42 protein-coding genes and 1 riboswitch are annotated in these 46,483 nt (G+C 35.5%); of the genes, 33 read left to right on the forward strand and 9 right to left on the reverse strand.

From position 1 onward, the window contains the following. Positions 1-229: 229 nt before the first annotated feature. The 6 genes from putP (at position 230) to JUJ52_RS12245 (ending at position 5,930) form a co-directional block, all read left to right on the forward strand. Positions 230-1,729, forward strand: coding sequence for a sodium/proline symporter PutP (gene putP, locus JUJ52_RS12220; RefSeq protein ID WP_026679680.1), 1,500 nt, complete (start codon positions 230-232; stop codon positions 1,727-1,729). A gap of 19 nt (positions 1,730-1,748) precedes the next feature. After that, on the forward strand, positions 1,749-2,702 hold the full coding sequence (locus JUJ52_RS12225; protein ID WP_026679679.1) for an agmatinase family protein: 954 nt from the start codon (positions 1,749-1,751) through the stop codon (positions 2,700-2,702). A 380-nt stretch (positions 2,703-3,082) separates the two neighbouring features. After that, positions 3,083-3,337: a hypothetical protein gene (locus JUJ52_RS12230; RefSeq protein ID WP_121605699.1), complete on the forward strand. Its 255-nt coding sequence runs from the start codon at positions 3,083-3,085 to the stop codon at positions 3,335-3,337. A 312-nt stretch (positions 3,338-3,649) separates the two neighbouring features. Continuing rightward, positions 3,650-4,015 carry a hypothetical protein gene (locus JUJ52_RS12235; RefSeq protein ID WP_228088985.1) on the forward strand — a complete coding sequence of 122 codons (366 nt, stop codon included), beginning with the start codon at positions 3,650-3,652 and terminating at the stop codon, positions 4,013-4,015. Between the two features lie 74 nt (positions 4,016-4,089). Next, a complete protein-coding gene (locus JUJ52_RS12240) occupies positions 4,090-5,010 on the forward strand; it encodes a DMT family transporter (RefSeq protein ID WP_051388223.1) in 921 nt (306 codons plus the stop codon). Between the two features lie 41 nt (positions 5,011-5,051). Then, a complete protein-coding gene (locus JUJ52_RS12245; RefSeq protein WP_205388826.1) occupies positions 5,052-5,930 on the forward strand; it encodes an alpha/beta fold hydrolase in 879 nt (292 codons plus the stop codon). Between the two features lie 132 nt (positions 5,931-6,062). Here JUJ52_RS12245 and JUJ52_RS12250 read toward each other — a convergent pair whose 3' ends face one another. Next, positions 6,063-7,391 (reverse strand): short-chain fatty acid transporter, encoded by a 1,329-nt coding sequence (locus tag JUJ52_RS12250; protein WP_121605696.1) that lies wholly within the window; start codon positions 7,389-7,391, stop codon positions 6,063-6,065. A 313-nt stretch (positions 7,392-7,704) separates the two neighbouring features. Here JUJ52_RS12250 and hag point away from each other — a divergent pair, with 313 nt between their 5' ends. The 5 genes from hag to JUJ52_RS12275 all read left to right on the forward strand — a co-directional run bounded on the left by hag (position 7,705) and on the right by JUJ52_RS12275 (position 12,927). Next, positions 7,705-8,568 (forward strand): flagellin Hag, encoded by an 864-nt coding sequence (hag, locus tag JUJ52_RS12255; protein WP_026679676.1) that lies wholly within the window; start codon positions 7,705-7,707, stop codon positions 8,566-8,568. Positions 8,569-8,914: 346 nt separating this feature from the next. Continuing rightward, positions 8,915-9,112, forward strand: a complete 198-nt coding sequence (locus JUJ52_RS12260) for a hypothetical protein (RefSeq protein WP_228088986.1) — start codon at positions 8,915-8,917, stop codon at positions 9,110-9,112. A gap of 153 nt (positions 9,113-9,265) precedes the next feature. Further along, positions 9,266-9,874, forward strand: coding sequence for a DUF8042 domain-containing protein (locus JUJ52_RS12265; RefSeq protein ID WP_026679945.1), 609 nt, complete (start codon positions 9,266-9,268; stop codon positions 9,872-9,874). Further along, positions 9,864-11,732: a motility associated factor glycosyltransferase family protein gene (locus JUJ52_RS12270; protein WP_026679944.1), complete on the forward strand. Its 1,869-nt coding sequence runs from the start codon at positions 9,864-9,866 to the stop codon at positions 11,730-11,732. Before JUJ52_RS12265 ends, JUJ52_RS12270 begins: the two co-directional genes overlap by 11 nt. A 31-nt stretch (positions 11,733-11,763) precedes the next feature. Next, the gene (locus tag JUJ52_RS12275) at positions 11,764-12,927 is read left to right on the forward strand and encodes a polysaccharide pyruvyl transferase family protein (RefSeq protein ID WP_162986485.1); all 1,164 of its coding nucleotides are present in this window, start codon (positions 11,764-11,766) and stop codon (positions 12,925-12,927) included. Between the two features lie 110 nt (positions 12,928-13,037). Here the strand turns inward: JUJ52_RS12275 and JUJ52_RS12280 are convergent, their stop codons facing one another. The 5 genes from JUJ52_RS12280 to JUJ52_RS12300 form a co-directional block, all read right to left on the reverse strand. Continuing rightward, positions 13,038-13,730, reverse strand: coding sequence for an acylneuraminate cytidylyltransferase family protein (locus JUJ52_RS12280; RefSeq protein ID WP_121605693.1), 693 nt, complete (start codon positions 13,728-13,730; stop codon positions 13,038-13,040). Next, the gene (gene neuC, locus JUJ52_RS12285) at positions 13,723-14,889 is read right to left on the reverse strand and encodes a UDP-N-acetylglucosamine 2-epimerase (protein WP_228088987.1); all 1,167 of its coding nucleotides are present in this window, start codon (positions 14,887-14,889) and stop codon (positions 13,723-13,725) included. The genes JUJ52_RS12280 and neuC overlap by 8 nt, the downstream gene beginning before the upstream one ends. Further along, positions 14,889-15,932, reverse strand: coding sequence for an N-acetylneuraminate synthase family protein (locus tag JUJ52_RS12290; RefSeq protein WP_026679941.1), 1,044 nt, complete (start codon positions 15,930-15,932; stop codon positions 14,889-14,891). The genes neuC and JUJ52_RS12290 overlap by 1 nt, the downstream gene beginning before the upstream one ends. A gap of 298 nt (positions 15,933-16,230) precedes the next feature. Continuing rightward, complete coding sequence (locus JUJ52_RS12295) at positions 16,231-17,688, reverse strand: aldehyde dehydrogenase family protein (RefSeq protein WP_121605692.1); 1,458 nt, start codon at positions 17,686-17,688, stop codon at positions 16,231-16,233. Between the two features lie 16 nt (positions 17,689-17,704). Further along, positions 17,705-18,577 carry a methyl-accepting chemotaxis protein gene (locus JUJ52_RS12300; RefSeq protein ID WP_034678428.1) on the reverse strand — a complete coding sequence of 291 codons (873 nt, stop codon included), beginning with the start codon at positions 18,575-18,577 and terminating at the stop codon, positions 17,705-17,707. A 220-nt stretch (positions 18,578-18,797) separates the two neighbouring features. Then, a riboswitch (cyclic di-GMP riboswitch) is annotated at positions 18,798-18,881 on the forward strand. 160 nt (positions 18,882-19,041) lie between these two features. On the opposite strand from JUJ52_RS12300, the gene motA reads away from it, so the two are divergent. The 7 genes from motA to JUJ52_RS12335 all read left to right on the forward strand — a co-directional run bounded on the left by motA (position 19,042) and on the right by JUJ52_RS12335 (position 28,447). After that, positions 19,042-19,827 (forward strand): flagellar motor stator protein MotA, encoded by a 786-nt coding sequence (gene motA / locus JUJ52_RS12305; protein WP_026679938.1) that lies wholly within the window; start codon positions 19,042-19,044, stop codon positions 19,825-19,827. Continuing rightward, positions 19,820-20,596 carry a flagellar motor protein MotB gene (gene motB, locus JUJ52_RS12310; protein ID WP_026679937.1) on the forward strand — a complete coding sequence of 259 codons (777 nt, stop codon included), beginning with the start codon at positions 19,820-19,822 and terminating at the stop codon, positions 20,594-20,596. Before motA ends, motB begins: the two co-directional genes overlap by 8 nt. Positions 20,597-20,620: 24 nt before the next feature. Continuing rightward, complete coding sequence (locus JUJ52_RS12315) at positions 20,621-22,315, forward strand: methyl-accepting chemotaxis protein (protein ID WP_121605691.1); 1,695 nt, start codon at positions 20,621-20,623, stop codon at positions 22,313-22,315. Positions 22,316-22,621: 306 nt separating this feature from the next. Then, positions 22,622-24,571: a lipoteichoic acid synthase gene (gene ltaS / locus JUJ52_RS12320; protein ID WP_308036034.1), complete on the forward strand. Its 1,950-nt coding sequence runs from the start codon at positions 22,622-22,624 to the stop codon at positions 24,569-24,571. Between the two features lie 414 nt (positions 24,572-24,985). Next, complete coding sequence (locus JUJ52_RS12325; RefSeq protein WP_228088988.1) at positions 24,986-25,066, forward strand: putative holin-like toxin; 81 nt, start codon at positions 24,986-24,988, stop codon at positions 25,064-25,066. A 1,234-nt stretch (positions 25,067-26,300) separates the two neighbouring features. After that, the gene (locus tag JUJ52_RS12330; protein WP_121605942.1) at positions 26,301-27,503 is read left to right on the forward strand and encodes a CynX/NimT family MFS transporter; all 1,203 of its coding nucleotides are present in this window, start codon (positions 26,301-26,303) and stop codon (positions 27,501-27,503) included. Between the two features lie 761 nt (positions 27,504-28,264). Continuing rightward, entirely contained in the window at positions 28,265-28,447 is a 183-nt protein-coding gene (locus tag JUJ52_RS12335) for a hypothetical protein (RefSeq protein WP_026679932.1), read from the forward strand. Positions 28,448-28,638: 191 nt separating this feature from the next. On the opposite strand, the gene JUJ52_RS12340 is transcribed toward JUJ52_RS12335, so the two are convergent. Beyond that, positions 28,639-30,282 (reverse strand): SLC13 family permease, encoded by a 1,644-nt coding sequence (locus JUJ52_RS12340; protein ID WP_121605688.1) that lies wholly within the window; start codon positions 30,280-30,282, stop codon positions 28,639-28,641. 263 nt (positions 30,283-30,545) lie between these two features. Here JUJ52_RS12340 and pxpB point away from each other — a divergent pair, with 263 nt between their 5' ends. From pxpB to JUJ52_RS12390, 10 genes are all read left to right on the forward strand, one after another. Next, positions 30,546-31,274, forward strand: a complete 729-nt coding sequence (pxpB, locus tag JUJ52_RS12345; protein ID WP_026679931.1) for a 5-oxoprolinase subunit PxpB — start codon at positions 30,546-30,548, stop codon at positions 31,272-31,274. Beyond that, on the forward strand, positions 31,274-32,029 hold the full coding sequence (locus tag JUJ52_RS12350; RefSeq protein ID WP_026679930.1) for a LamB/YcsF family protein: 756 nt from the start codon (positions 31,274-31,276) through the stop codon (positions 32,027-32,029). The genes pxpB and JUJ52_RS12350 overlap by 1 nt, the downstream gene beginning before the upstream one ends. Positions 32,030-32,057: 28 nt before the next feature. Beyond that, the gene (locus tag JUJ52_RS12355) at positions 32,058-33,002 is read left to right on the forward strand and encodes a 5-oxoprolinase subunit C family protein (protein WP_226983543.1); all 945 of its coding nucleotides are present in this window, start codon (positions 32,058-32,060) and stop codon (positions 33,000-33,002) included. 241 nt (positions 33,003-33,243) lie between these two features. After that, positions 33,244-33,435, forward strand: coding sequence for a hypothetical protein (locus JUJ52_RS12360; protein WP_162986484.1), 192 nt, complete (start codon positions 33,244-33,246; stop codon positions 33,433-33,435). 83 nt (positions 33,436-33,518) lie between these two features. After that, a complete protein-coding gene (locus JUJ52_RS12365) occupies positions 33,519-34,706 on the forward strand; it encodes an MDR family MFS transporter (RefSeq protein WP_308036035.1) in 1,188 nt (395 codons plus the stop codon). Positions 34,707-34,722: 16 nt separating this feature from the next. Beyond that, positions 34,723-35,466: a Cof-type HAD-IIB family hydrolase gene (locus tag JUJ52_RS12370; protein ID WP_026679927.1), complete on the forward strand. Its 744-nt coding sequence runs from the start codon at positions 34,723-34,725 to the stop codon at positions 35,464-35,466. A 245-nt stretch (positions 35,467-35,711) separates the two neighbouring features. Further along, positions 35,712-35,894, forward strand: coding sequence for a cold-shock protein (locus JUJ52_RS12375; RefSeq protein WP_026682043.1), 183 nt, complete (start codon positions 35,712-35,714; stop codon positions 35,892-35,894). A 248-nt stretch (positions 35,895-36,142) separates the two neighbouring features. Continuing rightward, complete coding sequence (gene exaC, locus JUJ52_RS12380; RefSeq protein WP_205388824.1) at positions 36,143-37,666, forward strand: acetaldehyde dehydrogenase ExaC; 1,524 nt, start codon at positions 36,143-36,145, stop codon at positions 37,664-37,666. 36 nt (positions 37,667-37,702) lie between these two features. Continuing rightward, positions 37,703-38,056 (forward strand): DUF779 domain-containing protein, encoded by a 354-nt coding sequence (locus JUJ52_RS12385; RefSeq protein WP_026682041.1) that lies wholly within the window; start codon positions 37,703-37,705, stop codon positions 38,054-38,056. Between the two features lie 303 nt (positions 38,057-38,359). Beyond that, positions 38,360-38,809 carry an IDEAL domain-containing protein gene (locus tag JUJ52_RS12390; RefSeq protein WP_205388823.1) on the forward strand — a complete coding sequence of 150 codons (450 nt, stop codon included), beginning with the start codon at positions 38,360-38,362 and terminating at the stop codon, positions 38,807-38,809. A 516-nt stretch (positions 38,810-39,325) separates the two neighbouring features. Here JUJ52_RS12390 and JUJ52_RS12395 read toward each other — a convergent pair. Both JUJ52_RS12395 and JUJ52_RS12400 read right to left on the reverse strand, forming a co-directional pair. Beyond that, on the reverse strand, positions 39,326-41,344 hold the full coding sequence (locus JUJ52_RS12395) for a penicillin-binding transpeptidase domain-containing protein (RefSeq protein WP_205388822.1): 2,019 nt from the start codon (positions 41,342-41,344) through the stop codon (positions 39,326-39,328). 110 nt (positions 41,345-41,454) lie between these two features. Next, positions 41,455-42,396, reverse strand: a complete 942-nt coding sequence (locus JUJ52_RS12400) for an LCP family glycopolymer transferase (protein WP_026682039.1) — start codon at positions 42,394-42,396, stop codon at positions 41,455-41,457. Positions 42,397-43,177: 781 nt separating this feature from the next. On the opposite strand from JUJ52_RS12400, the gene JUJ52_RS12405 reads away from it, so the two are divergent. From JUJ52_RS12405 to nagB, 5 genes are all read left to right on the forward strand, one after another. After that, positions 43,178-43,303 carry an anti-repressor SinI family protein gene (locus JUJ52_RS12405; protein WP_121605940.1) on the forward strand — a complete coding sequence of 42 codons (126 nt, stop codon included), beginning with the start codon at positions 43,178-43,180 and terminating at the stop codon, positions 43,301-43,303. Positions 43,304-43,374: 71 nt separating this feature from the next. Next, positions 43,375-43,701 (forward strand): helix-turn-helix domain-containing protein, encoded by a 327-nt coding sequence (locus JUJ52_RS12410; RefSeq protein WP_026682038.1) that lies wholly within the window; start codon positions 43,375-43,377, stop codon positions 43,699-43,701. Between the two features lie 397 nt (positions 43,702-44,098). Further along, positions 44,099-44,266, forward strand: coding sequence for a hypothetical protein (locus tag JUJ52_RS12415; RefSeq protein WP_162986483.1), 168 nt, complete (start codon positions 44,099-44,101; stop codon positions 44,264-44,266). A gap of 263 nt (positions 44,267-44,529) precedes the next feature. Then, positions 44,530-45,723 (forward strand): N-acetylglucosamine-6-phosphate deacetylase, encoded by a 1,194-nt coding sequence (gene nagA, locus JUJ52_RS12420; protein WP_205388820.1) that lies wholly within the window; start codon positions 44,530-44,532, stop codon positions 45,721-45,723. Next, entirely contained in the window at positions 45,710-46,435 is a 726-nt protein-coding gene (gene nagB, locus JUJ52_RS12425) for a glucosamine-6-phosphate deaminase (protein ID WP_026682036.1), read from the forward strand. Before nagA ends, nagB begins: the two co-directional genes overlap by 14 nt. Positions 46,436-46,483: the final 48 nt, after the last annotated feature.

Genomic DNA, 46,483 nt, shown 5'->3' on the forward strand with positions numbered 1-46,483 from the left:
CGTTTTTCTTATCGTTGAGAAGCTAAACCTCATCATTTTTAGATTAGATGAAATTTTCAGTTATTTATGTTAAGATGAAATCGTAATTATATCCAAACGCCAAGAAAAGGAGGAGAAACATGGAGTATGCGATTAGTGGATGGACTTTCTTTTGGTTTGCTGTTCCAATGCCATTGTTGGTAGTTTGGGCTGTCGTCACTTTTTTTACAGAAAGGGGGGATGAAGACTAATGAATCCCACAATCTTAACATTTATTGTTTATTTGATAGTGATGATCCTTATCGGAATTGTAACCTATCGTATGACAAATACATTATCTGATTATGTACTTGGTGGAAGAAAATTAAATAGCTGGGTTACAGCCTTCTCGGCTTCCGCTAGTGATTTTAGTGGATGGTTGTTAATTGGATTACCTGGTGCTGCATATGCTGCTGGACTTGGCACTTGGAGTTTATGGATTGCTGTTGGTTTAGCAATTGGTGCAATGATAAATTGGCAGTATGTTGCAAAACGACTTCGCATTTATACCGAATATACAAATGACTCCATTACATTACCCCAGTATTTTGAAAATCGTTTCCGTGATAACTCCCATTTGTTACGTGTTATTTCCGCTGTCTTTATTCTAGCTTTTTTTCTATTTTATACAGCCTCAGGCTTAGTTGCAGGTGCAAAACTATTCCAAGGAACCTTTGAAATGGATTATCACCTAGCATTAACTGTAGGTGCCATTATTATTGTTGCATATACGTTTCTGGGAGGTTTTTTGGCAGTAAGCTATACCGATTTTATTCAAGGTGCTCTAATGTCAGCTGCACTACTATTTACATCAATATATGGTTTGATTAAGATAGGTGGATTTGGGGAACTGTTTAATCAGCTTGGTCATATAACTCCAAGTTTAATCGATGCTTTTGCCGCTACAGATTATAGTCAAGCGGAAGGCATTCTTTGGGAATCTGCAGGTGCAATTGGGGCTGTTGGAATTATCTCAGCACTTGCGTGGGGGCTTGGTTACTTTGGTCAGCCACATATACTTGCTCGTTTTATGGCTATTCGTTCCCACAAAGAAGTGAGAAAAGCCAGGTTAATTAGTGTAACCATGGGTCTGGTCATTCCACTATATGGAGCACTCATTGTTGGAATGTTAGGGATCATTACATTTGACCAGCCACTTGCTGATTCGGAGCAAGTCTTTATTCAGCTTGTTCAAGTTGTTTATAATCCATGGGTAGCTGGGATCCTACTGGCAGCGGTTTTGGCCGCTATTATGAGTACAGTTGACTCACAACTATTGGTTTCTTCTAGTGCATTATCAGAGGATTTTTACAGAAGGTACCTCCGTAAAAATGCTAGTGAGAATGAGCTCGTCTGGGTTGGTCGTATTTCCGTATTAGTTATTGCATTGATTGCGGTACTAATCGCGTGGAATGAAACTAGTTCTGTACTTAATTTAGTTGGGTATGCATGGGCAGGTTTTGGTGCCACATTTGGCCCAGCAATATTGTTTTCTTTATTTTGGAGAAAAACTTCCCGAAATGGTGCAATAGCTGGCATTCTAGTTGGCGGGATAACAGTTTTTCTTTGGCCGTTAACTGGATCTGAACTGTACGAAATGGTACCCGGCTTTATTTTGTCTAGTATTGCCATTATCGGATGTAGCTTAGTTGGTAAGGGACCTTCCAATGAAATGCTCAAGGAATACGATAAAGTAACTGGCGTTAAATAAACTCTAGGAGTGGTACAACATGGTGCATGAAAAAATATATGGTAATACCCCTTGCTTTTTAGGTGGTTCAAAGGCAGATTTACATGACGAAAAAGTAAAAGAGAATGATGTTCTTATTTACGGAGTACCTTGGGAAGGTGCAGTTACATGGGGAGATTATACAGGTTGTGAATTAGGCCCAAAAGTCATTCGTTTAAACTCAGCTCGTTATTCTGGTTATCTACCTGAACTCGATAATGTAGATGTTTTAGAGCATTACAGGGTAGGTGATTTAGGAGATGTTGATGTTGTGCCAGCAGATACGGTAGAAACAATGAAACGAATTGAAAAATTCGCCATTAAAGTTTGGAATACAGGTAAATTTCCGATAGCTTTTGGTGGGGATCATGGGATAACCTACCCTATTGTTAAGGCATTAAGTGAAGATATTAATGGCAAAGTAGGAATAATCCACCTTGATGCCCATTACGATAATTATAAGGATTATGAAGGTGACCTTTATGCAAGAAGTACACCCTTCCATCGTATATATGAAAGTGAAAGTGTACGAAATGAAAGCATCGTGCATATGGGGATACATGGCCCACGAAACGCACCAGAGACTGGAAAGTATGCAGCAGAAGTAGGTGCGTCCACAATTACTATCCGAGATATTCGCAAATCAACAGATATAGCAGCACTTGCTAAGCATGCCTATTCCATTGCAAGTAAAGGAACAGAAGCTGTTTACTTAAGCATTTGCAGCGATGTACTTGATTTTGCTTATAATCCTGGTGGTCCTGTTGATGGGAATGGGCTTACTTCCTTTGAGCTATTGGAGCTTATTTATGCTTTTGCCAAACAGGGTGTTAGAGGAATGGATTATGTTGAAGTTTACCCACAGCAAGATACAAATGATAATTCTTCTCACTTTGTAACCTATGCAGTTCTTTATGCACTTGCCGGTAATATTATTCATGAACAGAAGCAATAGTGTAATATACAAGTCAGAATTTGGACTATAAGATCATTGATCTATAGAGTGAAACTTCAATCAGTCGGAGTTTTGTTTATCCCCACTTACCCATATTGGGTTCACTTTATTACTTGAAGTGGGGGACTGCCAGTTATATGTGGGATAAAAATCATTCAATGATCAGGTTCCCAAGAGGATAAGTTTCCTTGATAAAGGAGTGAATCCCAATTAATCGATAAATAGCTAACGTTTTCGGGTCGCTCCTTAATTCAAGGTTTAAAAAACACTTTCCAGATATATATACCTATTTTGAAGATGGGAATTCCTCCTATATACACTTGTTAGTTATAAGATTGCTTGTTACGATGACAATAATGTATGACAAAGGAGGAAACAGATTGACCAAACAGATGGTGGAAGATCTGTTGCATGCTATCACTGATGTCATGGAAGAATTAGAAGATGTAAAGACAAACAGTCGTCAGATTAATCAACTCTATACCAATCTAGAGTCAAGAATAGATCATATGGGGTTGCATATTGATGGATTAGAAAAAAATATGAAACGTATAGATAGAAAGATAGCAGTAGTAACAGAAGGTAGATTGGAAAGCGGTACAAAGAAGTTAATAGCACGAAAGGTTGTTTATTAAAAAGCGTGCATAAGCAGGCTTATTTTTTTATATTATTTAAAAGTTTCAAGGAATGAATCAGTTTCTATAAATTGAATATGTATGCACGTACCTATTCGTTTTCTTTTACATAGTAGTTTGGCATTCGTAATTATTGCTACATAGAAATGCTAATTTAGTATCCTATTATTTCTGCAACATTATATTTAGTAGTAGGAAGAAATTTAAAGGATACAGGTGAGTCTTCTCGAAATTTCATATTTTGTTCGGTTGTTGAGATAAATAGATGGTGGTATGCTTAGCATAAAAATATAGTGAAAAGGGGGGAGAGGCATGAGTGAAATAACTTTACAGGACGTTTTTCAAGCAGTTATGGAAGTTTCTAATAACGTTAAAGTACTCCACGGAAAAGTAGATAAGTTGGAATTTAGAGTGGGAAAGTTAGAAATGAAAGTAGATAAGTTGGAATCCAGAGTGGGAAAGTTAGAAATGAAAGTAGATAAATTAGAATCTAGAGTGGGAAAGGCAGAAAGTCACTTTGCAAATATGGAAACAACTATCAGCTCTGTAAAAAAAGAATTAAAAGACTTGAAAATGGAAATCAAGTCAGATATACGTAAGGTCGATAAGAAATTCACTATCCTCTGCAGCGACATGTTGGAAACAAAAACTGATGTTGCCTTATTGTATCAAAGTTAAAGTTCTTATAGCGTGCATAAGCAGGCTTATTTTTTTACGTGTTTTTTGCTATGATATGAAAAAGGGGGAGAGAAATGGAGAAGTCTTCCAACGTTTTCATGGAGAAGTTAAAGGATAATCGAACCCTTATTGGCAGCCTTATTTTATTTATTACATTACTTTGGGGCTATGCATGGGTACTAATGAAAGAATCATTACAATACATGGGACCATTCACATTTTCCTCATTTCGCTTTGGTGTAGGTGCTATTACGTTACTGTTAGTAGCATGGATCTTGAAGCTCGGATTGCCTCCAAAAAAATATTGGAAACATATTGTTATCGTTGGCATTCTGCAAACAGCTATTGTCTTCTTACTAGTCATGTATGCTTTACGATTTGTAGACGCAGGGAAGTCCTCTGTTCTCTTATACTCCATGCCAATGTGGAGTAGTTTATTAGCAGTAAAATTCTTAAATGAAAAATTAAGCTTAGCTAAATCTATAGGGCTATTTATTGGTATGCTAGGACTTTTAACGATTTTAGGATGGGATATTTGGATTGGTCAATCGCCAGAAATGATAATAGGTGAGATTTTAATTATTCTTGCTGCCGTTTCATGGGCAGTGGCAAATACGTATTACCGATTAAAACTTGAAAACCTATCGCAAATACAGGTGTCAGCCTTTCAAATGTTCTTTGGAGCACTGGCTATTATGATGGTTACCCTTTTCATGGAGCATCATGAACCGTTATTAGTAAATAGTAAAAGTGTATACTACATATTATTTACAGGTGTATTTGCATCTGCACTATGCTTTACATTATGGTTTTTAATTCTTAGTTTAGTAGATATGGTTACGGCGACGATATCTACATTACTTGTTCCCATGTTTGGGCTGTTATTTAGTAGTTTTCTGCTTGGTGAAAAAATGACTTTTGGGATTCTAGGTGGGTCAGGGATGATAATTATTGGAATTATCATTGCGCAGAAAAAACGAGTACATGATACGTGATGATTATATCATTTTGGCAATTTGATAAGGGAGAGTATTATATGGGAATAGCTACTATTTATAAGAGTGTGGATGGGAAAAATAAGATTCAAGAAGCCTATGAAGATTATTTAGAAGCCTTTTCACTGCGTTTGGAGCGTGCGTATGTCAAAACACGCTTTGGAAATACGCATCTGCTAATAACCGGGCCGAAAAACGCAAAGCCACTCATTATTCTACAAGGCGGAAATGCAATTAATCCAATGACATTATATTGGTTTAAGGAGCTTTTTCATCATTATCGTATTTATGCGCCAGATAGAATAGGCCATCCAGGTTATAGTGACGAAACACGTATTTCTGCAAAAGATCATAGTTTTGCCAACTGGATATCCGATATAATGGATTGGTTTCAATTGGAAAAGAGTGCATTCATTGGTCCATCCTATGGTGCAGGTATTATTCTTAGGTTGGCTACTTTCCAGCCAGAAAGAATAGCTTGTGCCGTTCTTATTAATCCCTCTGGTATTCAACTTGGTTCAAAAAAAGATATGCTACGCCATGTAATACTTCCTTTAGTCTCTTATCATCGTAATCGTAGTGAAGCTAGCTTAACTACAATTACAAATGCATTATCTGCTGGAGTAATGACGGATCAGGATCGCCAATTGATAGGAAATATATTTTCGCACGTAAAATTGGAAAAGAATATGCCAAAATTAACAACAAGGAAGGAGTTAAGAAACTATCACTCCCCTACAATGGTTATCACAGGAGAAAGAGATATCTTTTTTCCAAATCGACGAGTAATGAAGTATGCTCAACAGATTATTCCAAACCTTATTAGCTACCATACCTTTGATATGGGGCATTTTCCATCAACAAGTAATCTTGAACAAATACAAACAGAGATTTATACATTTTTACAAGAGCAGTATTAATGTTATCTCTAAGATTTGAACGAAATTGGTTACAGCCTCTAGTAAGTGTTTAGTTTACAGGAGGCTGAACCCTTACAAGTGGGAAAAAATAGTTTAAGAAGATACCTAACCTTTTGTAATTAATTATTGCTACTAAAAGAATAATAATCCAATAGAAATAGGTATGAAACTATATAATAATAGGATGACACAAAATCCCATTATATCTTTAACTTTTAATCCAGCGATAGCTAAAAGAGGTAATGCCCAGAATGGTTGGATCATGTTCGTCCATGCATCCCCCCATGCAACAGCCATCGCTGTTTTTGCTGTATCTACACCTAAGTCCAAAGCTGCTGGAATCATAATCGGACCTTGAACGGCCCATTGCCCGCCACCAGATGGTACGAAAAAATTAATAATGCCGGCACTAAGAAATGTAAACAGTGGAAAGGTAAACGCATTGGACATCTCAACAAACCATAGAGACATTTGCTCGGATAGACCAGAAGCAACCATCATTCCCATGATCCCAGCATAAAAAGGGAATTGCACAACAATACCACCGACATTTTTAACAGCGTGTGTTGCACTATTTAAAAATCGTCTTGGGGTGCGATGTAAGATAACTCCTAAGAAAAGCATAATAAAGTTAACAATATTGATATTTAAATCGAATCCGTTATTTATAAAAAAATAAATAACATATGCTAACCCCATGATGCCAATCAGGAAAGCTATCGTTTTGCTGTTTTCTAAACGGTCGGCAGGACTTTTATCTTCAACGGAATCTTTCTCGCTATTTTCGTCTATGTTATTTGTTTGCCACTCGGTTGCGTCAGAATGAATTAGTGGATGCCGTGCTTGCATTAAAAAGCGGTTGACAAAAGGTAAGGTGAATAATAGAAAACCAGCTATAAATAAATTAAAACCACTAAATAACGTTTCTGAAACAGGTACTATACCAATCGTATCTTCTAAGAAGTGGCCTGGTGTGGCAATTAATAATGGAATAGAAGCAGATAAGCCTCCATGCCACAGAAGAAATCCACTATAGGCACTTGCCATTAATACACGATAATCAACCGTTGGTACACGTTTCGCTACATGAATGGCAAAAAGAGCTCCAACTACAAGCCCGAACCCATAATTGATTAAACATGCTAAGGAAGCGATAAATGTGACTAATAGTATGGCCTGTGAAGGCGTATTTGCTAGATTACTAATCTTTTTTAACACAACTTTGACTAGTGGTGTATTTGCTAATATGTATCCAGTTACAACAATTAAGGACATTTGCATTGCAAATGCAAGTAAATCCCAAAACCCTGTCCCCCAATAATCAATCATTTGCATTGGAGAACTGTTAGTAAAGATAATTCCTAAAAGAAATACAGTGAATGTAAGTAGGATGGCAAATAAAAACGCATCAGGTAAAAAACGTTGTACCATTCGCTCACAAAATGCAGTGAAAGCCTTCATTCCTTTTCCTCCTTAAATTTTGTGAAATACTTAGCTTTCTCTTGAAAAGAAACCATAAACTTCCGAGTCACTCTATTATAATCATATGCTTCAGCTATAAAAATAGAAAAAATAAAAAAAACGTTTAAACATTGAAAGAATATGCCGATATAAGTAATGTAATCATAGAGATTAATGGTTACAGCCTTAACGTTAAGGACGACAGCACAGTGAATCTACTAATACTTGGTAATAACTCTATATGAGTTGTTATAGATGTGAGACATAAGGATGTGGCTCGCAAAAAATATACTTACATGGAGGTAAGGAAAAAATGATTATTAATCACAACATTGCGGCGCTAAACACGCACCGCCAACTATCAGGTAACAACAACGCAGTACAAAGCTCATTGGAGAAGCTCTCTTCAGGCTTGAAAATAAACAAAGCTGGAGACGATGCTGCAGGTCTCGCAATCTCTGAAAAAATGCGTGGCCAAATTCGTGGGCTAGAAATGGCTCAAAAGAACTCACAAGATGGGATTTCTTTAATTCAAACTGCAGAAGGCGCACTAAATGAAACTCATTCCATTCTACAACGTATGCGTGAATTGACAGTGCAAGCGTCAAGTACAGGTACTCAAGAGCCAGAAGATTTACAAGCAATCCAGGATGAAATTGATTCTTTAATTCAAGAATTAGGTGGTCAGTCTGGAAGTAAAGGTATCTCTGATCGTACAGAATTTAATGGAAAAACATTGCTTGACGGTAGCCGTACAGGTAGTGGTCAGTTAACTTTCCAAATTGGTGCTAATCAAGGACAGCAATTATCTATCGAAATCGGCGATATGAGCGCTAGTGGTTTAGGTGTTGCAGATGTTTCTGTAGTAGATGGTAGTGGTAACGCTCTAACTACTTCTGGATACGATACACTACTAGACAACATAGACAAAGCTGTAAACACTGTTTCAACTCAACGTTCAGCATTAGGTGCAGTACAAAATCGTCTTGAGCATACTATTAACAATCTTGGGGCTTCTGCTGAGAACTTAACTGCAGCTGAATCACGTATTCGTGATGTTGACATGGCTAAAGAAATGATGTCATTCACTAAGAATAACATCCTTACTCAAGCTGCGCAAAGCATGCTTGCTCAAGCTAACCAACAACCACAAGGTGTGCTACAACTTCTAAGATAAGTTACATTCAATGATGAGCTGTACGTTAAACCGACTTCATGATATGAGGTCGGTTTTTATTTTAAGTTAAGAAAGTATAAAATCAGTGCAATGACTGCGTTAAGCCAAGTAGTTATTTTGAAATGTTTGATGTATATTGGCAATGCTCCGACTAATTACTTCGCTTTCCGCGGGCACGGCCTCAACTAACTTTGCAAAGAAGAACACGTTGCAAAGTGGATTTTCGGCTCGCGCTAATCCCGCAGGAGTCTACGTAATTAGTCTCCGCTATGAGAAGGTGCAACAATTCTTGTCATAAGTAATAGGTTGACTTTTTTTCCAATGGGTAAAGTGAAAATCGTTATCCGTGATTATAAAAGCAGCTGTGTTACTTCATGCTAGCGTTGTAGAGCCTGATGATAGCGAAGGGCGGCCACTTCAACTCCTGTGGGAAATGTTTGACCTGAAGATCCACTTTTTTGAGCGGGTTTTGCTAAAAAAGTTAGCTGAAGGACAAACCCCACGGAAAGGGAAGTGGGCAGCCGGAGTGGCGGTCAAGCAGTAGCTATTATTCCATAATAGCTACTAGAGAAAGCGTAAATCTGAGCATTTAGTGATAAGGACTGAGCGAATTTTGCTCAGTTTTTCTTATCTCTATTATTTAATTTTCTTCGTTATTTGCCGATAATAAAAGTGTAATTAGATAGGAGGATTTCATATGAAATTACTACATAAACAAACGTCCTATACGGTAGAAAATGACACTTCTGCAATTCATTTCATTTATGAAAAAGTAAATGAACTTATCCAACAAGAAAACACAGTATTCAGTCATTTAGTTATAGATAATCAAGAGGTTTATGAGGAGCATGAAGCATATATATCAAAACATCTTCAAGAGATTCTTCAAGTGGAAATTGTAACCCATAGTAAGCAGGAGATGATTTGGGAAACGATGGATTCTATTAATGATTATCTAAAACGTGCAATACCAGCACTAAAAGAGCTAATTGATGCTAGCTACCATACGTTTACGAAGCAGACATGGGAAGGGATTGATCAGTTAGCTGAAGGGATGCAATGGATCTTGCAGTTTAACATGTTCACAAAAGCATCCAAAATAAAACCAGCTTATTGGGAAAATATTGAGGAGAGTGTTTCAACTTGTGAACAAGGCTTCAAAGCACTGATGGAGGGAATTGAAACAAAGGATACGGTGCTAATTTCAGATATATTATCTTATGAAGTCGTTCCTGCCTATGAATCGCTAGAGAATAATTTAGAAAAGTCACTAGAAGATAGGGAGTTATGCAAAAATGCTAATTGACAACATAGTATTGCTAAGAGCGCGATTCCCTGAAATTCGAAACTATTTTTTAGAGCATGAGAACAAGATAGAATTGAATCGACTAACCATCCTTGAATCAAAAACAGGAGCTAAAACAATTCGATACCAAACGACTGAAGGCAATCCGTTGATGATTCATAGTTTATATGATCCAATTCGTGAAGCAGAGCGAATTATAACTGCACATAGCGAGAGTATTATGGAAGATACACATGTATTTTTCTATGGTGTTGGGCTAGGATATCATATTGAAAAGTTTAAGGAAATGTATCCTAGCAATACGTATTCGATCTATGAACCTTGCCCCGAAGTATTTTTTGAATTGACACAACAAAGGAAACTTAATCAGCTAATAACAAAAAAAACATTACAACTTTATATTGATACCTATGAAAAGGAAGCAATGAGTTATTTAAAGGAATTTGTCTCTAGTAATCAAAACATTTATATTATCACTCTACCAAGTTACGAAAATCTCTTTAAGGAAAAAATGATACAATTTCGATCTAATGTTAAAAAAGTAATTACTAATCGTCGTTCGAGATTACATACAAATGAGAAATTCCAAAAAAGATGGACAATAAATAGTGTACATAACTTTAAATCTGTATTAACTACTCCTAATATGATGAAAGATATTAAGCTTGAGCAATTTAAGAGGAAACCGGCAGTGATTATCTCTGCTGGTCCATCATTAGTGGAAGATATGGAATTTATAAGGTACATTAAAAAAAATGAATTAGCAAATATTTTTTCCGTTGGATCTGCCATAAATAGTTTACTTGAGTATGATGTTATACCGGATGCAGTTTGTACGTATGCTCCTAGCGATAACAATTATAAAGTCTTTGAACGGTTAAATGATAGTGGTTTACATGATATTCCGCTAATTTATGGATCCAGTGTTGGATTTGAAACGTTGGAGAGATTTACTGGACCAAAGGTACACTTTATAACAACAGTAGATAATGTATCTCAATATTTTTTAGGTTCGCAAATTAATGCAAATGATTGTATTAATGATGCAACGTCTATTGCGGTATTAATGGTACAGTTATTGTCAGAAATAGGCTGTGATCCAATAATTTTTGCAGGACAGAATTTGGCATATAAGGATGATGAACTATATGCTAAAGGAATTGGCTATACACACTTGAAGAATGGATTTAATAAAGAGATTATAAAAAAGGGAGTTCCGATTAAAGATGTGTATGGTAATGAAATTAAATCAAATATTACGTTTAATAACATGAGAGAAAGTATTGAGCAAATTGTAACACATTATAAAGGCAATACCTTTATAAATACAACAAAAGGAGGAGCTGAGATTAAAGGAGTTCCTTTTTGTCCTATTGAACAAGTGATTGAAGAAGTTTTAACTCATTCAATAATCAAAGAAAAATGGTGGGAAACAGCAAATTCTTATGATCAAAGTGTATTGTCGGATAAATTAAATAGTTTAGAAAATTACATGCACCAATTTTACAATATTATTGAAAACATAAACAAATTGATTCGAAAATTAAATAAAAATATTGCTTTAAAAAATAGAATTAACTTGGAAAAAGCTTTTGGAGAATTTGATTATCTTTATTCTAATTTAAACGAAAATATGTACTATAGAAAATTTGTTGTTCCTTATGTACGAGTTCATGTGGATTTTCTAATTAATGAAATGAATCATATCGTTATGGAAGCTGATCCAATTAAAAAAGCAAATCATATTGTTGAACTGTTTACTAGGTTTATTCAGAATTGTAGGAGTGCAGGTGTAGAGTTGGAACAACTAATTAATGAACAAATAGATAGGCAATTAATTTCATCAAAGATAAATTAATTGAAATATGGTAACTAGAAGAGGTAACGAGATGAATACGATTAACATATTACATATTGCTAGTTTTAATGGGAATATTGGAGATAATGCAAATCATAATGGATTGAGAAATAAACTAGAAAAAATCCTATTTCCCAAGAAACTGAATTTTAAAGAAATTGAGATGAGGGAATTCTATCAATCATGGAACTTACGAGACTTTAACAGTAATGCGTTTATTGAACTTTGTAATGAATATCATTTGGTAATCATTGGTGGAGGGAATTTTTTTGAACTTAAATGGGATTATTCATTTACAGGAACGACTATAAATATAAGCAAAGAAACATTATTGAAAATTAGTACACCAATATTGTTTTTTGGCTTGGGATGTGATATTGCTAAGGGTGCAAGTGAAAATGCTATTTATAAATTTGATGAATTTTTATCTAACGTAACAAGCTCTGATAATTATTTAGTGTCTGTTAGAAATGATGGCTCCTATCAAACATTACAATCGTTATACGGAACGAAGTATAACGATAAAATATATCGGATAGCTGATGGAGCTTTTTTTATGACTACTGATACGTATGACTTTCCTGAGTTACAATGTAATTATCAGTCAATTGGAATCAATATTGCACGTGATATGGAATCTATTCGATTTAATAAAAATATTACCTATAAAGAATTCATCAATGGATTTTCAACTGTATTAGATACATTTCTAGAAAACAATAAATTGTATCAAATAATTTTAATTCCACATATATATAGCGATCTAACCGCTATTTCTGATCTACTTAATTACTTGAATGATAAACATAGAAGAACAAGAGTGAAAGTTGCTCCATATTTAACAGGGAGAGGCTCAGAAAGTTATATTTTTGGATTATATCAACAATGTAAATGTATATTAGGAATGAGGTTTCATAGTAATGTCTGTGCTATTGCCCATAATATACCAACTATAGCACTAAGTAGTTATAAAAAGATAAATGATTTATACCGTGAGTTATCTTTAGAAGATAGATTAGTGAATGTAAACGAGAGAGGGTTTGAAGAAGTATTGTTAAGCAAGCTTAACAATACGTTGAAAACACTAACTACATTATCAAACGAATATGCCTATAAAAATGAACAACTTAAAAAGCAAAATGATTCTTTTTATTGTGATCTAAAGAATTGGCTAGAGAGAAAGGGAATTTTATAGTTAATTTTATTCATAGAACAAATTGTAACATGCTACAGCAATATAATGGTAGCTCTAAATACTCCCAAGCAGACAGATTAGTATCAGCTATCTACTTGGGAGTATTTCAGTTATCTTTCATGATATAAATCATAGAAAAGTTCTACATCTTTTAAATCGTCTATATCCAAATCGAATTTTTCTTCCATGATATATGAATATTTGTTATCATTTAAGCTAGTATTGCTGTGAAGTGTAGCAGTATTATTTATATAAATTGCTCCATTTACTTTATACACCTCAGGAAAGTCCTGCCTTCTTAATGTACTCGTCTTGTTTATGATATTTTCTAATTTATTGTTCTTGTTTATAGTTCTCATTAAAATTGGGTGCTCTTTAACTTTTGTAACACTAACAAGACTTTCATGGTTATTATTAATAACACTTTCAATAGCCTCATCTATATGCCAATGTTTTCGTAGTGGTTGTGTTGGTTGTAAAACGACTACATAGTCGTAATTATATCCACGTTCTTTTTGTTTTTCCACAACATGCATAACTGTATCAATGGTTCTTGAATGATCTTGCGCTAATTTTTCTGGTCTTAGATATGGAACGTTAGCGCCAAGATTGATGGAAATTTGCGCTATTTCTTTATCATCAGTAGATACGATTATTTCATCTAAATAGTTTGATAACAGGGCTTCATCAATTGTATATTGTATTAATGGTTTATTGTGAATCGGTATGATATTCTTCCGTGGGATACCTTTAGAACCACCTCTTGCTGGTATTATAGCTAAAATTTGTTTTCCTTTATACATTTGTTACACCCACTAAATTGGTATCTATAAATTTTTTTTGTATGGGAATATTCCATATACTTTCATCCTCTAGTAGGTTAATAAATTTCTTATGACTAGTACCGTCACCAAAATTTAAATTTCTACTAGTTGGATGTTTAATGGAAGATATGGCATTTCCAATTTGTTGCTTTTCTTCCTCAATACTAATGATGATATCTTGAAATTTAGTAGGGTCATACCTTCCCTGCTGTCTGTTTCCTATATTTATCGATGGTATGCCATAAATACTAGCTTCTCTAATCCCAGCACTTGAATTTCCAATTATAAACTGTGCATGTTTAAGTAATGTTAAGAAATATTCAAATCGCATGGAAGGGTAGACTTTAATATTATCAATCTCTTTAAATCTATTATATTCTTTAATAATAATATGGTTGCCTTCATCATTATTTGGATAAATTACAATAAAATTCTGATTTGATTCAATCAGTGAATCTACCAGGTTGTTAACGTGGCAAGATAATTTATCTAATTCTGTTGTTACTGGATGATACATTACGATAGCATATGCCCCAAAATTAATATCATATCTATCTTTAACCATTGCCAATGACGGTAAATCATCAGAAAGCATTATGTCAATATCAGGTGAACCAATAATATGTATAGTTTCTTCTTTTTCACCTAACTGTAATATTCTTCTTCTCGCTTCTTCATTACTTACTAAGTGAATATGAGAGAATTTGGTTATCGCATGCCGAATTGATTCATCGATAGTTCCTGAGACTTCTCCACCTTCAATGTGTGCAACACGAATATTATTAAAGGCTCCGACTATAGCTCCAGCTAATGCTTCTAGTCTATCACCATGTATGATAATTAGATCAGGTTTATTTTCTTGTACGTAGTTACTAATTCCGGAAATCGTATTGCTTAGTGTAATATCCATGTGTGATCTATCGTTCTGGTTAATGTACAGGTACATATTCTTAAATCCGTCTTTTTCTATTTCCTTCCATGTTGAACCATATTTCTCTAACATATGCATACCAGTAACAAACACGTATAATTCAAAGGAATCACTTTTTTCAACTTCATTCATTAAAGATTTAATTTTCCCGTAGTCTGCTCGAGTACCTGTAATGAAAAGTATTTTCTTTTTTTTACTCATTTCCATCAGTTTATATCACTCCATGACAAGTGCTCATCTATATCTATATCTCGATTAACGGTTTTCCCAAGGATATCTTTGTAATGTTCCGCTTTTATATCTCCTGTACCTGGTCTTTTAACCCAAATATTGTCTTTTGTGAGCGTATTACCAGATTTTAGTTCTTTGGTAGTAACAACTGTTGCAAAGGCAAAATCAATTGTTACTTTTTCTTCATCTGCAGGTTTTTTGTCTCCTCCCCGCATTTTAAATATTTGTGAAGTTCCTTCTATCAATTCGCCTAGTTGATTTGGATCCATGGAACAAACAATATCAGGTCCTTTTCTAGACATACGATCTGTAAAGTGTCTTTCTAAAATAGAGGCACCTAATGCGCTAGCTGCTAAACAAGCATTATTATTAGTAGTATGATCGGAAAGTCCGATAATAGCATTAGGGAATTCCTTTTCCAATTGCTCCATACCTCCAAGTCTTACAAGTTCAGGAGGAGTTGGATATAAGTTTGTGCAATGCAATAGAGCGTATGGTATATTGTTTCTTTCTAGAATAGATACGGTTTTCTTTATACTGTCAATATTATTCATTCCTGTAGAAACAATCATGGGTTTGCCAAAGGAACAAATGTGCTCAATTAATGGATAATTATTACATTCTCCTGATCCAATTTTGTAAGCTTGAACATCCATTGCTTCTAATCGATTAGCTGCGGCTCGTGAAAATGGAGTACTGAGGAAGATCATTCCTTTACTTTCAACATAGCTCTTTAGCTCACGTTCATCTGCTTCATTTAAGGCACATCGCTCCATCACCTCATAAATGGAAACGTCTGTATTTCCTGGTATGACGTTTTTAGCTTCTTTACTCATTTCATCAGTAACCACGTGCGTTTGATGTTTAATTATTTCGGCACCCACATTATAAGCAGCATCTACCATTTTTTTTGCAATATCTATATTCCCTTCATGATTAATACCAATTTCTGCAATAACTATAGGTTTGAAATCTTTACCAATTTTACGATTTCCTATTTTTAAGTAAGGGTGAGTCATGGTTATACCTCCGTATAGGTCGTTGTTACATTCCCTTATATTAGGGGGAATGTTTAATCATGTATTTCTTTTTATATCGACAAATTACTACATATTTAAAATGTAGTTAAGAAATAAAATAATACCAGTCCCTATAAATTCATTACAACTGATCGATTTATCACTTTTAGACAGTAGGTTTTTAACTAGCAAACTGTTATAGGGGCGGTTTCTTGATCTAATAAGTAAAACCAATTTTATTAATTTTTGTATTCAAAAAAGGGCTGCTTTTAAGGCAGCCCCTTCGGAAGTCAATCCATTAACTATAAGGATATTGTCGTGCTTTATGTTGTATACTAATCCATTTAAATGTTGTGAAGGCATCTAAGCTCCACTCTCCATTTAATCGGCCAAGTCCAGAATTTTTCACACCACCGAAGGCAACATTTGGTTCGTCGTTAATCGTACCATCATTAATATGGATCATACCAGTATCCATTTGCTTTGCGAGCTCTGCTCCTCGTTCCACATCTCTTGTGTGAATGGCTCCACTTAATCCATAATCACTTTTATTGGCATAAGCAATAACCTCTTCATCACTGGAAACTTTCATTATCGATATGACTGGAGCAAATAGCTCCTCATTTGCTAATGTCATGTCTGGTGTAACATCTGTAAATACTACTGGTTCCACAACATTTCCTTTAACTCCTCCGTGGACAATCGGCGTTGCACCTTCCTCAATTCCTTTTTCAATCAAATTCACGGTATTTTTCACTTGTTGCTCATTGATAAGTGGTCCAATAATTGTAGTTGGATCACTTGGGTCGCCGCAAGTTAATGTTGATACTTTTGCTTGATATTTTTCTACAAATTCGTCATACACGTCTTCATGAACAATTAAGCGATTTGCAGACATACAAATTTGTCCTTGATGGGTGAAACGACTAAAAACTGCAGCACTTACTGCTAAATCCATATCAGCGTCGTCAAGAACAACAAGAGCACTGTTACCACCTAACTCTAAATGAGCTTCCTTTAAGTTTTTTCCAGCCACTGCACCGATATGTTTTCCAACTTTTGTAGATCCAGTAAAAGAAATAGCTCGTGGAATTGGATGTTCCACAAAATAATCGCCAATTTCAGCAATTTCCGTAGTAATGACATTTAATAATCCCTTTGGTAATCCAGCGTCTTCAAAAATTTTGGCAATCATTGTTCCACCAGTAATCGCTGTATGCTCATGTGGTTTCAATACGACGCCATTACCAGATGCTAATGCTGTAGCTACTGATTTCATGGAGAGAAAGAATGGAAAATTAAATGGACTAATTACACCAACTACTCCAACAGGTACACGATACACTCTATTTTCCTTATGATCAATTGGTGAAGTTAATATTTTTCCATCCATACGAAATGGAAAAGTGGAAGCCTCTTTTATTATATTTGTTACGAGCCCGATTTCGAATTCAGCCTTTAGTCGGGTTCCACCAATTTCTTCAATAATAATGGATACAATCGATTCATGGTTGCTTTCAATGAAATGTACAGCCTTTTCAAACACTTCTCGCTGTGTAGTTGGATTAGTATTTGCCCACTGTTTTTGTACGGAGGCTGAAGCTTGATAAGCCTGATTCAAATCATCTGTAGTTGCAGCTTTGTAAGTAGCAATAATTTCTCCGTTATATGGATTTTTATTCTCCATTATTGTGGTTGATGAACCCTCACGCCATGTTCCGTTAATGTATTGACTGTTTAATTTTTTGAAATCCATTTGTATCACTCCTTGTTTAATTTTTTAGTTGAATGTTCTCTTTCGCTAATTGTGCCAATGTGTGTATGTTCCCATTTATTTCCTGCATTGTGGCAGTTAGCTCTTCGATCGCTGCCGATTGACTGTCTGATTCTAAGTTGGCATCCTGAATATAGGTATCGAGATTAGATATTACTTCCTTAATATTATCCGTAATGGTGTGTATTTCTGTTACCTGGTCTTTTGAATTAGCTGCCATATTTCTAATTTCATCTGCTACAACAGAAAATCCTCTTCCGTGTTCCCCAGCTCTCGCTGATTCAATTGCTGCATTAAGCCCTAATAAATTACTTTGATCGGCTATCCCCTTGACAACATTTGATACTTTTTCAATGGTATCAACGCGATTTGTGACTTCTGTAGCTTTTTCTGAAATAAAGGACATGTTACTGGCAAGCCCGGTAATGGACTCAGCCATATCTTGAATCGTATTAGTCACATCATCAAACACGGCAGATAAATTTGTTGCAACTTCCGATAGCTGATTTGCTTTTTCAACACTTAGGCCTACTCCTACACCACCAATAACATTTCCTTCTTCGTCGTGTAGAGGAATAGCTCGAGCAATTAGGTTTACGCCGAATAGTTCTGCAGGGACAATGGCTGCTTGATTTTTATTCTCTAAAATAGCATTTGTAACAATATCCCCTTCTACTAAAGGGTCACCAGGATTTACATTAAGCGAGAATGTTTCCGCTGGAAAGTTGATCACTAACTTTTCTGTATCATAAATTCCAATTGTTATATCATCATTTATTAAGCTTTGTAAAAATGGTCCAACGGTGACAAAAGATTGTAATAATGGATGAATATTTGTTTCTGCTAATTTTTCAGCATTGGCAAAGGTCATATTTTTCACTCCTGTCTTTATTTCAATTTGTTGTTAATAATTGTACGTCATTATTATCGGTAAAAATGCCTAGAATTAAAGAGACATAAGAAATTATTAACAGTTTTTACACATATGCAATAGATATATAGACTTATAAAAAAGCACATATTTCCAATTTTATCTTTATCATTTTAAAAATCCTGCCGATAACAATGGTATACAAAAATGAACATGACATGGTTGATAAGGGCAAACTTTTCGAAAGGGGAGGACGCAAAGCCTAGGGTCTAAGGATTCTATCTATGATCGCCTGGTTGCCAAGTATTTTCTTTTATTTGTTTCTTCTTATATAGAAGTGACACTTTTCCTACATCAGCTAGGTGAGGTGTTCACAACTATAAATAAAAGAGGTTTTTTGGCTATTCGTTATCAGGATAGCTTTTTTGATGGAAAGTTATGTAATTTGAACAGGAGGATTAAATGTGGACAAAACATCTATTATAGGAATCTTTTTAGGAATTATTGCAGTTGGCGTAGGAATGGTATTAAAAGGAGTTGATCTGGTTGCACTCGTTAATCCAGCGGCTATATTAATTATTTTTATAGGTACTGCTGCATCTGTTTGTATTGCTTTTCCAATGAGTACACTTAAAAAGATTCCAGCTTTAGTGAAAATTATTTTTTCGGATAAACAACAATATAATCATAGAGAAGTAGTTGAGATGTTTACACAATTAGCTGATCAAACGAGAAAAGAAGGTCTATTGTCATTAGAAAAGCAGCTAAAGGAAATTGATGATCCTTTTTTACAGTCTGGCTTACAGTTTGTAGTAGATGGACAGTCTCCTGAGTTTATTCGAGAAGTTATGCTAGAGAAAATTAATGCTATGGAAGACAGACATCAGGAGGGAGTTGCTGTTTTCTCTCAAGCAGGTACATATGCGCCGACCTTAGGTGTGTTAGGGGCAGTAATTGGGTTGATAGCTGCATTAGGTGATATGCAGAATATGGATGTGCTTGGACATGCTATATCCGCTGCGTTTATTGCCACTTTGTTAGGTATTTTTTCAGGATATGTACTTTGGCATCCTTTTGCAAATAAGCTTAGAGAAAAATCGAAAAAAGAAGTGCAAATAAAGGAGATCATGCTGGAAGGAATGTTATCTATTACAGTTGGTAATTCTGCAATGGTTGTACAAGATAAACTAGGCTCGTATTTGTCAACGAAGGAATTTGCTTCCTTAAAAAAGGATGAGACAGATGCGTAGAAATAGACAGCGAAAACAACATCATATTGATGAATCATGGTTACTTCCCTATTCCGATTTATTAACATTATTGCTCGCTCTATTCATCGTATTATTTGCAATGAGTGAGGTTGATACACAAAAATACAAAGAATTATCACGTGTGTTTCAAAATGAGTTTTCTGGAGGACAAGGTATCTTAGAGGAGAGTAATCATTCTATTGAACTCCCAAATAAAGTTGATGAGGACAACAAAGAAGAAGAGAAACAATTAACACCAAATGAACAGGAACTAAAGGATTTACAAGAAGTACAGAATCAAATGAATAAATATATTGCTGAAAAAGGGCTCCATGATAAATTAGACACAAAACTGACAGATGAAGGATTGTTAATATCTATATTAAACGATATATCATTTGATTCTGGGAGTGCTGAAGTTTCGACGAATGGTAAGCAAATTGCGGAGGAAGTATCAGAGTTTCTTTATACGGACCCGCCCCATCAAGTGGTAGTTAGTGGTCATACGGATGATCGCCCAATTAATTATGCCGAATTTACTTCAAACTGGGAATTAAGTGTGACTCGAGCTGTCAATTTCATGCATTTATTATTAAAAAATGAAAAACTAGATCCAACTAAATTTAGCGCTAAAGGGTATGGACCGCATCAACCAGCTGTACCTAATTCAAGCGAGAAAAATCGCGCGAAAAATAGACGAGTTGAAGTTCTTATATTACCGAATTATGAAATTGATACACAGAACATTGATCGGAATAAAAACAACTAGTTTTGTAAATCAGGAGGAACAGAATTGAAAAAAGTATTGACATTTAAGAGCATAAAAATGAAGTTGTTCGTTGCGTTTTCTGTCATCATCATATTGGTACTATTGCTAGGCATTACAAATTTTATTGGTATGAAACAGAGCAATGCAAACACAAAAGAGATAATAAAAGAAGAAATGCAGCTATTAGTGGCAGATGAACAGCTGGCTATAAATATGGCTGAACGGACAAGTCAAATCCGCGGATATTTGTTATATGGTGAAAATAAATACAAACAGAACTTTAAGGATACAGTGGAAGAAACAATCAAGCTTGAGAATTTTGTGTTGGATCACGCAGATTCAAAGCAAGTAAAATCTTTAATGGATAAAAAAATTGAGTGGGGCCATCTAACGGATAAAGTTTTTAAGGAGTATGATAGTGGAGACAAAGAAAAAGCAATGCTCATTATGACGAGCCAGGTGCAGCCACTTGCAAATGATTTGATAAGTGGATTTAAGGATTTAGCAGCAGATAAAGAAAGAACTATCAATAGCATGGGAGAGTCGATGATTGAAACAGGCAATTCCTTACTTATAATTGGTATAGTGGTTACTGCAGTAGTCATTATACTAGGAGCCTTGATTGCATTAATTACATCAAATTCAATTACGAGGCCATTGCAATTAGTTAAGCAGCGAATGAATATTATTGCCGAAGGAAAGCTTAACCATGAACCGTTGGTGGTTAAAACAAAAGATGAAATTGGGCAACTGACCAATGCAGCTAATACCATGAATGCTAATTTAAAGGAACTCCTATCTAAAGTGAAACAAGTTTCTTCAAAAGTAAATGACCAAAGTGAAGCATTAACACAGGCGGCTAATGAAGTTCAACAAGGTACAGAGCAAGTTGCTGTAACTATGCAGGAATTAGCATCAGGTTCGGAAGGACAAGCTAGTCATGCAGGAAACTTGGCAAGTATGATGCATGATTTTGATCGAAGTATTCAGGAAGTAAATACGAGTAGCGAAATGATTCAGAATGCTTCTATTGAAATATTAGATCAAACGGAAGCTGGACAGGTTACTATGGTATCTACAAAGGACCAAGTTAGGAAAGTTGATCAAATTGTGAAGGATGCTGTCCAGCGAGTAGAAGGATTGGATACTAAATCGCAGCAAATATCTAATTTAGTAACAGTAATTAGTGACATAGCAGAGCAAACAAATCTACTTGCATTGAATGCAGCAATTGAAGCAGCAAGAGCAGGTGAACATGGCCAAGGTTTTTCTGTCGTAGCGGACGAAGTTCGAAAGCTTGCAGAACAGGTTTCCTCGTCGTTAGATGAAATAACAAATGCCGTGGGAGATATTCAATCAGAGTCACAATTTGTAGTAACTACCCTACAAACAAGTTATCGAGAAGTAGAAGAGGGAACAGGTCAAATGGAGTCGACCGAAGAAACATTTAATACGATCTATACCTCTGTTAAACATATGACCGAACAAATTAGAGCAGTGAAAAATCACTTAGTAGGAATTGCTGAAAGTAGTAAAGAAATGAATGGTTCAGTAAGTGAAATTGCAGCTATTTCACAGGAATCAGCAGCTGGTGTGGAGCAAACTTCTGCTTCGACTCAACAAACCAGTAGTTCAATGGAAGAAGTTGCCGCTAACGCTGACCAACTAGCGGATTTAGCTGATGAATTAAATATGTTAATTAAACGATTTAATTTGTAGTATTATACAGGTTAAAGAAAGTAATACATGGAATGAATCTTGTTGTATATAAATAAAGAGATACTACCCCAGATTGGAGTAACAGCAAGCTCCAAACAAGCGGAATAAATAGAAAAACATGGTAATATATCATGTTTTTTTATTATGTAAAGCTAAGGGATCAAGGGTTCGACAAATAATGCCAAAAAAAGTCACAGAAAAGTCTTTGACCAAATAGGAGGATTGCGTTATAATTAAAAATCGTTATTAGCTAAAGATATAACTAAACAAATTAAAAATTGAGATTTAAAATTAGAGGTGAAAAAAGTGAAGAAATTAGTATCAACAAAAATGGGGTTCTTCGCGGTTGCACTGGTTTTATTTTGGATAAAAACGTATACGATATATAAATTTGAATTCAATCTAGGTGTAAGTGGGGCAATGCAAGAATTTCTATTATTCTTTAATCCTCTCAGTTCTGGATTAATTTTTCTCGGACTAGCCTTATTTGCAAAAGGTAGAAGAGCAGGAATATGGATTATCGTAATAGACGCAATTCTTTCATTTATCTTATATGCAAACGTCGTGTTCTATCGCTTCAATAGTGATTTCATTACCATTCCTACGTTAATGCAGACAGATAACTTTGGAAGTATTGGTGGAAGTATTGCTGATTTAGCTCAAATGCATGATTTGCTGTATGCAGTCGATATCATTTTACTAATCGTATTGTATACCACGATACGTAAAGGTTGGTCAGTAAGTCGTATACAACTCCGTAAGCCATTTATGGTATTAGCTGCAGGTGTATTAGCTTTTACTATTAATCTAGGATTAGCAGAAGCTGACCGTCCACAGTTATTAGAAAGAACATTTGATAGAAACTATTTAGTGAAATATTTGGGAGCATTTAACTTTACCATTTATGATGCTATTCAAAGTGCTAAAACGTCAACTAGACGTGTACTAGCAGATAGTAGTGACATCGTAAAAGTAGAGAACTACACGAAATCGAAGTATGCAGAACCGAATGAAGCGTATTTTGGTAAGGGTGAAGGAAAGAATATTATTAAAATTCATTTAGAGTCTTTTCAATCATTCTTAATTGATTATAAGCTACATGGAGAAGAAGTTACGCCATTTTTGAATTCTCTCGTTCATGATCAGGAAAAAGGCTTCACATATTTTGATAACTTCTTCCATCAAACAGAGCAAGGTAAAACAGCTGATGCAGAATTAATTACAGATACTTCATTATATGGGTTACCACAAGGAGCAGCCTTTGTTACTAAAGGTAGTAACACTTTTCAAGGGCTACCAGCTATACTAGGACAACAACAAGGTTATACAAGTTCTGTATTACATGGAGATGGTAAATCATTTTGGAATCGTGATGAAGTATATAAACACTTAGGTATTGATGAGTTTTATCATGAAGCGTATTTTGATATGAGTAAAGAAAATGTTATTAATTATGGCTTAAAGGATAAACCATTCTTCGAAGAATCAATGCAATACCTTGAAGAAATGGATCAACCATTTTATGCCCATATGATGACTCTAACTCACCATCATCCGTATCTCATTGATGAAGAAGAGGCAAGTATTGAGCCAGCTGAAACAGGAGATGGTTCTGTTGACAGATACTTCCAAACAGCTCGCTATTTGGATGAATCGTTAGAACAATTCTTTAATGATTTGAAAGAAGCAGGTTTATATGAGGACTCAATTATTATGATCTATGGAGACCACTATGGAATATCTGATAACCATAACAGGGCAATGGCCGAGATTACTGGAGAAGAAATTACTCCATTGAAAAATGCTGATTTACAGCGTGTGCCCTTCATGATTAAGGTGCCAGGAGTAGAAGGGCAAGGTATTAATCATGAATATAGTGGCCAAATCGATGTTATGCCAACGCTACTGCATATTTTAGGAATTGATGCCAGAGATTACATTCAATTTGGTACAGACATGTTTTCAGAGGATCATAAAGATTTCGTCCCATTTCGTAATGGTAACTTTATGACAGAAAAATATAGTTATGTTGATGGGAAATACTACGATAATGCAACAAAAGAGGTTATTGAAGAGCCTACTCCAGAAATGAAAGAAATGCATGAGACAGTTATGAAGGAGCTAGAGCTTTCCGATGAAGTGTTGTATGGTGACCTATTACGTTTCTATACACCAAATGAAGATTGGCAACCTGTAGATGAAAATGAGTATTTCTACGGTGGACCAGATGATGAAAATGGAAAGGTAGAAGAATAAAGAAAAAACTGGGAGACTATACTAAGCCTCCCAGTTTTTTGTTTAGGTTATAATTTTCTAAATCAAGAGTAGGACAACTATATGGTGTATATGCTCATTTTTTACAGTAGCTATGAAAGAACTTAATTTGACCTGATAATTATCTGAAAAATTAACAAATAACCATTTTAACATAGAATCCTACCAAATGCATTACATCGTCTGTTAAAAGTTACATACAATAAATTATACAAGCATTAGATGCTTGGTGTATATCATATAGCAAGGAAACCTAAATTAAATGCAAACAAATGTTCTGTTTCGAGGTATTTATTTTATAATGTATGATATACTAATTAACAGATAACGTTCTTTTAGGACAATCGGCTAGCCCTATTTTTTTCTGAGGGGGTGAGCCAATTGAACATTTATGAAGTGTTTATGGTGATGTTTTCGTTTGGCACCTTTTTGGTAGCTTTCTTGACTCTGATCATACGGATCATCAATAAAAAATAGACCTCCCTTTAGCCTTACATGCATGGAGAGGCCTATTTGCGGAAAGCCGATCCCTAGGGGAACTGCTTATCTTTGACCACAGTTGCAGCTGTGGTCTTTTTAGTATATGCATAATTCTACCTATAGTATACCATAAAACAAGCATATACACAGAATTTAAACAGGAGCAAGAATGGATGAACACCTAGTGATTATGATAGTTGTATAACTTATAACATGTTTATGAAAAAAGTTCATAATTTTGTCACAAATAAACAAAATTTGCAGACTTCGTCAAAATGCTTAGATGAAATCATGATTTTCATTGATTTTATGACAACAATTGATTGAATTCGACGAAATAAAACGCTTGTCACTAGTAATATACCCTTCAATTCGACATTAATGTCAAAATTTAAAATGCTTGACTACTATGAGATAATGAGTATATAGTCTTAGATATTTAGAATTATTAATGGATAGGAGGTTTATTTTAGAATTAAATAAATTGTAATACCTCTACTATGTACAACCTGTTCTTACAAAAAAGGGGGAATGAATAAGGAGGATTATATGAACAAGTCTAGATATATGCTTTCTGAACATCAAGCAGAGAAAAATTTACTTCCAAAAAATCATATAGCAAGTTGTTTTTCTCCCTATCATAAAAAACAATTAATATTTTCATCAAATGAATTCAATTACTTGTGTTGCTGTAAATATATGGAGAGAGTTCAGTCTAAAATGGTTGTATGTCAGCTTGAATGGATAAGTACATATGTTTTAACTAATTGATTCATGAAGACAAAGGAAATAAAGGTATAGCCGAACTATAATCTAAGGATACAAATATCCGGAGCGTAGTCCGGTTTTTTATTGGACATTAGAAATGGCTGGGTTATACGAGGATAGCACGAGTCTGATGATCCACTTGTCTAAGCAAATTTTGGTTGGATGTTAGTAGATGCCGTTTGGTGGAAAGTCTCTGTCATATTTCAGATTTTGATGAAGCATCATATTAGTATTCGGCATTATTTCAACGTGAATTATCTCATATACTATCTGGCAGTAAAAGCCCCACTGATTGAAGTTCTCTTTATTTATATCCATTCCCTTTTAACATAGAACAAACGATAATTGTACCGACCTGTAGGTTTTTAATTTTGAGAATGAATATCTCCTGCTTATAGTGTTTGTAGAGATATGCTATATTAAGGAAAGGATATATTTATGAAGGGAGCACCTCTAGTTGGAAATGCATCAATCGAAAGAACAAACAACGAATGTATATCGTTTTCTTCTCGTATTTGGAATTATTATTGTAGCATTTAATTTACGGCCGTCTATTACATCTGTTGGTCCAATTATTGGCACAATAAGGGATAGCTTGGGACTTTCAAATGGGAGTGCAGGACTATTAACCAGTTTGCCGTTAATTGCTTTTGCTGTTATGTCTCCAATTGTTCCAAAGTTAGGAAATCGTTTAACGAATGAACGAGTCATGTTACTTGGTTTAATTCTACTTTTTATAGGTATCAGTATTCGTTCCTTATCAACAGTTTTTTTGCTTTTCAGCGGAACATTGCTCATTGGTATAGGAATAGCGATATGTAATGTTCTTCTTCCTGGTGTCATTAAGGAAAAGTATCCTGCAAAGGTCGCTGTTATGACAAGTATCTATTCCACTGCAATGGGAATATTTGCTGCTACAGCTTCAGGGCTAAGTGTACCAATTGCTCAAGGACTTGGATTAGGCTGGCAAGTGGCCTTGTTCGTTTGGGCAACTCCAGCTTTAATAGGAATTGGTGTATGGGTTTATCTTGTTCGCAGGAATCCTACAAAACAGCAGGTATATCATTTTGAATCTGCTGCAGATAACCGTATCTGGAAGTCTTCTTTAGCGTGGCAAGTAGCAGCATTTATGGGATTTCAATCTTTTTTGTTCTATGTGACGATTTCATGGATGCCCGAAATACTTCATGATTATGGCATTAGTATAGCTGCTGCAGGATGGATGTTATCTTTTTTACAGTTTATAGGGTTACCGGCTAGTTTTCTCGTTCCTGTATTAGCTGGTAAATTTAAATCACAACGTGGCTTAGTCTTGGCAATGGGATTTTGTTCAGTAAGCGGGTATACAGGCTTATTACTAGGTGAATCTATTGTCGTCATGGTTATTAGTACAATCTTAATTGGTTTTGCTCTTAGTGGAACATTTGCGTTAGCATTAACTCTACTTAGTATGCGAGCACGAACCGGAAAACAGGCAGCGGAGTTATCAGGTATGGCACAATCGTGTGGGTATGTTTTAGCAGCTTTTGGTCCAATTGTTATTGGCTATTTGTATGATGTTACCCATTCATGGAATATTCCGCTAGTAACGTTGATTAGTGTAGCACTCATTGTAGTATTATTTGGCATGGGAGCAGGTCGGGATAAATATGTGTTTGATGAATAATGTAGGTTGTGACATCCGTGCTGAAGGCTTATAGCATTTGCGATTTTTATTTCTGGAAGGTAACGATACGCTTAGCGTTCACTTCTTTTTATTTTGCTAGTATGTACGCCGTCAAATTTATACTACTGATATTTGTTACCGCGTTTGATGTCCGTGTATCAGTTGCAAGTTTGTCCTTGTCGTTTGTAATTATTGGATCAATTATCGGATTATTCGTTATTGGATTTTATCTGACCCCATATTTAGTATGCTCTGTTTAATTAGGTCCATTATTCCTTTTCTGATATGCGATCATTAGAGTAATAGGCTCACTAATTACTTGTTGGCTTGCTTGTCTCTTTGGTTAAAAGTGAGTTCGTAGTTTACGCATTATTATTCTTTGCACTTGTATGATAATGACATTAAGTAACTACCTCATCTTATGATAATAGGACTCTGTATTACTTGTTATGGTTGTTTACAGCACATTCTTTAACGGCAACAGCAGTTAGTGAGGAAACTACTCATCATAAAGGGAGTGTGTCAAGCTTATATTTTTAGTATCTTATTATATCGAAGGATCACTAGGCAGTACCACTGTGCTTGCTCCATATGGGAGAATATGGATGGCTTTAATTACTTTTATAGGTATATTACGAGTTATATATGTATTCACTGTAAAGACCTTCAGTACTTTATCTCACATATAACTGGCAATAAAACCCCCACTGATGAAGGTTTCACTTTATTATTAGAAATAGATAAAAGAGAGGAGATTTGCTGTGATTAGATATCTACTTATGGAAGCAGTCGGATGGGTATTCACTGCAGTAGGTGCCTATTTTATATATGAAGATACTTCAAATATAATCGCCTATAGCATTTTATTTATAGGGATTATGCTTATCGTTTTTAACTTTCCGAAAGGTCTTAGGAAAAGAGATAAAAAAATTGAGGACAAGTGAATCGATTATATCTGTGCTTTTCTCTTTTTATCTCACATATAATTGGCAGTAATTCCCATCTTAGGCCATAGCGATAAGCGAGGGATCGACTGCTAGTAATGTCCGATTGCTTCCAAGGCCTTTAGGTCATATCCTTGTGGTACTAACAATCCGTGGGTGATAACAAAACTTCCACGGATTGAAGTTTCATTTTATTTCATGAAATCTGGTAGTTCGGTAAGATGAATTCCCCAAACTAAAGGGAGTAAAAAGTAAACACTTATTGTAACTAGAACGATACCAATAAGGTTTAATACGATTCCTGCTTTGGCCATATCTGGAATACGTAAATAGCCTGCTCCAAATACAACAGCATTAGGTGGTGTTGCAACAGGAAGCATAAAGGCACAAGATGACGCTACTCCTGCAGCGATCATGACAACATAAGGATGGACGCCAAGTGCAATTGCAAGTGCAGCCATAATTGGATACATCATATTGGCAGTTGCTGTATTCGAAGTGATTTCTGTTAAAAAAATGACTAATGCAGTAATAACAAGTAGGACAATAAAAATATGAATTCCTTGTAATGTGATTAACTGTGTACCAATCCATTCCGTAAGCCCTGATTGTGTAAAGCCTGCTGCAATAGCCAAGCCTCCTCCAAACAATAGCAAAATTCCCCAAGGTAATTTGACAGCTGTATTCCAATCCAATAAGAAATCACCTTGTTTATTTTTAGAAGGAATGATGAATAGAATGATTGCTGCAGCCACTGCAATAATGGCATCATTTATATTTTGGTTTAATTCTGCTAACACAAAGCTACGTGTGATCCACGCAAGGGCAGTAAGAACAAATATAGTAAATACAGCTTTTTCTTCTGATGAGGCGTTTCCAAGCTTTTGCTTTTCTTTTGTAATAACAGATTTACCTCCTGGAAGTTCCTTCAGCTTAAGTGGAAATGCAATTCTGACTAGATAAAACCAAATGATAAAGATAAATCCCCAAGCGATTGGAACACCAAATAGCATCCAAGTAGAAAAGGATAGTTGAATGTCATACATCTCATTAATAACTCCTGCAAGTGCAGCATTCGGTGGCGTACCAATTAACGTTGCAACCCCGCCAATGGAGGCAGAATAAGCGATGCTAAGCATCAATGCTTTTCCAAATGCAAAATTGTCTTTTGATGTATCGATAGACGGATCTTCTTTTAAAGCATCTGACACTTGATAGATAATAGCCAATCCAATTGGAACCATCATCATTGCTGTAGCAGTATTAGATATCCACATAGAGAGGAATCCGGTGGATACCATAAACCCTAATACGATTCGGTTTGTATTCGTACCAATCAAGGAAATGATTGTTAATGCAATTCGTCTATGCAGATTCCATTTTTCCATAGCCAATGCTATCATAAAACCTCCCATAAATAGAAAAATAGTATCGCTGCCATATGAAGATGTAGTAGTCCCGATATCTAACCCGCCTGTCATCGGGAATAGTATAATTGGGAGTAGTGACGTTACAGGGATAGGTATTGCCTCTGTCATCCACCAGACAGCAATCCAAACGGTACTTGCAAGTATTGCTATTCCTTCCCAAGCCAATCCTTTAGGAGAAAAAAATAGCAACATTACTATAAATAATAAAGGGCCAAGTATTAAACCAGCTTTTTGTGCTGGTCTATTGTATCGATGTTTCCCATTATTATTACTACTAGAATAATCAGTTGAATTAGTTGTCTTTTCGCTAGTTAACTTAGATGGGTGAGGCTTTACAAAGAGAAAGAAGGCTTCCTTTAATTCATCATGTTTTTTCCACATCCAGTCCCATGTAGTTGAAATCATTTAATAACCTCCTTATATATAATTGCTAGTAAAACAGAGTATTAGATTTCTCGTTTTAGGTTGTTGGTAAGGGACATAATTCACTAAGAGATAGAATTAGATTATATATATTAACAGATAAATGGAAGCTTGATATTCTTATTATATGGATGGAATTAATTGGATTCAAGTAATAATGATTACGCTTTCATTAAAAACCAAGGTAATGAACCACTTTAAAATATGCTATCATTTAAATAACTGAATTTTCGGAGGAATGGTTAATGGAATATAGTTTCAAGGCAGTTGGTGATAACGCTTTAAAGTTATTACTAGGTGGAGAGGTTTCAGAGCGAATGAATAAAACTATTCGATCTATATGTAAGAAGCTATCAGTTGCCTCTATATTAGGGGTAGTGGAATGGGTTCCTGCTTATAATTCAATTACAATTTATTATCAGCCCATATGTATTTCATTTCAACGATTAAAGCAAAAAGTAAACCAGTTGATTAATGAGCCGATCGAACATGATGATGTAACAGTTCGTATATTTCATGTGCCTGTTGTATATGGAGACAAATATGGTCCGGATTTGCAAAGAGTCGCTAATTTTAATCACCTATCTATAGAAAAAGTAAAGTTCTATCACCAACAACCTGAATATTTAATTTATATGCTTGGGTTCTTACCAGGATTTCCTTATTTAGGTGGTTTACATGATCAACTTGTCACGCCACGATTGGATATACCAAGACCATATGTTGAGGCTGGATCTGTTGGTATTGCATCAAGACAAACAGGGATTTATCCGGTGCAGTCCCCTGGGGGATGGAACATTATAGGGAAAACACCGGTTAAGCTGTTTCATCCTGATTTCCAACAAAATGCTTTTCTATTTGAGGCAGGAGATAGAATTAAATTTTTTTCTATATCGCATCAAGAATATGATGACATTGTGGAGAAGATGAAGCAAGGTAGCTATGAGGTTTTCAGTAAGGAGGTACGTAGATAATGCTCACTATTGATGTAAATTGTGATATGGGTGAAAGCTTTGGAGCATATACAGTTGGTGTTGATAAGGAAATAATAACATTTATTAGTTCAGCAAATATAGCTTGTGGAATGCATGCAGGTGATCCATTTGTCATGAATAAAACGGTTAGATTAGCTAAACAATTTGATATTGCTATTGGGGCACACCCTGGTTTTCCAGATCTTGCTGGGTTTGGACGTCGAATGATGGAATTTTCCAGCAAGGAGATTTATCAGATAGTTATCTATCAACTTGGTAGCCTTAGCGCATTTTGCAAGATTCATGAAGTGAAGCTAAACCATGTAAAACCGCATGGTGCATTATATAACTTGGCAGCACGTGACAGATTAATTGCTTCTACAATAGCACAAGCTGTGTATCAGTTTGACCCAAACCTTGTGCTTATTGGTTTGGCAAATAGTGAACTAATTAAAGCGGGAAAAGAGGTTGGGTTAAGGGTTGCGTCTGAAGTGTTTGCTGATCGAACATACCAATCAGATGGAAGCTTAACACCTAGAACAGAAACTAATGCGATTATTGAGAATGTGGATGAGGCCATTCAGCAGGTTAAGAGAATAGTTTTAGAGAATAACGTAGAGGCAACAGATGGATCTTTAATTAAGATTGATGCAGATACTGTTTGTATCCATGGTGACGGGAGCTATGCCCTCACTTTTGCTAAAGCTCTTCATCAGATGTTGAAGAATATTGGGGTATCCATAGCACATTTATGACGAAAAGAATATTTTGGGAGTGTTTCTGTTGATTTGTAGTGAAATAGTATTTAAGGTGCATAAGCCTGGCATTTTTACATCTTTTCAGGATCTAGGAAGAATTGGATATCAGCAATTCGGTGTTCCTGTATCTGGAGCAATGGATCAATACGCCTGTCAATTAGCCAATATTCTTGTCGGAAATTTAAGGAATAAAGCTTGCTTAGAAGTGACTTTAATAGGTCCAACATTGGAAGCCTGTACAGAATTAACCATTGCTATAACAGGTGCAGATTTACAAGCAAAAATTAACGGTGAAGAAGCACCTCTGTATTGTGCTGTTCCTATGCATAAAGGAGATATTCTGTCATTTGGAGCATCTAGGAACGGTGTTCGCGCTTATATTGCTATGGCTGGTGAATTCGATTGTCCATCCTATTTTGGTAGTAAGTCGGTTGATGTACAAAACGGCTTTGGACAAACATTAGAGCATATGAGCGTAATCAAAGGAATTCCCTTATATGTGAAACGGAAAATTAAATTGGCAAATTCACTAATACCAACATACTCTAGTGTGGTTAGTGTTGCAGTTATTGAAGGACCACATATGAATCATTTTACTGAGGAATCAAGAGCGATATTTTTTAAACAATTACATATCGTAGAACCAAATTCAAATCGAATGGGCTATCGTTTACATTCGCAAATGATTCCTACAAGTAAAGAGGTAAATAGTTGGACAGATGCTGTTCCATTTGGTGGTATACAGGTTCCTCCGAATGGTCAGCCAATTATTCTAATGGCAGATAGGCAAACAACAGGTGGATATCCACGTATTGGAACGGTAATCAGTAATGATATTCCTAAGATCGCCCAGCTTGTTCCCAAGGGGAAAATAGGTTTTTATCCGGTTTCTGTTGAAGAAGCACAAAAGCGAATCAAAAGAAAAGAAAGAGAGTTATATCAATTGCAAACCTTTCGTCAATTTATGTAATGAAACTTACTGGCGTTGTAAAAAGTTAATAGAATAGAAATTCTAATAACGAGTGTGAATACGTTAAACGCTATAATAGAATAATAAAGTAAAACTTCAATCAGTGAAAGTTTTGTTTATCTCCCACTTACCAATAGTGATTTCACTTTATTGCTTGAAGTAGGGGTAATACTGCCAGTTATGCATCGGAATAGTTTCTGGTAACTGAATATATAATAAGGCTGTATAATGTGTATAGACCATGCCGCGAGGCCCAGCTAGTCATGAGGAACTTACATTTGGAATTGGTGGTAACCATATTGGTACTAACGATTATTATAGGATATCTGCGATAAACCAAAATGACATAGGTAGTAGGTTTACTTCTGTAATTATTGGAGTTTTTCTAATTACAATGTTGTTGTCTGTTGTACGAATGAGGCGATTAAAATAAACTTTACAATAATTTTTAAAATGTTAATTGCTTCGTCTCTCGAAATGTATTAAAATAGCTTAGATAATACAAGAGACAGTGAGATGATGCATATGCCAAAGCAAATATGGCTATTGGTGATAGCGACAACAGTTAATGTAACGGGAGCCTCATTCTTATGGCCGTTGAATACAATATATATGCATAATGAGCTCGGTAAAAGTCTTGCTTTTGCAGGGTTTATTTTAATGTTTAACCAAGGAGCATCCATCGCGGGTAATCTAATTGGTGGAGCTTTGTTTGATAAATTTAGTGCCTACAAGACAATTCTATACGGTACTGGTCTAGCAGTGGCTGCCTCAATCGCTATGACCTTCTTACATCACAATATTTTATTTTACTCTATTTTTCTCATCATGATTGGTTTTGGAACAGGTATTACATGGCCAGTTATGTTTGCAATGGCTGGATCACTTTGGCAAGAAGGAGGGAGACGTGCGTTTAACGCAATTTATGTAGCACAAAATTTAGGGGTGGCATTGGGAGCAACAATTGGTGGATATGTTGCAAGTATTTCTTTCAACTATATATTTTTTGCTAATGCCTTTCTCTTTATCAGTTTTTTCCTTATTGTCCTGCTAACGTTTAAGCATATGGATAAAGAAAGAGATAGACAGATGCATACAACAATTATTGAACAGCGAGGTAAGATTAAGAATAAAGCAGCATTTATTGCGCTATTTATTTTATGTAGTGGTTTTTTAATTACGTGGATTGCTTATAGTCAATGGCAATCGACGATTGCTTCCTATACCCAGGACCTTGATATTCCGTTAGAACTTTATAGTTCTTTATGGGCTATAAATGGATTTCTTATCGTTCTTGGTCAACCTCTGTTAAAATGGATTACAAGCAAAGTAACATCGGAGAAAATGCATATTTATATAGGAAACACCATCTTACTAATTTCATTTATCATCGCAATGGTTTCAGATACCTTTAGTATGTTTGCTTTGGCAATGATTATATTAACTATTGGAGAAATGCTTGTTTGGCCAGCTATACCATCATTAGCTAATGAATTAGCTCCCAAAGGAAGGACTGGTTTCTACCAAGGAATCGTTAATAGTATAGGAGCTACGGGTAGGATGGTTGGGCCTGTGTTCGGCGGTTTCGTTGTAGACATATTTAATATCGAGATCTTATTTTTTGTATTGTTGTTCTTGCTTTTAATTCCTTATATGACAACTTTTGTGTATGATCGAAATATCCGTATGAAAAGACAAAGTTAATAATGGAGGATGCTACATGTCAGAAATAAAAACAGAAATTAAATTAATTGCATTGGATATGGATGGGACACTTTTAAATAGTGAGCATGAGGTGTCAGAAGCAACTCGTGAAGCAATTGCTGAAGCCTTAGCGAAAGATGTGCATGTGGTGTTAAGTACAGGACGCTGGCTGCAATCCTGTCATCCATACGCAGAATCGCTAAAGTTAACTTCTTATTTAGTTACAGCAAATGGTGGAGAAATATGGACAGTTAATAAGGAATTAGTAGAACAGCATCTACTGAAACCGGAGAAAATAGAAAAAATGTATACTTTAGCAAAAGAAATTGGTTTATCGATATGGATGATTTCCACAGAAGGAGTTTATCGTGATTCAGCACCAGATAACTTTTATGATCATAAATGGTTGAAATTCGGATGTGAATCTTATAATGAGTCAAGGCTTAGTGAAATGATGAAGCAGCTATCTTACATAGAAGGGTTGGAATTGACGAATTCATTACCGACTAATATGGAGGTTAATCCAAAAGGTGTTAGTAAGGCTAGTGCATTGGAAACAGTTTGTGAAAAAATTGGTATCTCAATGAAAGAAATTATGGCTGTAGGAGATAGCTTAAATGACATGAAAATGATCCAGGAAGCTGGCATCGGTGTTGCTATGGGGAATGCACAGGATGCAATAAAGCAAGCAGCTAATTATGTAACGGATACGAATAATAATGATGGTGTAGCAAAAGCAATTCATCGCTTTGTGCTATAAAAAGTAGAATAACGATCCATATTTTGGATCGTTATTCTTTTACGTCGTATTAAAAAAACCGTGGTTCTAGCGATGTTGGATAATTATGAATAACTTTCCAACATCTAACATAGAATATAGTATAGAGCAAATGAATCGGGTTATAGCTGTTAAGGTATAGTCCAAGCCTCATAGACAGTCAGGGGTCTTTCTTTATTTGTTAGAAAAGCGTATAATAGAAGTGTTACAAGAAAGGAGATGCTTTCATGTCATTCTCACGAGGACCGAAAGAACCGGTTCAAGAAGTGGAGACAAATGTCTGGTCATGCATAAGCGATGATTGCCAGGGGTGGATGAGGGAATCATACAGCTTTGAGGATGAACCGAAATGTCCGTTATGTCAGTCATCCATGAAGCAGGAAATAAGAATTCTTCCTGAAGTAAAATAAGCATGCTTTAGTATCTCCGGATATATGAGTTCGGTATTAAGCCTTGATTATTGATTAATCAAGGCTTTTTTCTTAGTTTAGGAAATTATAAAATTAGCCCATGTGGATAAATCGGCCGCTTGCGCTGTTGTTCTTATTAAATAGTTATTCAATTATTGGTATAATTTAGAATTAATTGTTATACTTTTTATATAAGTACAACTTAGATCTACATAAATTGTAAGCGTTTTCTATAAAGGAGGAATAATATGAGATATGCAAACCCTAATTCAGCTGGTGCTTTGGTCAACTTTCAGAGTAAGTACGATAATTTTATAGGTGGGGAATATCGTTCACCTGTAAAAGGGAAGTATTTTGAAAATGTAAGTCCAGTCACAGGTGAAGTATTCTGTGAGGTTGCTAGATCTACAAAGGAAGATGTAGAAGCGGCTCTTGATGCAGCTCATAATGCGAAGGACACCTGGGGGAAAACTTCTGTAGCAGAGCGTGCGTTACTATTAAATAGGATTGCTGATCGAATGGAAGAAAACTTAGAAATGCTAGCAGTTGCGGAAACCTGGGATAATGGGAAGGCGGTTAGAGAGGCATTAGCAGCTGATATACCGCTAGCCATTGATCATTTTCGATACTTTGCTGGTGTAATTAGAGGACAAGAGGGCGGCGTTAGCCAAATTGATCATGATACAATTGCTTATCATTTTCATGAACCTCTAGGTGTTGTTGGGCAAATTATTCCTTGGAATTTTCCTTTATTAATGGCTACATGGAAGTTAGCCCCGGCTTTGGCGGCAGGAAATTGCGTGGTTATTAAACCTGCTGAACAAACACCAGCTTCTATACATGTTTGGTTAGAGTTAGTAAAAGATTTACTTCCGCCAGGAGTAGTTAATGTAGTAAATGGTTTTGGAGTAGAGGCAGGCAAACCTTTAGCATCGAATAGTAGAATTGCTAAAATAGCATTTACTGGAGAAACGACGACGGGAAGGCTAATTATGCAATATGCCTCGGAAAATATTATTCCAGTAACATTAGAACTTGGAGGTAAGTCTCCGAACATTTTCTTTGAAGATGTGATGGATGCAGATGATGGATTTTTAGATAAAGCGATCGAGGGGTTTGTTATGTTTGCCCTTAACCAAGGGGAAGTCTGTACATGTCCTTCCAGAGCGCTAGTACACGAAGCAATATACGAAAGATTTATTGAGCGTGCAATTCATCGAGTGAAACAAATAAAGATTGGTCATCCATTGGATACAGAGACGATGATGGGGGCACAGGCTTCTCAAGAACAGTTGGAAAAAATCCAATCCTATTTAGATATTGGTAAGCAAGAAGGTGCTGAAGTATTAATTGGTGGAAATCTAAATAAATTAGAAAATGAAGAATTAAAAAACGGCTATTATGTAGAACCTACTATCTTTAAAGGGCAAAATAATATGCGTGTTTTCCAAGAAGAAATATTCGGACCAGTATTATCAGTCACTACGTTCAAAGACAAAGCAGAAGCAATGTCTATAGCAAATGATACACTATACGGCTTGGGTGCGGGTATATGGACACGTAATATAAACACTGCATATCGCTTTGGGCGTGGAATTGAAGCTGGTAGAGTTTGGACGAATTGTTATCATCAGTATCCGGCTCATGCCGCATTTGGTGGGTATAAAAAGTCTGGAATTGGTAGAGAGAATCATTTAATGATGCTTGATCATTACCAGCAGACAAAAAATTTGCTAGTCAGCTATAGTGAAGGAGCTGCTGGATTATTCTAATGGATAATGCACGTTGATAAATAATGGGGTGATGAAGTGGTAGAACGCGTTATAGCAACGGAAGATGCCCTTGAATTAATTACAAAATTACATGATATTCATGGGGATTTAATGTTTCACCAATCTGGTGGATGCTGTGATGGGAGCTCTCCAATGTGCTATCCTAAGGATGAGTTTCGAATAGGGGAAGCAGATATATTGCTTGGATATATAGGAGCAGCTCCATTTTATATCTCCAAAGATCAATATGAATATTGGAAACATACACAACTTATTATTGATGCTGTTGACGGTAGAGGAGGAATGTTTTCGCTGGAGGGACCTGAAGGAAAACGTTTTTTGACACGGTCCAGAGTATTCTCTGAGGAGGAGAGAACAGAATTAAGTTAAGTAAGAATGGTTACGTACAGTGATTTTGGTACGTAACCATTCTTTTATGTTAATTAAAACAAAGGAAATAGAATTGGGAGGATAATTTGTTGAGAATAAAATACTAGTATTAATTATTTAATAGTCATAAAGTTGCAATTTCAAGGAATACTTAGAAAAATAATGTATAATCAAGAAAATGTTCTTAATAAAGTTGATGAATCGTACATTTACCGGTTTAATTTCCTTGTATTCTCGATTATACTTATTGTGACGTTCTTTTATAAGAACGTAGGTAATCGGATTCAATAAGGAGGCATTGGAATGGTACATGTTAAGAACTTTAGGCCCACTAGTATTAAAATTTGTATGAAGTATATTCTAGTGAATTTACGTAATGCATTGTTCATAATTTCGATTCAAGGTGCTCCATATCAATTTATTCCGATAGCAGAAAAGGAAATAAAAATTAACCGAAGTACGTTTCAAGTTGAAAATAGGAGAATGCTATTTGCCTTTCAACATAACTCAAGTGTTATCTACATAAAGATGGAAGATCTGCTGAAGTTGCCAAGGTTTAGAGAGAAAGTTAATGCTGTTTTACGATCTACAGAACCACCACGAAATCAGACATTAACAAGGCACAAGCAATCTAACTATTCAATTGATCTTGTCATAGATGAGCTAGAACAGCTAAATATCAAACGATTAATAGACCAGGCGCTTGATCATAGAGATGAAAAAGCTTTTAGGGAACTGCTAAGGCTTTTATAGTATGAAGTAATAAAAGAATAGGGGGAGACATAAGCGTTTAATATAAAGAAGTATCGAACTATTGTCCGTATACATAGCTATATCCGGATAGTGTTTGGGGTTTTTTGCTCCATGTTTGGAAGTGGTGCTTATTTCTACAGAAAGAAATAGATATAATGGTCAGGTAATCATAGCAGCGGAAGTATGGAGGACACATACAGATATGGTATTAGTCCGAAGATTAAAGGGCAAAGACGAAGTTCACTTAATCAGCGTTAACTGTGGCAATTTCTCCGGAAAGTACCTCCCATATTTATTAGTACAATGAAAGAATAACAGTATGATTCTGCTAAATATTTTCTGTCCAATCTCTTTCACTTTTATCCCATATATAACTGGCAGTAATCCCTCACTTCAAGCAAAAAAGAGAAACCAATATGGATTAGTGGGGGATCGACTGCCAGTAAATGTCGATTGATTCAAAGGCATTTAGGTCATACCCTTGTGGTACGAACAATCAGTAGGGAAACAAAACCTTTATTTCATTTTATTTAAGAGGTCCACTACCTTTTTAGTAGTGTAACCACTTCCGCCTCGTTCCTTTGTCTCTTCAATCATCATAGCAATGAGTATATCCTCAGATTCGGTGGGGTAACCAACAAACCAACCATTTTCCTCACCTGAACCTTCACTAGTTAGCTTTAACTCTGCTGTTCCTGTTTTTCCAGAAATAGGGATTGCGCTATTTTTTCCGTATTTCTTTGCTGTTCCATTTTGAACTACATCTCGCAAGTCATTTTTAATACGATTGACTTGTTCCGGTGATAGTAAATCTTCTTTCCAATATTGTGATGTATCTTCACTAGTTAAAAGTGTAGGCTTTATCATATTCCCTTCGTTTAAAAACACAGTATATGCTGCTGCTAAGTGAATTGAACTCATTTCTAACTCACCTTGCCCATAACTGGAATTTGCCAATAGAACTTCATCATCTAGTTTACCGGAAGATGAAATAGACGATGGAGTAATAGGGTATTCGTACGGCAGTTCTTCGCCAAATCCAAATGATTTTAGCCCTTTTTCATAGGCTTTGGCTCCCATTTCAACAGCTTGCATCGCAAAATAGATATTATCCGACCTAACTAACGCATCGTGTAAATCAACTGGACCGTTTGATGTGGACGCTCTTGTAACTTTATAATCACCCCATCCTTCACCATTACCCCAAGTTTTTCCTTTGATTTCTAAACCTTCATCTGGATCGATTGAGCCATTCTTTAAGCCAATTGCTGCTGTTATCGGTTTTAAAACCGAACCAGGAGCGAATGTTGAATAGAAACGATTTAATAGTGGATTTCTTTCGTCATTTTCAAGTTTCTCCCAGAGATTAGGTTCTGTTCCGTAAAGAATTTCGTTTGGATCAAAAGAAGGGCTACTAATTAATCCAAGCGTTTCACCTGTTTTCGGATGTATGATTGCTGCAGTTCCCATATCTCCATTAAAGGATTCATATACTTTTTCTTGAATATTAATATCGATGGTCAGTTTTATATTTTCTCCATTCTTTACAGCTGTTTCTGCAAGTACTTTTTCTTCTTCATTGTCGTTTGTAACTATAATTTTTATTCCTTTTTCCCCTCTTAACTGTTTTTCATATAACTCTTCAAGTCCGCGTTTGCCTATTACAGAATTAGCATCGTACGTACCAGGATCTTTTTCTTTCAGTTCTTCTGCTGTAATTTGTCCAATATACCCAACTAAAGAGCCAGTTGCTTCACCTCCAGGATACACACGGCCAGTAGATTCTTGTCTTGTAATACCATCAATTGCTACTAATTTATTCCAAAGTTCTTGATCTGTTTTTGCAATTTTGGCTATTGGAACAAATAAGTTTGGCTCCACCCAACTTGCGTTGAGAGATTCGTTTATTGATTCGACGGAGACACCTAGTAAATTTGCAATTTTTTTCTTGTTTTGTTCTGCTGATGCTCCTAGTTTTTCTGGGACAATCCCAATAGTATATATGGTGTCGTTCATAGCTAATGGCATGTCGTTTCGATCACGAATTTCCCCGCGGACTGGTGCTGTAGATGTAATACTAATTTCTCCGCCATCCTTTATTTCAGGAAAAATAAAACCAGGATCCCATGAAATATACCAGTTTTCTTCTTTATCTTCACCCTGTTGCACAAGTTCTGCTTTATAGTCAAAAGAAACCGGACCAGCAATCGTTTCCATGCTTACGTTAAAGGGAATGGTTGCTTTTCCTTGATCCATTGCTTTCTCAAGTGAATCTTTATCTAACTTATCAAATTCCACCTGCAATTTTGAGACATTTAAGTCCTCATAAATCTTTTTATAGCGATCAACAAATTGATCTGTTGGATATGTATCAGTAGTATCGGAGCTTAACATCTTATACATATCTGCAAATTCTTGTTTATTCCATTTTTCTAGGTATGAATTAAAACGATCATTTGGTGTAGCTTTGTCCGCTGAACATGCTGTAAGCAGTGCAATAAGCGTAACAAAAGCGATAACTATTGCTTTTCTCATCATTTCCCCCCTAATTATTATCTACTCTATCTTATGAACGAGAAGCAACATGGATGATTTAACCACCCATGTTGTTACGTTTCGTTAGGTATAGAAGTTTCCAACTTCATCTACTTTTCGTTCATATGTGCTTTAATTTCTGTTGTAATTCGATTGAATTCTGAGTCTGGAACAACATAGTACCACGTGTTATTAATACGTTGGCCGTTTCCGCTAATCTCCATTGAAGAAATATTTTTTCTCGTGCCACGATAATCAGAGAATAGTGTTTGCATTGCATCCATATTCAGGTTTGTTTTTACGTTGTCTCCAAGTATGTTAAGGATTTCGCCGACTTTAGTAATACTTGAAAAACTTGCTCCCTTATTTATAGCAGCCATAATAACTGCTCGTTGTCGTTCATTTCTACCTAGATCTCCTCTTGGGTCATTCTTTCGCATTCGGATATAAGATAAAGCTTCTTTACCATTTAATTGAATCTCGCCTGCTGGAAATTGTATTCCGCCTTGGGAAAATGCTGTATCGTTTGTAATGGTAACACCACCTATTGCATCGACACCCTGTTCAAAACCTTCCATATTCACTCTTGCATAATAGTGGACTGGGAGGTCAAAGTTTTCTTCTACTGTTTGAACAGATAGCTCAACATCACCAAATGCATAGGCATGGTTTATTTTATCTTTTCCTTTACCAGGTATTGTCACATACGTATCCCTAGGAATACTTAGCATTTTCATGGAATTGGTTTTCGGATTTAACGATAATAAGATCATTGTATCCGAGCGTCCTTTATCACCATCTCGTTCGTCTACTCCAAGTAATAAAATATTCACTGATTTTGTATCTTTGAAGATAGACTCTAATTCCTTTTTGCGATCTGGGTCATTATCTCGATTTAGTGGATTATGCATAGTTTCCACTGTATCTCCTAGTTTATTCCAAACATAGATAGAGAAGACACCGACTACCAGGATCAGTGCGAGGATAATCCCTCCTACCCAGAACAACCACTTTCGTTTTTTATGTTTCTTTTTTTCCACACGTGAGTTCACTTTAAATTCTCCTCAATACTAATTGTTTGATACAGCAAAGTTTGAAAATAATAACAATTCATTAGTAAATTATAACGAAAATAGTGAATTTCGTCTATGTTCTTATGTAATCTATCCGTCATTATATCGAAATTAAGGCGCATATTCATAGAGATAGCTGATTTGATCAAGGTATAAACGGCAGAGTAGCTATTTTATTCATTTATAAATTGGAATAATATATCGCACGAAGTTGTTCTTTATAATGAACAAATATTTAGTTAAATTAAGTAATACGTAGAAATAATAATAAAATAAAAGTAAAATTAAAATAAATTTAATAAATTACTATATTTAGCAGTTTAAAACATTTTTTAATTGTTTTATACTAATTATGTCGTTCGTTATAAAATACAGACGATGTTCTTCAGGTAAAGTTGTAATTAGATATATCATCGTCACAAAATCATACTTCTTCATTACATGCAATAACTTTAATGCTTTTGCCGTCTTTGCTCATATCCTTAAGAGGAGGGTGTCATTAATCCCAGGTGGGTTAAAAAATAATCTATCGACATAGTAGTCCAAAATTAATATACTCGCTTTTACAAAACTAGTTGTAATATGACAAAACAAGCTACGGAAATAAGTGTGAATTTATAGTATGATAGTCATACAGAGATAAATTTATACTACATAGAAAACCACGTATAAATTCACAGGAGCAAAGTCACGAATTAAACGATAAGCATTGTTGCAATGACTTAGCTGCTTTGGAAATTAATGGGGGTTGAATAAGTTGATGATTAAGCAAATTTCATTGGATTCAGAATGGGTTGATTTAATCAGACAGGCAAAAACATTAGGCATACCCTTAGAAGAAATTCGTGATTTTTTACATCAATCAGAGAATAAAAATAAAGTATGAATTACAGCAAACTATAAATAGAATAACTCACCTTACTTATGGTATAATTCCCATTGAAAGAAGGTGAGAACTTGATCGGTGAAAAAATTAAGAGTTTACGTACTGATAAGAAAATGTCTATCTCAGAATTAGCTGAAAAAGCCGGTGTTGCTAAATCTTATTTAAGTTCGATTGAACGTAATATACAGATTAATCCATCGATCCAGTTTATCGAAAAGATTAGCAAGGTATTAGGAGTTTCAGTCAATGAATTGATTCGAGATGAAAAAAAGAATGAACCTGAAGAATTGGATGAAGAATGGCTAAAAATCGTACAAGAAGCTATGGAATCAGGTGTTACGAAAGAACAATTTAAAGAGTATCTAGAATTCAATAAATGGAGAAGTAATAGACGTTAACCGTGAGCTTAAGCTAGCGGTTTTTATTTTGGGAATCGAAGTGAAATTTAAATTCTGTATTTCTATGATGTTTTTAAAGCTAAATCTACAGATTAGGGTGAATACATCTCAATCAAATAACATGAACGGTTGGAGACAGATTATAATTGCTTTACCTTTATTATTTCCATTTTTCCGAAGTTCTGCATATAATGAAGAGGGTAGTGTAGAAACATTTATCAACTTGACGGAATCAACCGACATTTAATGGTCAGAAAATAATGAATGAAAGCGAATGCTGTAGTAATGACGCTATTTTCTTTAAAGAAACGACATTGTTCGACAAATCCTCGTTTTATTTTATGTTATAGTTCTATGTATCTAGCAATTTATGTAAAAAAATAAGGGCGGGAACAAAATGGGTGAGCAAGAGAAATACAAGAACTTGCTAAAAAAAGTTATAAAGGAAACAGAAGATCATAAGATAAAATCATCCGAAGAGATGGTAAGAGCGCTAGTAAATGAGTTGGGAAATAGCAGTATGCCTAGTGCAGCTGGTGGAAAATCACAGTCTTTTGCAGAGTAATCAACATAGTAACAATTAACAAATATTGCGTATATTTCTCATAAAGCAGAAAGTGGGGCTATTTCAACATATAAGAAATGGTTCTGCTTTTTTGTGTTTTATGTGAAAGATTACCTTATCTTCAGCAAAATCCTACCAAAGTATGGTATGATGAAATTTGAGTTTTTAAGATAACATATTCGATAATTGATACTATCAGTTTTTACTTATATAAAATAGAAATACTGCGCAACCATAGTGAACGGAGAAAGGATGAATGCGAAATGGATCAAGACAATCCTATTTATATTAAGAATGCTACAATATATGCTGAGCAGGAAGTCATTGAAAATGGTGGTCTGCTACTTTCGCATGGGAAAATAGCAGGAATTTATTCTAAACAGGAACCAAAACAATTGCCAAAAGAGGTACAAGTAATTAATGGGGAAGGTTTAAATATAATACCTGGGTTTATTGATGGGCATATACATGGGGCTGCAGGTGCAGATGTTATGGACGCTACAGAAGAAGCCTTAGATACAATGGCTTCAACTCTTCCAAAAGAGGGAACCACCAGCTTCTTAGCGACCACGATCACACAATCTCCAGAACAAATTGAGCAGGCACTTATGAATGTGGCATCCTATAAAAATAAACCCGGTCAGTCAGACATTATCGGTGTTCATTTGGAAGGACCATTTATTGAAAAGGGAAAAGCCGGAGCACAGCCGCTTGAATATATTGTTAAGCCAGATGAGAAACTATTCAATAAATGGCAAAATCTTTCTGGAAATAATATTAAAACCATTACAATGGCACCTGAGCATGATCAAAATGGAAGCTTTATAAAAAGACTAACGAAAGCTGGAATTAATGTCTCAGCTGGGCATACAGATACAGATTATGCTGGAATTAAGCAAGCGGCAGCATACGGTGTAAGACAACTGACACATTTATGTAATGCAATGTCCGGTATCCACCATCGTGACATTGGTGTTGTAGGTGCTGCTTTTGAGTTGGAAGAATTACGGGCAGAGCTCATTGCAGACGGCATACACGTTGTACCTGAGATGCTGCAATTAATTTATCAAAATATGGGAAGTAGTAGGCTATTGCTCATAACTGACGCAATGCGAGCAAAGTGTCTCCCGCCAGGTAATTATGAACTTGGAGGGCAGCCTGTTAAGGTTTCTGAAGACCGTGCCTTGTTGGAGAATGGTACACTTGCTGGAAGTATCTTGAAAATGCATGAGGGAGCACAACAAATGCTAAGCATGAAAGATGTTTCTATTAAAAATATAGTGGAAATGACAGCGATGAATCCAGCAAAGCAGGTAGGAATGTTTAAGACAAAAGGTAGTATCTTAGACGGTAAGGATGCAGATATCCTAATCGTGGATGACCAGCTTTCTATTAAATACACGATTTGTCGAGGTGTAGTTGCTTTTGAAGGAGATGACGGAAATGGAACTAATTAAGGTAAAAGACTACAATGAAATGAGCAAGCGGGCTTGTTCATTCATTATAGAAAAAGTAAATAATATGGAGAAGCCTGTACTAGGCTTGGCGACAGGTTCAACTCCAGAAGGCTTATACCAAAATTTAATAGAAAAATATCAAAAGCAGGAAGTTACTTTTGATCACGTTCAAACCTTTAATTTGGATGAGTATGTTGGCCTGAAAAAGGACGATCCGAATAGTTATGATTACTATATGAATGAGAAATTATTTAAACATATAGGTATTCCGAGAGAGCAGACCCACTTACCAAGTGGAGATGCTGCTGACCTGAGTCAGGAAGCTTTGCAGTATGAATCACTAATTCAGGAAGCAGGTAATATTGATGTTCAAATTTTAGGTCTTGGTCTAAATGGACATATTGGATTTAATGAACCGGGTACGCAATTTAGTAGTCGTACACATATTGTACAATTAGATGAGTCAACCAGAAATGCAAACGCGCGATTCTTCCCAACAATTGAAGATGTTCCAAAACAAGCTATAACAATGGGAATAGATACGATTATGCAAAGTAAGATGATTGTATTACTCGTTTCTGGTGAAAAAAAAGCGAATGCTCTTTCTCAATTGATTGACGGAGAAGTAACAGAAGCATTTCCAGCTTCTATCTTACAAACCCATAGCAATGTTATGATTATTGCGGATCAGGCTGCTTGCTCGAAGCTATAATACGAGGCTGAGACAAAAGAATGAAGAAACAATAAAAAACGAACGATA

Origin of the sequence: Virgibacillus sp. AGTR (assembly GCF_016919725.2) — a bacterium.
In the GTDB taxonomy this organism is placed as follows: Bacteria; Bacillota; Bacilli; order Bacillales; family Amphibacillaceae; genus Virgibacillus; species Virgibacillus salarius.

Bases quoted from the DNA above. Each gene is read 5' to 3' on its own strand.
- pxpB (WP_026679931.1), top strand. From the start codon at position 30,546: ATGGAATATAGTTTCAAGGCAGTTGGTGATAACGCTTTAAAGTTATTA.
- JUJ52_RS12295 (WP_121605692.1), bottom strand. From the start codon at position 17,688: ATGGATTTCAAAAAATTAAACAGTCAATACATTAACGGAACATGGCGT.
- JUJ52_RS12280 (WP_121605693.1), bottom strand. From the start codon at position 13,730: ATGTATAAAGGAAAACAAATTTTAGCTATAATACCAGCAAGAGGTGGT.
- JUJ52_RS12250 (WP_121605696.1), bottom strand. From the start codon at position 7,391: ATGAAGGCTTTCACTGCATTTTGTGAGCGAATGGTACAACGTTTTTTA.
- JUJ52_RS12300 (WP_034678428.1), bottom strand. From the start codon at position 18,577: ATGACCTTTGCCAATGCTGAAAAATTAGCAGAAACAAATATTCATCCA.
- exaC (WP_205388824.1), top strand. From the start codon at position 36,143: ATGAGATATGCAAACCCTAATTCAGCTGGTGCTTTGGTCAACTTTCAG.
- JUJ52_RS12395 (WP_205388822.1), bottom strand. From the start codon at position 41,344: ATGAGAAAAGCAATAGTTATCGCTTTTGTTACGCTTATTGCACTGCTT.
- JUJ52_RS12405 (WP_121605940.1), top strand. From the start codon at position 43,178: ATGATTAAGCAAATTTCATTGGATTCAGAATGGGTTGATTTAATCAGA.
- JUJ52_RS12375 (WP_026682043.1), top strand. From the start codon at position 35,712: ATGTCATTCTCACGAGGACCGAAAGAACCGGTTCAAGAAGTGGAGACA.
- JUJ52_RS12390 (WP_205388823.1), top strand. From the start codon at position 38,360: ATGGTACATGTTAAGAACTTTAGGCCCACTAGTATTAAAATTTGTATG.
- motB (WP_026679937.1), top strand. From the start codon at position 19,820: ATGCGTAGAAATAGACAGCGAAAACAACATCATATTGATGAATCATGG.
- putP (WP_026679680.1), top strand. From the start codon at position 230: ATGAATCCCACAATCTTAACATTTATTGTTTATTTGATAGTGATGATC.
- JUJ52_RS12245 (WP_205388826.1), top strand. From the start codon at position 5,052: ATGGGAATAGCTACTATTTATAAGAGTGTGGATGGGAAAAATAAGATT.
- nagA (WP_205388820.1), top strand. From the start codon at position 44,530: ATGGATCAAGACAATCCTATTTATATTAAGAATGCTACAATATATGCT.
- JUJ52_RS12265 (WP_026679945.1), top strand. From the start codon at position 9,266: ATGAAATTACTACATAAACAAACGTCCTATACGGTAGAAAATGACACT.
- JUJ52_RS12340 (WP_121605688.1), bottom strand. From the start codon at position 30,282: ATGATTTCAACTACATGGGACTGGATGTGGAAAAAACATGATGAATTA.
- neuC (WP_228088987.1), bottom strand. From the start codon at position 14,889: ATGGAAATGAGTAAAAAAAAGAAAATACTTTTCATTACAGGTACTCGA.
- JUJ52_RS12330 (WP_121605942.1), top strand. From the start codon at position 26,301: ATGCATCAATCGAAAGAACAAACAACGAATGTATATCGTTTTCTTCTC.
- nagB (WP_026682036.1), top strand. From the start codon at position 45,710: ATGGAACTAATTAAGGTAAAAGACTACAATGAAATGAGCAAGCGGGCT.
- JUJ52_RS12235 (WP_228088985.1), top strand. From the start codon at position 3,650: ATGAGTGAAATAACTTTACAGGACGTTTTTCAAGCAGTTATGGAAGTT.
- JUJ52_RS12290 (WP_026679941.1), bottom strand. From the start codon at position 15,932: ATGACTCACCCTTACTTAAAAATAGGAAATCGTAAAATTGGTAAAGAT.
- JUJ52_RS12225 (WP_026679679.1), top strand. From the start codon at position 1,749: ATGGTGCATGAAAAAATATATGGTAATACCCCTTGCTTTTTAGGTGGT.
- JUJ52_RS12370 (WP_026679927.1), top strand. From the start codon at position 34,723: ATGTCAGAAATAAAAACAGAAATTAAATTAATTGCATTGGATATGGAT.
- JUJ52_RS12365 (WP_308036035.1), top strand. From the start codon at position 33,519: ATGATGCATATGCCAAAGCAAATATGGCTATTGGTGATAGCGACAACA.
- JUJ52_RS12275 (WP_162986485.1), top strand. From the start codon at position 11,764: ATGAATACGATTAACATATTACATATTGCTAGTTTTAATGGGAATATT.
- JUJ52_RS12350 (WP_026679930.1), top strand. From the start codon at position 31,274: ATGCTCACTATTGATGTAAATTGTGATATGGGTGAAAGCTTTGGAGCA.
- JUJ52_RS12415 (WP_162986483.1), top strand. From the start codon at position 44,099: ATGGGTGAGCAAGAGAAATACAAGAACTTGCTAAAAAAAGTTATAAAG.
- JUJ52_RS12240 (WP_051388223.1), top strand. From the start codon at position 4,090: ATGGAGAAGTCTTCCAACGTTTTCATGGAGAAGTTAAAGGATAATCGA.
- JUJ52_RS12270 (WP_026679944.1), top strand. From the start codon at position 9,864: ATGCTAATTGACAACATAGTATTGCTAAGAGCGCGATTCCCTGAAATT.
- JUJ52_RS12360 (WP_162986484.1), top strand. From the start codon at position 33,244: ATGCCGCGAGGCCCAGCTAGTCATGAGGAACTTACATTTGGAATTGGT.
- hag (WP_026679676.1), top strand. From the start codon at position 7,705: ATGATTATTAATCACAACATTGCGGCGCTAAACACGCACCGCCAACTA.